Below are 57671 nucleotides of genomic sequence, written 5' to 3'. Positions count from 1 at the left end.
AATGCCACAATCGAGAGCGATAATGAGTTTTACGCCCGTCTCTTCGGCGTAGTCTATCCCTTGTTCCGATATCCCGTACCCTTCATCGTAACGGTCGGGGATATAATAATCGAGATTAGTTGTGAATTTCCGCAGAAATTTATACACAAGCGCGACGGCAGTCGTTCCGTCCACATCATAGTCACCGTATATCAATATACGCTGCTTTTGTCCCAACGCTTTTTCAATTCTCTTGATAGCTTTGTCCATATCGGGCAAAAGGAAAGGATCGTGTAAATCTTTCAGGTTTGGATGAAAGAATTTATATGCATCTTCGGAAGATGATATTCCTCTCTGGATCAAGAGCTGACAAAGAACAGGGCTAATGCCTAATTTCTTAGCAAGATCATCTCTCTGCTCTTTTTGCTGGGTTGTTAGGGCTTCGTAATTCCATTTGTAAATCATTTTATATCGTTTTTTCTTTCTTCTGTCTCAACGAGGCCAATTAACATATTTCAAACATACACAAATGTTAATATGCACTGAATATCAGCCACGTATAGCATCACCACAAGCAGTAAGGGTAGTTTGCTATCAATTTGTAAAGATAATATATATATGTGAAAACGCTGTTAGTGATTCTTATTTTTATTTTTTATTTTATTATAATAATCTATAAAGAAGATGGGCTTATAGTCCGGTTCTATTACTTTTATAATAGATTTCTGATAAATAAAAAAGTCCCGTTTCCAGGACCTTATATTTAATAACACTAAAATACAACTACTTTATATTACTCGCCTTCAAACCTTTAATGACAGCCGAAGTAAAGCCTGCATGCTCCATCTCATTCAATCCTTTTATAGTGATTCCTCCGGCAGTAGTCACTTTATCTATTTCCGCTTCGGGATGATTGCCATTTGCCTCGAGCAGATCGATTGCACCCCGGAGTGTTTGCAGAACGGCATCTTTAGCCTGATCCGGATATACTCCCATTTCAATACCTCCTTCCATAGCTGCCCTGATATACCTGAATGCAAAGGCTATACCGCACGAGGTAAGCGAGGTAATTGCCGGAATAAGTTTCTCTTCCACAAATTCAACCTTACCAAGTTGGGAAAAGATGCGGAATACTTGCTCGCGTTGTTCCTTATCCGCATTCTGTGAAGCAATGTATGTCATGCTCTGGCGCACGGCTATAGCGGTATTAGGCACAACACGGAATACAGGTTGATGCGGACTAGTCCATTCCTGTAGCTGGGCCAATGTAACAACGGCCGCAACAGATACAATCAACTGCTTAGGATTCTCCAATAAGGCCTTATGCGTCTTCAGCACTTCTTCTACCATCCACGGCTTAACAGCAATAATAAGAATATCTGCGGTAGACAGCGAGGAATAATCGGCCACTACTACATTAATGTCTTCACTTACTTCCCTCAACCGGGGAACATTCTTTCCTTTGTGGTCGATAACAGTTATATCCTGAGGTTGTGCACTTCCGTTTACAGCCAAACCGCAAGCGATGGCCCCACCCATATTTCCTGCTCCTAGAATAGTTATTTTCATATGATGATTCTGTTTTTAAAAGATGTATGGAAACCCGCATGGCAAAACTATCCTGTATTTTGGTGAATTACAATTCATGCTCGTTTTCATATTAATTACTGTTTTGATAAAAACAAAGGTAGCAATTTTTACATTTTTCCGAGTACTTTCTCCAAATACGCTTTCAATATACTTGCATGATTATATAGCGGTTCCCGGGAAGCATATAACAGCGTAACAATATTATGCGATTCTATTATTTTTATAAAATCCTTTACTTCATCCGACCCATCCAATTCTTTTTGATACATAGTCACAAAATCATTCCACCGGTTTTTTATGTCCTCATGAAACCATTTGCGTAAATTAGGAGACGGAGTGACTTCTTTTGCCCATAAGTCATATTTCAGATGGTCTTTCCTCATCCCTCTGGGCCACAGGCGATCAACCAATACACGAAAACCATCATCACCTTCAGGATCTTCATAAACCCTTTTCAATTTTATCTCTGTCATATGCTGTGAAGTTCTAATATTATAATTCATTAATTTTAGAACAACAGAATATCTTTTTTGTTTGGTCATGGCTATCCAGATGTAATTCCCGCGCTCAATTCATCTTATAATGTTTCTTTTTTTTCTAATAAATAAACGAATAGCAGATAATTATTACATTTTCCTTATTTTTGTGCAAACTTTAGTTTATGATAGAAAGACTTTTGAAGAAAAAAGATATATCGGCAATACTCAATGAGCCCACAGAAACAAAAGGTGGGCTTAAAAGAAGCCTTTCGGCAACAAACCTCGTTACTCTGGGGATTGGAGCAATCGTGGGAACCGGAATTTTCGTTATCACCGGACAAGCTGCCGCCATGTATGCCGGACCTGCACTGACGATCTCTTTCGTCATTTCGGCTCTCGGCTGCATTATGGCAGGACTGTGTTATGCCGAATTTGCTGCTATGATACCGGTATCGGGCGGTGTATATTCATACAGCTATACCACAATGGGTGAGATTCTGGCCTGGTGTAGGCTGGATATTGATTCTTGAATATCTTTTCGCCTGCTCGAGTGTCGCAGTCGGATGGTCGGGCTACATGCTGAGTTTACTCGACGGATGGGGTATAAATTTCCCTGATCGGATAGCCGGTGCCACATTCGACCATCTGAAAGACGGAAGCTGGGTATGGACTGGGCGCATCATCAATTTTCCCGCCGTCTTTATCGTATCCATAGTATCTGCGTTTCTGATCGGAGGCATCAAACAGTCGGCATTCGTTAACAATATCATCGTTGTCATCAAAGTTAGCGTAATCCTCTTATTCATCGGATTCGGCCTCTCATATATAGACACTGGCAACTGGACTCCATATATACCCGAAAATACCGGAGGTTATGGAAATTTCGGATGGACGGGTATTCTCAGAGGTGCAGCAGTGGTATTCTATGCTTATCTGGGATTCGACGCGCTCTCTACCGCAGCAGGAGAGGCTAAAAATCCACAGAAGGATATGCCAAAGGGTATTTTGTTCTCACTGCTTATATGCGCGCTGCTGTATATAGCTGTAACCACAGTATTGACAGGAATAGTCAATTATAAAGACTTGAATGTAGACGCACCGATAGCGCTTGCTATAGACCGTACCGGCGAAAGTTTAGCATGGTTAAGCCCCCTCATTAAACTGGGAGCGATTGCAGGGCTTAGTTCGGTAATTTTGGTAATGATGTTAGGACAATCACGTATATACTATTCTATTTCTAAAGACGGGTTATTGCCGAAGGTGTTTTCGAAAGTAAACGATAAACATGGAGTTCCCCACAACGCGACTATTTTTGCCAGCATTGTTACAGCGTTGATAGCCGGACTCTTTCCTCTCCATGTTCTCAGTGAACTTGTATCGATAGGTACCCTGATGGCCTTTACCATTGTCTGTATTTCCATTGTCATACTGCGCAAAACACAGCCCGACCTCAAGCGTCCGTTCAAAACACCTCTTGTACCATTTATTCCCTTGACCGGAGCTGCGATCTGTATCGTACAAATGCTATCTCTGCCATGGAGCACATGGGAACGGCTTATCGGCTGGACCTTGATAGGCTTCCTTATCTATTTTACATATGGGATAAAACATAGTAAACTGAATAGTATTAATAAGAAGTAGTAGATTTATTCTTTCATTCTTATACAACAATAAGAAATTAAATTACTGATTTACATAAAAATAAGTAAAAAGCCCAATTACATATAAATGAGAAAGCCCGGACATGTAATCTGTCCGGGCTTTTCTATTATTCAAAATGAAATCACTTTAATTCTTTGATCTTTACATTCTTAAACCATACTTCATCACCATGATCCTGCAAGAGGATATTACCTTCGGCAGCATTTCCAAAGTTAGGCCAATCACGGTATTTACTGTAATTAACCAAAGCCTTCCACATGTCATTATTACGTTCATACTCCAGAATTTTCACACCATTCAGCCAGTGCTCCACCTTATTATCCTTTACCACAACCACGGCTGTATTAAAGTCCTTCTTATTGAAAGGCTTATTCTCCGGAGCCGGAATTAGGTCGTAAAGAGAGCCCAGTTTGCGGTTTCCTCTTACACCCAGTTTAGCATCAGGATGCTTATCATCATCAAGAATCTGGAATTCGCAGCCGATGGCAGATCCTTCTCCTTTGTTCAGATCCGGATTCACAAAATATTTGACCCCGCTATTGGCACCTTCGGTAATTTTAAAATCAACGCTTAGTATGAAGTTTTTATATTTACGTGTAGTAACGATATCTCCACCGTTAGTGGATTCTCCACCTCCACTTTTCAATACTTTCAATATACCATTGTCTATTACCCAACCTTTTTGCGGGAAGTTACTGATCTTAGCTCCTCGCCAGCCGTTTGTGGTTTTTCCGTCCCACAAAAGTGCCCAGCCTTCTTTCGCTTCTTTAGGCGAAATTGTATTTACGATACAATTGACCTGAGGTGCGTCATTAGCATCCGAAGTCTTGTATTTTTCTACATCCGTAGTACAAATGCGGATGTCTTTCCAACTCACGGTTTTTCCTTCCTGAGCTTTATCTCCTATGGCATGAACCTGCAATGCAATGAATCCCTCGAGCGTCATATCATCCCAGATATTAGCGCAAGCTATACCGTTTACCCATGTACGGATAGAACTACCGATGGCCTCTATTCTCGCTTTATTCCATTGACCGTTCTTAAACGCTGTACGTGCCGACGGATTTACAGTCATCGGGTATAGCCAGTTGCGGCGCGCTTCATCATAAATACCTCCTGTCCACGCACGCGCGGCAGGATCTATTTCGAACTGGTAGCCGTGTACCCGTCCATTCTGATAATCTTTAAGGCTCAAACTACGAAATTGCACACCGGAATTCAACCCGTCATCCACTTTAAAATCGAATTCGAGGATAAAATCACCATAATTCTTTTCTGTAGCTAAAAAAGTATTGGGAGTATTCATCTTCGAGATACCGACAATAGTACCATCCACAACTTTATATTCGGCTTTCCCGTTGAGCTTTTTCCAACCTTTCAGATTTTTGCCGTTAAATAACGGTTCCCATTTTTCCTGTGCGGATATTGCTGCTGTAAACAAAAGAAGGATGGCTAATAATATATTCTTATTCATCTTGATTTAATATAGTTGACAAGTTACGAGTTACAAGTTGCTGACGTACAAACGGTGTGAAGCGACTCATAACCCATAACTTATAATTCATAATTTACAATTTATAAAAATCTTCCCAGCCTTTACGTGGAGGGATGCCGGTAAGCATCGCGTTGGCAAAGGCATTGTTTGTTATCTGCTTGGTACGGCTGTCGAAATGGAACTTCGTATTCAAACGCTGTGCCATCACCCCGAGAGAGAATACCTGACTCAGCGGACCATGTATTTCGAAAGGAGAACGGGTCTTCTCAACTCCAGTACAAGCCAGCAAGAAGTTAGCAAAATGGTTTGAAGGGCTTTTTGGAACTTCCGGAAGTTTCGACGCCATATCTTTAGCTTTCGATTCAGGGATAATAGAAAGCGTACTACCGTGAGATGCGCCTTTAAAGGTCAATTCTTTACTGTAAATAATCTTACCGGGATTAATCGTCGTTTTCTTTATTTCGCCCGCTCCGGAAGCCGGAATATTAGGGTCCAAAGCCGATTCCCCGTATCCCTCCGGTATTGGAGGAAGGTTATTCACCCCATCATACCACATAATGTCGCAAGGCGGCATTTCTCCTCTCGGACCAAATTTAAACTGAATCGTAGAGTCCGTAGGGAAGAAATAATCGTTATGTCCGGTCAGTTTTATAGGATTGATCTCGTAAGGTAATCCTAAATCGAGGAACTCATGTACCGTATCAAGAATATGTGCGCCCCAGTCTCCCAGTGCTCCCATACCGAAATCGTACCAGGAACGCCACTCTCCGTTATGATATTTATCACTGTATTCATGATATGGTACAGCACAGTGCCATGTCATCCAGTCCAATGTACTTGGAATAGGTTGCGCTTCGGGATATTTATATATATTCACGTCCCACCCATGCCATCTGCGCGGATTATTCATATGGGCAACTACGGAGGTTACATCTTTGATAATCCCTGCATCCTGCCAGGCTTTGAATTGGAAATAATTAGCCTCGGAGTGCCCCTGATTACCTACTTGTGTTACGACATTCGGGTATTTACGGGCTGCCTGCATCATTAATTCGGCCTCAAGGAATGTGCGTGCCATAGGTTTTTCGACATATACGTGCTTTCCATGCGCCATAGCCATCATCGTAACCGGAAAATGCGCGAAATCAGGTATAGCTATAGCAACAGCTTCAAACTCATTGCCTATTTTATCAAACATTACCCTGAAATCCTTAAACTGTTTGGCCTTCGGATATTTAGCTATTACTTTCTGGGTCTGTTTTGCTCCCATATCCACATCACAGAGAGCTACGACATTGACAAGTCCCGTTTTTTCGAAATCCCCAATAATCTGTTCGCCCCTGTTACCAATACCTATATAGGCAATATTAACCTTTCTGTTCGCCCCTACAACCCGGTTGTAGCTCTCGGCATTCATTGTACCAATGCCACCAACAGCCAGCCCGGCTGAGGCTACTGCGGCTCTTTTCAAAAAATTTCTGCGTGTTACCATGATTTAGTATTTTGAGTTTAAATTAGAGTTAAAATCGCATTATAATCTGAGTATATACACCTGTTATCCTGAGATATAGCAAAAAGCACCATATCCCTTATGTTTATTTCAGCTTGCACAGAATAAGCGTCATCCGGATGAATGGTATATACGAATTACTTAAATTAATAGGTTCTGTTGAAAAAACTTCAACAAAATAACTAATATATAACTTAATTTCAAAATATGTGTGCGAACACACACCGTCGTAAATAACATATAAAAAACTGAATAAAAGCGCATTAAATATAAAAGTTAATATCCCTGAATCAAAACATGTTTTAAAACATGTTTTATATTATTCAAAACGATTGTTTTACAAAAACAATGCATCTTTATAAAATAAAAAAATGGTTTTATTGATAACATGAAATAAATATAATCATTTTGATACGATATAGATAATTTATATTTCAAAAAGTATTATTTTTGGAAACAATATATACAATAAAATATGAAACATCAGTTATTCCGAAAAAAAGATATAACGTCCTTATTACAGGATTCTCTTCAGGAGAAAGGCGGATTGAAAAGAACCCTGACTACCGGACACCTTGTAGCTCTGGGCATAGGAGCAATTATCGGGACAGGTATTTTTGTCCTCACGGGAACAGCTGCCGCTAATTATGCAGGGCCAGCCCTTACCATATCTTTTATTATTTCTGCTTTGGGTTGCGCTATGGCCGGACTGTGCTACGCTGAATTTGCCTCAATGATTCCTGTTGCCGGCAGCGCATATTCGTACAGTTATTCTACATTGGGCGAATTCTTCGCGTGGTTTATAGGCTGGGATCTGATTTTGGAATATCTGTTCACAGCAGGAACTGTAGCTGTGGGCTGGTCAGGATATTTCGTCAGCTTCCTCGATGATTTCGGGGTACACATACCCCGGAATCTGCGAATGGCACCCTTCGATCACACGAGTACCGATGGATGGTTTGCGACGGGTAGCATAATTAACTTCCCTGCGATGTTCATTGTTGCCGTCATGTCGGTATTGCTCATAAGAGGCATAAGTCAGTCCGCTACATTAAACAATATCATAGTTGTGGTAAAGGTAGTAGTGATCCTGCTTTTCATTGGTTTCGGATTATCATATATAGATACCGGCAACTGGTCACCGTACATTCCTCAAAACACAGGCGAATTCGGACATTTCGGCTGGAGTGGTATTTTCCGCGGGGCGGCCGTCATATTTTTCGCATATATCGGATTCGATGCCGTATCTACGACTGCACAGGAAGCAAAGAATCCACAGAAGGATATGCCGAAGGGTATATTGATTTCCCTGCTCGTCTGTACAATCCTGTATATCACTGTAACTGCCGTTTTAACAGGAATAGCACATTACTCCGAACTAAGTGTCCCTGCTCCTATTGCATTGGCAATAGATAAGGCAGGCAATGACCTGCATTGGTTGCGGTTACCTGTAAAGATAGGCGCAATAGCCGGCTTAAGTTCCGTAATCCTGGTAATGATGCTTGCCCAGTCACGCATCTTCTATACAATATCCAGAGACGGGCTGTTGCCGAAATTCTTCTCTAAAGTACACACAAGATTCAATACACCTCATAATTCCACCATTGTAACAAGTGTAGCTGTAGGCCTTATTGCAGGTTTACTGCCAATCAATATACTGGGAGAATTAGTCTCTATCGGAACATTGATGGCGTTTACGCTTGTATGTATTTCCATTGTGATACTGCGCAAAACCCGTCCGGATGTTAACCGGCCTTTTAAAACGCCGTGGGTACCCTTAGTTCCGGTACTGGGAGCCTTGATCTGCCTGTCTCAAATGGTAGCATTGCCTTTGGATACATGGCTGAGGCTAATCGTATGGATGCTTCTAGGCTTTGTTATCTACTTTGCTTATGGAATAAAGCACAGTAAGCTGAATAAACCCAAAACTTAATCAAAACTTCAAATTGGCTGCCAGAACTAAATGACGAGTATATTGTTAAAAAAGGAGGCACCAATTATTTACCAGAAAGAAAATGAAGCTTACATACATCTACCATAGCGGATATGCTATTGAAGCAAAAGACTTTACAGTTATTATAGACTATTATAAAGACTCTGATGACAATCTCCGCGAAGGCATCGTACATAAGAAGCTCCTTAAAAATAAAGGCAGGCTTTATGTACTATCCACCCATTCACATGCCGACCATTTCAATTCCGATATACTGAAATGGAAAGCCCTGAAGAAAGACATCACGTACATCTTCTCGAAAGACATCCTGGACAGCCGGATGGCTGGCGAAGAAGACGCCATATACCTCGACAAATTGGACGTATATAAAGACCATAACATCATTATCCGCGCATTCGGCTCCACCGACTTAGGAGTGTCGTATCTCATTCATATTAAAGATAAGACCATATTCCATGCCGGAGACCTTAACAACTGGCACTGGAATGAAGAGTCTACCGAAGAAGAGATACGGGAAGCCGAAACCTTCTATCGGAATGAACTGGACCTGCTTGCCGCCAATGTAAAGCATATCGATATGGCGATGTTCCCTGTCGACCCACGCCTGGGTAAAGACTATATGAAAGGGGCGGAACAATTTATAGATGCAATACAAACAACCAGTATCGCCCCCATGCATTTTGGCGAAGCGTACGATAAGGCCTCAGCTTTTGCCCCTTATGCGGCAGCAAAGGGAAGTAAGGCCATCCGGTGGCAACAACGGGGCGAGAATATCGAATTCTGAACGAATAAAGCTAAGTATTCAGTTAGCAGTAAACAGTAAACAGTCAGCAGTTAACAACTCGTATCTCGTATCTTGTCTACTCGTAACTATATCAAAAAAGTTACAAAAGTTACACTTTTCCCACTATTTTTTATCTGTTCCTTTTTTCCCTCTCTGTAAGTTCCCCGAGGGGAAACAACGTTCGGCGGAGCCAATTTAGGGGGCTTCTTCAATACTTCAAAGAACTATCAGCTAACAGCTAAAGGCTATCGGCTTAATATATAGATAAACTTTTTCATAAAGATTTAATTTCGGGTTTGTCCTGTTTATAATCCGATAATATGTCATTAAATTCCATCTATTGCTTATTTTTGTAGCTCACCATCAAAACAAGACCATTATGGAAATGAAAGGAAGATTCGACCATTTCAACATCAATGTGACCGACCTCGACAAGAGCATAGCTTTCTACCATAAAGCGCTCGGGCTAAAAGAAATAAAGCGCAAGGAAGCCGGAGACGGTTCATTCATACTTGTATATCTGGGAGACGGCTTCAGCCCGTTCTCGCTCGAACTGACATGGCTTAGAGACCATCCTCAACCATACGAACTGGGAGACAACGAAAGCCACCTGTGCATCCGCGTAGAAGGGGATTACGACCAGGTGCGGGAATTCCACCGCGAAATGGGATGCGTCTGCTACGAAAATCATAATATGGGGCTGTACTTCATCAATGACCCTGATGATTACTGGATCGAAATATTGCCTGTTATCATCTGATGATCAGAGTCCCACGCTTTCCCTTAAGAAATCGATCGAATCGAATATATCCTCTTTAGTTGCGGTTCGGTTGATTTCTATTTTACCCACATCCGACAGGAAAGTGAAATTCACCGTGTCCGACTCGTTCTTCTTGTCGTGCTTCATATATTCGTATAGCTGCTCATAATGATCGCAGTCGAAAAAGAATCCCTCATAGTTATCCTTTATAAAGTAAACGGTCTTGTATAGCTTATCCTTAGGAAAACCGCAATATTTCTGCGATAAGTATAGTTCGCAAACAACCCCCCACGCTACGGCATAACCGTGCTGCGCAGGCCTGCCAACTTCATATGAAAGGCTTTCGAATGCATGGCCGATGGTATGTCCCAGATTCAGCGCCTTACGGATGCCTTTTTCGAAAGGATCTGCTTCAACAATACGCTCCTTTACGGCAACCGAATCGACAACTAATTGTTTCAGTTTATCATAATCTATTTCTTCGGTATCGAAAGACAAAGTTGCCTTCCACTCTTTATCACTGTCTATAAGCCCGTGCTTAACCATTTCGGCGTAACCAGACAGGAAATTCTGATGGTCGAGGCTACGGAAAAACACGGAGTCGATTAAAACCGTCTCGGCCGGGGCAAAAGCTCCTATTTCATTTTTCAATCCGTTGAAGTTGATTCCGGTCTTTCCTCCTACTGCCGCATCCACAGCTCCCAGCAGGGTGGTAGGTATATTAATGCACTTTATCCCGCGTTTGAAACTTGCCGCTGCGAATCCGCCTATATCGGTGAGCATACCTCCTCCCAGATTGATAAGCAGGGAGTGGCGTGTTGCTCCGTTCTCCGAAAGATACTTCCATATCGACGACAAGGACTCGATATTCTTATTATTGTCTCCTGCCTTTATTATTATCTTGCCTGCCCGCGTTACCTGCTCATTATCCTTCACCAGCGGATAGCATAATTTTTCCGTGTTTTCGTCTGTCAGGATAAACAGCTTATCAAAAGCCAGCTGGCTAAGGATATGTGATAAATCTTTATTGAGGTTGTTTGATTTTATAACTTTCTGCATTGTTTTTATATTGTTAAAAGGTAACAAAGGTTACACATTTTTCTGCTTTATTCTAATATTTCAATTTTAGGAATTGACTATATTTTCTATTTTTTGAAGCAACTCTTTACCTATATTTGAAATAATGAAATTCATTTCCTCTTCTGTGAGTAATTCATCATAAGAATACACTCGTCTATATTTCATATAATCAACCATATATGTATTCTCTAAAAAAGAAAAAATCACTTGTCCTGACTTAAATGATGTAGTCATATATGGTTTTATTAAATCTCTAAAGGCTGATTCAATAATAATAACATCACCAATCGCTATATATTTACCCTCTCCTTTTTTCTTATAAATATTATCTAAACATTTCAAAATATTATTACCACTGTATGTCCCATTGCTTATAGATATTGTATACGAAAAGGACATAAATAGATTATTATATTTCGATATTTTCTTATCGTAATTATTACAAAATATTTCGATGACATTTTTATAAATATATTCTAAAGATTCTTCTGACTTATTTAAAACCTTATCATCTTTTTTACCCAATCCCTTCTTCAACAGACTCAATTGCTTTTCCCAATCATCTTGATCCTCTATCTCTTCTCCCTTTGCAGCCTTTACTGATAAGTCCAAACTCCAGGCCGACTGCTGCATGATATAATTGACAAAAGCCCGCAAATCACCTGCATCCGCCTGTTGCAACGCACGCAAATATTCCTTTTTCTCAGCCGTTTTTATAATTATAGGAGGTAAATCATTCTTGTACAATACATAATTAACCAGTAGGCGGGCAACACGGCCATTACCATCATCGAAAGGATGAATACGGATATAACGGTAATGTAGTATAGCAGCCAACTCCACGGTGCTGAACTCTTTTTTATCCGCTTCTTCATTATACCATTTTACCAAATCGCCAATCAGCATTGGTGTTTCCTGTGGTGAAGCATATTCAAATATTTCGCCGTTCGACTGAATAACGCTATTCGGATATTTTTTATATTCGCCTACCTGTATTTCCCTCCGTGTAGACTGTCCGTCCTGTGTTACGGCATCTTTCCAGAAGTCGCGCACGAGGATGGTTTGGTTCAGATCTTTTATAAACTTCTCTGTTAGCGGCTTATCTTTCTCCGCAGCTTCCGATTTTATCATCATCAGGGCAACATCATGCGCTTTCATTTCTTCCAACTCACGTAATTCATGATTGCCTTTGGTCTGGTCGAATAGTAACAACAACTCAGTTTCCCCATAGGTAAGAGTATTGCCTTCAAGGTGGTTGGAATTGTAATTAAACTCCAATCGAAACTTTTTTTCAAGTTTTTTCTTACAATCTTCATTGAAAGGTTGTAAACTCCTGTATTCCGAAATAAGTCTCTCTAACTGGTTATTCATAATCTGACCTTATTTTGTGTCTTTTATATTTTTCTGAAAAAGGTAACAAATGTTACACATTTATATTCTTTCTCCCTATGTATTTAACAGTAGACTCTCTAAATCCCGTATTAAATTAATCTTCATTCACGATATACTGTTAAAAAGTAACAGATGTAACACATTTTCGATACTTTATCATCCTGTTACCTTTCTTATCCGGAAGTATTCTTCCATCCTGATATATAGATAAAATATCATATAAAATATGCATTCTCACCAAACTTATATCCCCTAAGTAATTCATCTGTTTTCATAGCCCTCTTACCTGGGAATTGTATTTCTGTAATACTGATGTATCCGTCGGGACAAGCAACATGAAGATATGACTTATTATCGGTCCGAACATTGCCTGCCGGAGATTGCCCCTCGCTTTTTACCTTTTCAGATACAAATATTTTTACCGTCTGCACTTCTTTTCCTTCCTCGTGCAGCTCCGTCCATGCGGCAGGATAAGGTGATAATCCCCGTATAAGGTTATATATTTCATCCACAGGCTTATTCCAATCTATCCGGCAAGTCTCTTTGAATATCTTCGGGGCTGCTTTCAGTTCCTTTCCGTCTACAAATAACTGCTCCTGTGCCACTGCATCCGCTTTATCTTCGAGTATCAGGTCTACGGTACGGCGAACAAGTTCCGCGCCAATATGCATCAATTCGTCATGAATCTTTCCGACATTGTCTTTTTCGCCTATTTCCAGTTTTTCGCTAAGGATTATTTTACCTGTATCTATTTCATGGGTGAGGAAGAAGGTAGTAACACCGGTTTCCTCTTCCCCGTTGATAATCGCCCAGTTGATAGGCGCGGCACCCCGGTATTGCGGAAGTAGCGAGCCATGCAGGTTGAAAGTGCCCAGACGCGGCATATCCCAGACTACTTCGGGTAGCATGCGGAAAGCAACCACAATTTGCAGATCGGCGTTCCATGCTTTCAGATCGTTCAGAAAAACTTCATCTTTCAGTTTTTCAGGCTGAAGCAAAGGTAAATTATGCTCAAGGGCATATTTCTTTACCGCCGAATATTGTATCTTGTGTCCCCTTCCTCCCGGCTTATCGGGCATAGTGATTACACCCACTACATTATATCCGTTTTCCACAAGCGCCCGCAGGCTCTCCACTGCAAAATCGGGAGTACCCATGAAAACGATTCGTAAGTCTTTCTTATTCATCTGTGATTTTGATTTCTTCACAACAAAAGTAGCTAAAAAACAAATCTCCCCCAAAGGTGCGAGAACACAAAGTTATCCTTTGCGCTTAGTATCTTAGCGGTAGTGATTTATATTTTTCTTTTGTCCTTGAGTCGCCGGATAGGATTAAATGTGAATTAATAGTTGAATCAATTAGTTCGATTCTTATCTACTACGCGTAATCAGAGATTGCTTGTGTTCCTTTTTTCCTAAGCAAAAAAAGGAACCAAAAATGCTTTGACGCCCGTTTTAAAGGCTGGCGCATATTTGAATTAAGGGCTTTGCCCTACTATCGCGTCAGCCCTTGCGCATTAGTTCCGCAGGCGGGGTACCCAATCCGTTGCAGACGGCGTAGAATCAAACGGGGCGGTAGCCCGTTTGTTCGATTCAGCCGGCAAACAGGTTTTGGCTCCCTCTCCCTTTGGAGAGGGCGGGGGGTGAGGTCGAATGGAGCGCTAGCTTTTTGGTTCGTTTTGGGCAATGCCAAAATGAACATTCAGACGGAACGAAGTGTAGTCAATAAAAAATTGAACGTTAAAACCCAACGACTGATTCGCATTACTAAATAAATAACTCCAATGCAAAGGGAATAGATTATTGTCTTCGCTTTTTTTATTACTTTTGCACCGTACAAGTCAAAAGAAAATATTTAATGTTGCATTTAAAATGATAACCAACATTCGTGATTATGCTTTGACTGGCAACAAACAGGTCCGAGACCTTGATATTATTAAGTAAAGTAATCGATGAGCGAACTGGAAAAAGAAATTCATAAAAGACGTACATTTGCCATTATCAGTCACCCTGATGCAGGAAAGACAACCCTTACCGAAAAATTATTATTATTCGGGGGTGCTATCCATGTAGCGGGTGCCGTAAAATCAAACAAAATAAAGAAAACCGCCACTTCGGACTGGATGGAGATAGAGAAACAACGTGGTATCTCCGTTGCTACCTCAGTTATGGGATTTGAATACGACGGTTATAAAATAAATATCCTGGATACCCCTGGCCACCAGGATTTTGCAGAAGACACTTATCGCACCCTTACTGCGGTTGACAGTGTTATTATTGTGGTAGACTCGGCTAAAGGAGTGGAAGCGCAGACCCGTAAACTTATGGAGGTCTGCCGTATGCGCCATACTCCCGTAATGATATTTGTCAACAAGATGGACAGGGAGGGACGAGACCCTTTCGAACTGCTAGATGAACTGGAGGAAGAACTGAAAATTGGCGTACGCCCCCTAAGCTGGCCAATAGATAGCGGACAACGATTCAAAGGTGTTTATAATATCTATCAGGAAAAATTAGACCTGTATACTCCCAGCAAGCAGACTGTAACCGAATCGATCGGATTCAAAGATATAAACAGTCCAGACCTGGAAAAGCATATCGGAGACCCCTTAGCTGCCAAACTAAGGGAAGACATAGAATTAATAGACGGTGTATATCCCGAACTGGATATAAATACATATCTGAAAGGTCAGATAGCCCCTGTGTTTTTCGGTTCGGCTTTAAATAATTTCGGGGTAAAAGAATTACTGGATTGCTTTGTAAAAATAGCACCGTCTCCCCGTCCTGTAGAAGCTATTGAGCGCGAGGTAAATCCGGAAGAAAATACTTTCACCGGATTCATATTCAAGATACATGCAAACATGGACCCAAATCACCGATCGTGTATTGCATTCGTCAAAATCTGCTCAGGTAAGTTTGAAAGAAATGTAAACTATAAGCATGTCCGGCTGAACAGGCAGCTGAAATTCTCCTCTCCCACGGCTTTTATGGCTCAGAAAAAAGAAACCGTGGATGAGGCATATGCAGGAGATATAATAGGGCTCCCCGATACAGGTAACTTCAAAATCGGCGACACACTCACTTCGGGTGAAGACCTTCATTTCAAAGGCTTGCCAAGTTTCTCTCCTGAAATGTTCAAATACATTGAGAATGCCGACCCGATGAAAGCAAAACAATTGCAGAAAGGCATCGATCAGCTGATGGACGAAGGGGTTGCACAACTATTTACCAATCAATTTAACGGAAGAAAGATCATAGGTACGGTCGGACAACTTCAATTCGAAGTAATTCAATACCGCCTGTTGCACGAATATGGAGCTCAATGTCGTTGGGATTCGATCAACTTATATAAAGCATGTTGGATAGAAAGTGAAAACAAACCGCAATTAGATGACTTTAAAAAACGCAAAGCGCAATTCATGGCTGTAGACAAAGAAGGACGGGATGTATTCCTGGCCGACTCTAACTATGTGCTGATGATGGCCCAGCAGGATTTTAAAGACATAAAGTTCCATTTCACGTCGGAATTTTAAGAATAAACAGGTCTGCAACCTCACTTTCTTTTATTTAAAAGATATGACAAAAATAAAAATGGTTATAAATGCAGAGTACAGACAATTAGAAGATTTTATAGAAGGTCTTCCTCTTGCGTTCCTGCAATCCGGGGAAGTTATTTATTCGGGTCGTAATATAATCAAGACTTTTGATGTAGAAGGGGTGAAACTGAACGTAAAGTCTTTCAAGAAGCCACTTTTTATAAATCAGATAGCATATTCGACTATCAGGCAATCAAAGGCAAAGCGCTCCTATTTGTATGCATTCATGTTAAAAAAGCGAGGATTCCACACACCAGACCCGGTATCTTATATGGAACTTAAACAATATAATTTGCTAAAATACAGTTTATATATATCAGTACATGAAGAGTTCGATGGTATGATGCGTGAATTGCAACACGGAGATATAAAAGGACGGGAAGAGTTATTAAGACAATTTGCTTTATATACAGCCCAATTACACGAAAAGCAGGTATTACATTTAGACTATTCTTCCGGAAATATCCTCTATAAGAAGAATGGAAATACTTATACATTCTATTTGGTGGACCTGAACAGGATGAAATTTGATAAACCAATAAATCTTGATGCCGCATGCTTCAATTTCAGACGCCTATGGGGAAGTGATGAAATGATAAGCTTCATTGTAAAAGAATACGCCAAAGCCCGAAACTTTAATGAAGCAACCTGCTTAAGGAAAACATTTGAATATCGTAAAAAATTTTGGGATACCTATACTAGGCAACACCCCGGAACAATACCATACCTTGGTTAAAAAAAATGCCTGATATTATGAGAATTGGATTCGACGCCAAGCGAGCGGTTTCTAACTTTACCGGATTAGGAAATTACAGTAGATTCGTAATTTCTAATCTGATGGAATATTACCCTGACAATATTTACAAGCTGTTCATACCTAAACTACATGATGAGAGTAAAATTAACGATACGCACCAAGATGAAACTGTTTATTCATTAAAGCATACTCATAAACCATTCTGGCGTACGATGGGCATTGTCAAAGATATTGAGAGAGAACATATAGATATATATCACGGGCTAAGCAATGAACTGCCATTCCGGATAAACAGAACCGGAGTTAAAAGTATTGTCACCATACACGATCTCATATTTCTGAGATACCCAGAGTTCTATTCGCTAGTCGACAGAACAATTTACAACGTAAAGGCCAAATACGCATGTAAAGTGGCTGAAAAGGTTGTCGCTGTCAGCGAATGCACGAAAAGAGATATTATTAAATTCTATGATATAGACCCTTCCAAAATAGAAGTTGTATATCAAGGCTGCTTTCCTGTCTTTAAAGAGCATGCCGACGATATGAAAAAGGAAGAAGTGAAAGTCAGATACAATCTTCCTTCCAACTTCATACTTTCTATTGGCAGCATAGAGGAACGTAAAAATATTTTATTGATTGTAAAAGCGCTAGAAGATGTGCCTGATATTCATTTTGTTGCTATAGGCAAACAGAAAGAGTACGCTCAAACGGTTCTGAATTATGCGGCGGAGCATGGACTATCAGACCGTGTGCATCTTATAAGCAACGTGCCTTTAACAGACCTTCCGGCGATATTGCAATCGGCCCGGATATTCATATATCCATCTCTATACGAAGGCTTTGGAATACCAATAATAGAAGCTCAAAGTTCGGGGGTACCTGTAATCGGTGCCATAGGATCGTGTCTGGAAGAGGCGGGCGGACCACATTCGGTATATATAGATCCCTGTAATAAAGACGAGTTGGCATATCAAATCAACAGGTTACTGAATGATGAGCCGGCTTGTAAAAAAATGATAGCGGACGGTCTGGAATATGTAAAAAGATTCTCGGATAAGAATTGTACAGCCTCATTGATGGAAGTTTACAAAAAGCTATATACCCAACCACAATAGAGCTGATAACCGGAATGAAAACACGAAAATCAAAAGTCGCCGTTGTAATTTCCCGAGATGGTAAAGAAATAAATAGCGGTGCGGAATTACATGCCCGTTATCTGGCTGAACACCTGAATGAAATATTTGATATAACTGTACTCACTCCCTGCGAGAACGATGACAACCACATAAATAGCTCCTATTACCTAAAGGAGAGGATTTAATTAACGATGTAAATATCTTCAGATTTGAATCTGAACCAAAAGACAGGACAAACGAGAATAAATGGTTTTATTATCTGAATAGGAATAGTTATTATAAAAAGGCCGGACTTACATTATCCAATTTCCTCACACTTACTGTAGTACAATAAGAATATTAAGCAGACGTTCAATAATTGGATTGAATTACAAGGCACTTACAGCCCTGCCTTAGTAAAGTATATAGAGGAGAATAAAGATCGATACGACGCCTTCATCTTTTTTCTGTATTACCAGTATACTACCTATTCCGGCATCGGAAGCGTCGCTGAAAAAAGTATTCTTATTCCGATTGCTCATGATGATGCAGCTCTTCACCTGAACAGTTTCAGCAAGACATTCTCGTCCCCGGCGTTCATTATGTACAACTCAGTATCAGAAAAAGACTGGGTGGAAGCGGCGCACCCTGTTTCCCAAAATGTAAGATCAGACATTGCCGGTGCCGGGTGTGACAAGCCTTATTTCGAGCCTTTAATTCCCGAAGAACGTCCTGATATCGATTCTCCTTATTTTGTTTACTTCGGACGGATACATGAAGATAAGGGATGTAAGACATTGATCGAATATTTCAAGCATTTCAAGCAGAAGTCAAGCAATAAAGTCAAGCTTGTTCTTATCGGAAAGAATTTCATGAATGAAGTCGACACATCAGATGATATTATATATACAGGCTTCATCAGCGATCAGAAAAAATCATTCTATCTTCAAAACAGCATAGGACTCATTATCCCATCTCCTTACGAGAGCCTTTCGATGGTCACTTTGGAAGCGATGATTGAAGGTAAACCCGTATTAGTTAATGGCTATTGTGATATGCTGAAAAAACACATTGAACTCAGCCATGCCGGCTATGCCTATTTCAATAAAGAAGAATTCTGTGATTCTTTGAACAAGCTATTTACCATGACCGAAAAAGAAAAGGCAATAATGTCTAAAAATGGTATTGCCTATATCGAAGCTAATTATAACTGGAAAGTGATAATAGACAAATATAAGTATGTAATTGAAAATATCACCAAGCCTTAAGCACTAGTCCTATAAATATTTGCTCAGTCCGTTTTTACAATAGATGATTTTTTGGGCTATCGCCTCCTCCAAAATTGCAATATTTACAGGTTCTTTGTCCCTGCTGCTGAACGAATGCTCAATATGGTATTCAACACCTCCGAATTTAATAAACTGGCGTTTTTTTCCCAGATTTATTAACCGGACAGCCACTTCGCTATCTTCGCGTCCCCACCCTGTCATATCTTCGTTATAACCGTTAACAGCATAGAGATCCTCACGCCAAAAGGCCATGTTACAACCTTTTACATAATAAGGATCATCCATCCTGTAACGAAACCGGTAATGATTTCTTAAAAATTTTATTCTCAACCCATTGAAATGATTACTTATACCACCGGAAAAGAGTGAAACATCTATTTTCTTTTCTGTCAGCATCTTGGCGCCCAACTCTTTTTCCACTCTCACCCGGCTCCCCGACACAAAACAATCTTTACGGCAAAAGCTAAGGTGATCTTTTACAAAATGTCTTTCCAATACTATATCCCCGTCAATCTGAATAATATAATCTCCCGAAGCCTTCGCTATCGCTTTATTCCTTATTGCAGCAAGCCGGAAACCGGTGTCCTCGTGCCAAACATGTATAAGCGGGCATGGAAATGTTCTGCGTACGCGGTTTATTAAATCAGTGGTATCCTGCTTCGACCCATCATCCGCGACAATAACTTCGTTGGGCAACACTACCTGATTGGCTATGCTCTTTAAACAGATAGCCAAAGCCTCCGGCCAATTATAAGTAGAGACTATTATCGTTGAAGTTGGATAATTTTTCATAGTTTCTTATTTTTTGCGATATCTAATCCCGAGAAATTAAATATCCGGTCCAATCTAAATATATAGATATAAAATCTCCTGGATTTAAGGAATTTATTCACATCTTTTATTGTAACCCTCTTTACTCCTTTATTTTTAAAATTAGGGAAACGATACATCTCTTTTAAGAAACAGCCTTTAACTATAATTTGCTGAACCCAATTCAGATCTAGCATTTCAATAACATCTGCAACAACATATTTCCCCTCTGTATACTTTAAACCCATAGAATCGGCCTTAGGCGTAACTTTGTTAAGATGCTGCCTGAAATTATTAAGAAATTCTTCATATCGCACAACATTCCCTTGTATACAAATCTTGTTCCAAAAAAACCAGTCACCACAATATCTAAAATCCATGAAATGCTTATCCACACAGCATAAAGCAGACTTTCTGAACAAAGCCATACTTGCATTATATATACTGTTTTTCACAGACATATAATTTTGTATAAAAAATTGTCCTTCAAACTTATGGACAATATTGCCATTCATCTTCCGCGACCATTGTATCGGCAAAACAACACCTTTTTCATCAACCAGCCGTGACAAACAAAAAGCAATTGTGCAACGTTCATCTTTATCTAAAAACAGCGTCATCTTCTCCAAGAAAGTCAAATCGGCATAGTCGTCACTCTCTGCAATCCATATATATTTTCCTCGAGCCAATTCAAAGCCTTTTTTCCATTGTTTAAAAGTTGAACCTGAATTTTTTTCATTTATTACAACATGGCTTACTTGGGGCAATGTTTCGTAAGCCCTGATTATCTCTAAACTATTATCTGTCGAACAATCGTCAAGAATAATTAATTCAAAATCCTGAAATGTCTGATTAACTATACTATCTATGCGTACCTTAAGATAAGATTCATGATTATAGTTTGGAAGGATTACGCTTACTTTCGGAATTTTATGTTCCATATTACAACCGGATTATTCAGACGGGAGAGAAAGTATTTTCTTATAAATATCCAATCGCACTCTAGCCAGTTGCGCAGCATCGGGGCGCACATCTAATTTCCGTTTTGCATTCCGGCGAAGTTCATTACAAAGAGTATTGCTCCCTGATAACCTCAGAACAGCATCAACAAAAGACTCACTTTCATCAGCAATAAGGCAGTCTTTACCATCTTCCAACCCGATACCTTCTACACCTATAGCAGTGCTGATAAATGGCGTCCCTTTATTTACAGCATCCATTATTTTTATACGAATGCCGCTTCCTATACGTAATGGGACGACCATAACCGCTCCCTCGAAGGCTAAAGATAAATTTTCGACAAATCCATCAAACATCAGATTTTCATATTTGGCAGAATATTCTTTTTTCAATTTTGAATTCCATTTACCAATTATATGAAATTCCATATCCGGCCGGGCTTTTCTTATATTTTCCCAACAGTTATTTAAAAACCAGTAAACCGCATCAAAATTAGGATAATGGTCGCTGCCTCCAAGAAACACCAGTTTGTTCTTAAAACAATATGATTCCGGCATCTCTGTTTTTTCTATATCGACAATAACGGGAGAAGATTCAATTAAGATATCTTTCCTCAATTCCGTTTTCAGCTTTTCTTTATCCTCATTAGTTAAGGTCACTACTGCATCATAAGCATTCAGGTTTGCAATTTCAAATTTCTTTATTGTGTTATATAAAAAATAATCCTTGGGAATACGGGTTTCCATCAGGTTCAGTTCCTGTAAGGCCCTTACAAAACGAAGTTCGTGATGGATGAAGACTTTCTTCAAATTCTCCGGTAAGATATTCACCAGATCTATCAATTCAAAGAAATCAATCTGAATCAAATCAAATTTATCGGAATGGACAACATTGTACACAAAATTTATAAAACCCTCATTTAGTTTCGATTTATTATTCAATATAGTGTATCTACGAAGCAATTCCGAAGACTTATACTTATTAAGCCTGCGATCAAGTTTTCGGGTCACAGATGCTTTCAGCTTTGACAAAAGCCTTACAGAAAAAGCCCCCCCATTTTCATTATCATATTCTTTATCCGAATGGTAAAAATAAAACCGTACATTATTCCATCTCGACATCAAAACCGCCATCGACTCGGCATCTTTCTCTGTAACAGGAACTATCAGGGAAATTTCCGCATAACTCCTTATCCTGTCAATCATTTGAAAAAAAACATTATTCCCTCCTGAATTAATCGGGTAAGGTATGGCCGGCATTGTCATCAACAATTTCATCATAACTCCTGCAATTATGGTTTTTTACCTTTCAATTTATTTATGAATTTACCCAAACGTATATAACGCCGATATTTTCGTTTTTCTTTTTCCAATTCAATTACATGGTCGAAAGTTGCACGTATGGTCTTAGGAATAAGTTCATCGATCACTTTATTCCGTTCTTCACACATCAGTCCGTAATATTTCGGATCGTTGCTGATTCCCGTCATATCGAATATTACAATATCCATATCGAGAAAAACAGATTTTTCGTCCCCAAGCATTGTTTGCATAAAGAATTTCCAGTCAGACACAATCTTATATTTTATATCATACAACCCGTATTTATCAAACAAGCTCCGCCTTATAAATGTGGCCTGATGCTGCATGGTATCTACATAGAGATCGAATAGGGTGACATCCCTGTTGCCATGATTACGCCATCTGAATATTCCCGTATCAGCAGCGCATATCTGTACTCCCCTTAATAAAGGGACAGAGTATTCTTTATTTTCGAAAATTTTCCTCAATACTTCATCGTCGGCATAGATGTCACCAGAATTAAGAAAATGGCAAAATTCCCCTTTAGCCCGGATAATACCCTTATTCATAGCCTCGTAAATACCTTTATCCGGCTCACTGACCCAACAAGTTATCTTATCGGAGTAAATTTCTAAAATTTGCTTGCTGCTATCGGTAGAGCCTCCGTCTATAACGATATATTCATAGTCGATATAGCTCTGCTTTATAACACTGCGTATGGTTTTCTCTAAACCTGTACCATTATTATAATTAATAGTAATGACTGATACCCTCATCTGCGATCTTCTTTCTGTCTTTGTTTTTCTTCTTCATTTTACTGAAGAATGACTTCTTTTTTACAATCTCCTGAATATATATAAATGAATAGTAATTTGGTATTTTTATTAACTCATTATATTTATTAAGCAAAAGGATTTCGGCATATTCTGAAAACAGATGTTTCAGGACAGGCAATTTATCCAGCGAAAATCTATTTTGTTTAGAAGTAATATGTATCGGATATACTGGTTTAAAATTACTAAAATGGAAAAACACCAATGGATATTTCTCATTAATATAATACTTTCCATCTCGCTCCGAAATTGTCCTTTCATGAAAATTCCAGTAAGCAAAGTTATATCCCGGATTCTTAGAAACCTGTACATCTTCATAAAAAACAGGCACATAGGTCATTGGTAACTGATCAACAAATATCCCCTTCTCTGTACGGTCAAAACACTGGGTAGCAAGTTTATTCGACCACCACTTTAACATTTTCATTGTCTCAGGTGTAGGACACACTGCCAAAAAGCCCAGATTATAAACACCATAGTTTAGGAAAATAGCTTCATCCGGCACTTTTCCGTCGTCAGCTATCGGACTAAGGATATGAGGTGTTAATAATATACTTTTTCCGGCCAGTTCTTCTTCAATCGATCCCAAATTATCAAAAACCTTTATATCCGGATCGAAATATATTACAATCTCTGCATCGGGATAATTATTAAGAAAATATTGAAAATAGTATGGCTTAACAGATGTGTTCAACTCAATAATATTATAATTATCCGTCATCCACTTGAAATTTGGTATTTCCAGCTTTTCTACTTCTAATATTTCGGCGGGAGCATAATAGTCATAATCAATCTGTTTACTCCGCCTATCACACAAGCCGATGAAGAATGTATATTCGGGACTATATTTCTTTAACGAATCTCCTAAAGCTTTTGCCTGAGACAGATAATTATTAGAACAAACTGTAAATGCGATCTTCATTTTTTGGATTAATTAGTAAACGACAAAAGTAAACTAAAAATTATTTTTACTCACTCATACCTTGCAATCCATTCAACCTTCTACCTGAAGATAATGGAACATTTTGTAAACACCTTCAAAGCATTTATTTACTGAAAGATATTTATTTTCAAAAGATAATTCTTTTAGATTTTCCGGCAATTTGGTAATTATTTCATCCTTTCCGTCCGGAACGAACACCAGTAATCCTGAGTAAAATTCAGTCCGTTCTATTTCCCTGTCGAAAGGGAAAAAGCTGATCTGCTTCATATCGTCACTTACCTCTACGATATGATTTCGAAGATAAATATCCGGATAAATAAATGTATAGTGAGAATAATAACGTTTCATGTATGTCTATCTCCCTTTTTTTGAAAAATCAAGATTTCTTTCTCTATTTACGGATTTCTGCTTACCTGATCTCCCTGACATATCCAGCTTATTTTTGCAGACCTGTAGCAGTAGCAATTTCCGGTTTATCTGCAGGTTTTGCCAAAGATGATGTAGCAGATACTTCTTCCGATACGGGCTTATTGTCAGTTATTGAATCTAAATAAGAAATATTATATAATATAACATCCGACGATATACCTTTTATTTTATTTTCTACATGCACATAACCGGATATATTCTTTAAAAGACTATCTGCCAATTGCGGCTTGGCAAATATATAACGTCTGTTCTCAGCTATTGGCACAATTGTCTTTACCAATGTATCTTTATACGTAAAGAAGACTGCGGCTTCTGCTTTTTGCAATGAGCTTACCCCTTGCACATCAAATCTTAATAAGAATTTGGGTAAATCGATTGTTTTTATCTTATTAGAGTCTATATCAAACGACATGGTAGGCGTTTGCTCATTCAGGAAAGAGAGGGGCGGTACCAGATAATTTGAATAATTACGTCCTAAAACATTCATCCGGACCGATGTCATCGCGTTACTTGCAGCTCTAAGGCGGGAAGCGACCGAGTCATTTATCGTATTATAAATTTCTATATTATCCGAATACCATAATAAAGAAGAATCAAGTTCTGCCTGTGTTATATTATGCTTCTGGAGTATTCCGTTCAATAAGGCATCTTTCTTCTCATCGGCACTGAAATCCGAACCACTCCTATATATGGCCTGCGCCAGTTGCATATCGAAAAGAACATCTGTCATTTTATCCTCATGCATCACATAACGGGGCCTTCTCCCGCACGAGCTGAGAAGTATCACTATAGCCAGAATGAAATAAAAGACTGTACGTTGTTGCATAATCAGGCTTTATCTTTTTTTCTCCAAAGATACCGATAATGTCTTGCGATAAAAAATAAGAAGGATAAAAATACCTACTGTAATAGCAGAATCCGCAATATTAAATATTGGGCTGAAAAATATAAAGTTCTCACCGCCCCATACCGGGAGCCATGATGGGAATGTGCCATTTATGAGCGGAAAGTAAAGCATATCTACCACATTACCGTGAAGCCAGCTGGAATAGCCTTCTCCCAGCGAAACAAACGAGGCAACATGTCCCTGATAGCTGGCAGAGAATATTTCTCCATAAAATATGCTGTCGATAATATTACCGAATGCCCCGGCCAGGATAAGGGCGATACAAGCTATGTAACCGCCTTTGTAACCTTGCTTAACCAATCTGTACAGATAATAACCTATAAAGAAAATGGCCACAATACGGAATAATGAGAGGAACAATTTACCTCCCAGTTTCCAGCCAAAAGCCATACCGGGATTCTCTACAAAATAAATCTTGAACCAACTGGAAATCTCAATAGACTCGTATAGAGACATATGAGTTTTTACCCAGATTTTGGACACCTGGTCTATTACAATAACCAATACAATAACCAATATTGCTATCAGTCCCCGGTTTTTATTATCCATACAATTAATATGCTAATTCCGTAAAGAAAACGAAGAAAAAACAGAAATATCGTTACATCTATTTTTTCTTCCCTTTCATCTACTACTTATTTGTTCTTATTATTTTACTCCGCTATTTTTAGCCTCAATGCTTAAAGTAGCATGAGGTACAGCACGTAAACGTTCTTTCGGTATCAGCTTGCCTGTTTCGCGGCAGATACCGTATGTTTTATTTTCGATACGGATAAGTGCCGACTGCAAGTTTTGGATAAACTTCATCTGGCGTTGGGCCAAACGTCCGGCTTCTTCCTTCGATAGCGTAGATGCTCCTTCTTCCAACACTTTAAATGTAGGAGAAGTATCAGTTACGTCATTTCCGTCGGCATTAGTTATAGCCGCTCTTAATTCATCGTATTCTTTCTTAGCTTTATTTAGCTTTTCGAGGATAATATCACGGAATTCGTTTAATTCCTCGTCTGTGTATCTTGTTTTTTCTGCCATAACTTTACGTTTTAAAAGTTAAACATCCTGTTTTTAATTTTATTAAAGATAATCCTTTTATCTGACTTTATCTACAGACACCTGTAAAATATAATCATCCATGTCTATTTCCTGGCCGTTTTTCACATCAGCAAGCTCTATGCTATCAGCAAGTACCTGCGACGCAATATACGCTTTATATTCTGACACCGTGCTCCTTATCTGCTCATTATCAGATATTATTATGTTTATCCGGTCTGTTATATCAAAACCGCTCGATTTACGAATATTTTGTATACGGTTTACCAATTCACGGGCAATACCCTCTTTTCGTAAATCCTCGGTTACGGTTACGTCCAACGCCACTGTCAACTTCCCTGCACCAGCGACCAGCCAGCCGGGTATATCTTCCGATATTATTTCTACATCAGCCAGTTCTATCGTTGCTGTCTGCCCTTCCACATCGAAAGTATAGCTGCCTTCTTTTTCAAACGCGGCAATTGCATCCTGCGGCATATTCTGTACCTCAACAGCCAGTTGCTTCATTATCTTACCATAACGAGGCCCCAGTTTCTTGAAATCCGGTCTTACTTTCTTCACAAAAATACCTTCCGAACCGCCAACATATTTAAGCTCTTTTACATTCACCTCATTCAATATAAGGTCGCGCACGGCTTCTATATCCTGTTCCTGTTTATCGTTGAGGATAGGTATCATTATCTGCATAAGCGGCTGGCGTACCTTCACACTTTCTTTGCGGCGAAGAGCCAATACTGCCGATGATATATCCTGCGCTATCTGCATACGTTCTTCCAAGGTTTTATCCACAACAGAAGCGTCATAAGCCGGATAATCCGACAAATGCACCGATGGCGCTTTTTCCTTTCCTGTCACTGATACCAGATCGCAGAACAGTTTATCCGAGTAAAACGGAGAAATAGGAGCCATCAGTTTTGAAACTGTTTCAAGACATGTATATAACGTCTGGTAAGCGGACAATTTATCTTTTGTCATTTCGCCACCCCAGAAACGTTTCCTGTTCAGACGAACATACCAGTTACTCAGGTTATCGTTCACAAAATCAGAGATCGCACGTCCGGCCTTTGTTGGCTCATATGTTTCGTAATACTCATCCACATCTTTTACAAGTGTGTTCAGCAGAGAAATTATCCAACGGTCTATCTCCGGTCTTTCGCTTACAGGTATCAGCTTTTCGCTAAAAGTGAAACCATCTACGTTGGCATATAATGCAAAGAACGAATAAGTATTATATAATGTTCCGAAAAATTTACGGCGTACTTCTTCTACCCCTTCTATATCGAACTTCAGGTTATCCCAAGGCGAAGCATTGGTTATCATATACCAGCGTAACGGATCGGAACCATATTTTTCGATTGTAGAGAACGGATCGACTCCGTTTCCACGGCTTTTAGACATTTTATTACCATTCTTATCCAGTACAAGCCCATTGGAAACAACATTATTGAATGATATGCTGTCCTTTACCATTGTAGATATGGCATGCAGTGTGAAGAACCATCCACGAGTCTGGTCAACCCCTTCTGCTATGAAGTCGGCAGGATAAACCTTCGAGAACTCCTCTTCACTTATATTCGGATAAAACACCTGTGCAAAGGGCATAGCGCCCGAATCGAACCATACGTCTATAAGATCAGCCTCACGTTTCATCGGTTTGCCTGACTCCGAAACCAATACTATATTATCCACATATGGACGGTGCAGGTCTATCTTCTCATAATTAGCCTTGTCCAGATTTCCTATTTCAAAACCCTTCCAGGGGATTTCTTTCATAAATCCTGCATCGACAGCCTTTTGCATTTCTGCATAAAGTTCCTTTATCGAGCCTATACATTTCTCCTCTTTGCCATCCTCTGTCCTCCATATAGGCAACGGCGTACCCCAATAACGGCTGCGGCTCAGATTCCAGTCCTGAAGATTTTCCAGCCACTTACCAAAACGGCCTGTACCCGTAGACTGAGGCTTCCAGTTGATAGTTTCATTCAGCTCCATTAAGCGTTCGCGACTGGCCGTAGTACGTATAAACCAGCTATCCAGCGGATAGTATAATACAGGTTTGTCCGTACGCCAGCAGTGCGGATAATTATGCACCTGGCGCTCTATCTTAAAGGCCTGATTAGCCAGCTTGAGCATTACACTAAGGTCTATATCGAGCGTATTGGCATCGGCAGGCAATGTATCGTCATATTCATTCTTCACATAACGACCCGCGTATTCTTTATATAAATCTACATTTACATTCGTTTTCAGATATTCAGGATCGATGTCTTCAAGACGGAAGTATTTACCTGTAAGGTCTACCATCGGTCGCTGGTTGCCATCTTTATCCAACAGCAACATGGCCGGTACGCCATTTTCTTTGGCAACCCTGGCGTCATCCGCACCAAAAGTAGGGGCTATGTGCACGATACCGGTACCATCATCTGTAGTTACAAAATCTCCGGTCAGTACACGGAATGCACCATTGCCCGGGTTCATCCACGGTATCAACTGCTCATACTCCATGCCTACAAGACCGGCCCCTTTCCACTCTCCCGCTATCTTATACGGTATCAGTTTATCTCCCTGCTTATAGTCTTCCAAAGCGATATCTCTTGCCTTCTCATTGAACATACTGAACATAAGCGATTTTGCAAGCACAGCAGTCATTTTATTGCCCGTATACGGATTGTAACTCTGAACAGCGACATAAGTGATATCCGGTCCTACTGCCAAAGCCGTATTCGAAGGCAATGTCCACGGAGTAGTAGTCCATGCGAGGAAATAAGCATCACCAAACTGAGACATCTCCGCTTTTGGCGACTTGATCTTAAACTGAGCTACACAAGTGGTATCCTTTACATCCCGGTATGCTCCGGGCTGGTTCAATTCATGTGTGCTGAGCCCTGTACCCGCAGCGGGAGAATAAGGCTGTATAGTATATCCTTTATAAAGGTATCCTTTCTTATATAATTCGTTCAGCAGGTACCAAAGCGTTTCTATATAACGGCTGTCGTATGTTACATAAGGGTCGTTCATATCTACCCAATATCCCATAATACGAGTCAGGTTTTCCCACTCTCCGGTGTATTTCATCACTTCCTTGCGGCAAGCGTTGTTATACTCTTCTACCGATATTTTTTTACCGATATCTTCTTTGGTTATCCCTAATTTCTTCTCTACAGAAAGTTCCACAGGTAAGCCATGCGTATCCCATCCGGCCTTACGGTTCACCAGAAAGCCTTTCATAGTCTTGTACCTGCAGAAAATATCTTTTACTGCACGTGCCATTACATGGTGAATACCGGGCATTCCGTTTGCCGATGGAGGTCCTTCGTAAAAAACAAACGACGGGGCCCCAGCGCGTACATCCAGACTTTGTTGGAATATGTTCTCCTTATCCCACTTTTCCAATATCTCTTTGTTGATATCGGACAAGTTAAACCGATTGTATTCTGAAAACTGCTTACTCATAGTGTGTATAAAACATACATTAAAAAAATTGAGGGCAAAGATAGTAAAAAGTTATGAGTTATAAATTATGTGTTATATGTTACAATATATAATTGTGATTTATTTAGAAAGAGAAGCCTGGTTCCCATAAATCAGGAACAAATTAGAAAGTAACATCTGCTCTAAAAAAATGAGTTTGTGGATAAACGGTTATGGGGATGGAAAACAGAAAAAGCCATAACAATGGGTTTTAACAGCATTTTAACTTCTGGTACCAGAAATAGAATATCAAGCCATACACACAATGTTTCATTCTGCTACTTAAATACCACTAAATGTTATCAATATTGGGTTATAAAAAATCAACAATATTTTAACATTTAAATTATAATACCTATCTTTGGCCAGTGGTTCAGAATATTATATAAACACAAATATGCAAGATTTTTTTAAAAACAGGGTGACTAAATTCTGGAAATCTTTTTCGGAAGAAGAATACCAAATTAGGGAAATGATGGATAACAAAGTTGAGGGAGAGACTCTCCTTAATTTTGTAGACAGTGTTTTACAAATTGCTTTCAATAAAGTTTATTTCGAAATGGGGATGAACAATGAGGGTAAATATGAACTTATATTAACGCCTGAAGGAGACCGCACCCGGCTGATGCTGTTACATTACTGGCTCCAACAAGCACCGCAACATCTACTAAAATACTGGAATTTTTATTCGACAAAGCCAGCTCATGGAGAACCGGGTGCCATAATAGAAATGTTCGATATTAGAATCGGAGAAGACGATATAACCGTCTATCCGGAGATAGACAGCGATAAAAGTAAAATAAACATCGAATTGTACAGCCCCAAACTTATGGAGCTGGATGAGAACAACCGTTATTCAATGTTCTTTATTTATCTCGACCAGTTTATAGGAGAACTCTATACGATGGAATATATCGGTTATATTCATTTTGTACAGGAAAAACAAAAGAAAAGGACTTCGGCTATCGCCGCCCTGAAATCATTTATAGACAGAGCCATTTCAGAATACGGCTGGCCAAAGTTCGATAATCCATGCGAAATATACAGCGGATACAGGATGGAACCGAACCAGGATGAAGGATGGAAATTGCGCGAAGATATATTTTCAGGTTATACATCATGCACACCCCTGTTAGACGACTATTATAACGGAGAAAATAAACGGTTTGACGAAGCTAAAGAAAACGGGGTCATTTTCGGTTTCCTTTTCTTCGAAAACATAAACATCCCCAGAGAAAATGTTGTTAATTTCAGAGGAGAAATAGAAGATAAAATTGCCGCAACAGTTATCCCATGTGGTATAGCTAACAGTCTGGGTGGCGCTACAGGCTTTCATTTTTCATATATTGACTTTATCATATACGATTATGAAACTTTCATCCCCATAGTAAAAGAGATAGTATTCAAACACAAGCTTGAAGGAGCCGGATTCTCCAACTTCACAATCGGTGCCGAACCCGTTATATTTAATGAATAAAAAAAGTATTCTGTCAACCAATAATTCAAAGCATTTTTACCGGATTAAATTATCGATACTTATAAAAGCACCAGGTTATTATTTCAGAACAATAAAAAATAAGAAAAGACAAAAAGCGTTGAGTTTGTTATCTTTTAGTTAAAATACGCCTTATCTGCTTAAATATTCAGACGTTTATTCGGGTTCAAAATTTTTTATTCTGCTTTTTAAAACAAAATCATTACTTTTGCGGTTCAATTAGAAAAAAATAACTTTCTGGATAGAAAATAATTTAATTCATTCTGATAATACAAGATAAGCCTTAATATATGCAAAAAAATTTAGTAATTGTTGAGTCTCCTGCCAAAGCCAAGACCATAGAAAAGTTTCTGGGCAAAGATTTTAAAGTGATGTCCAGTTACGGACACATCAGAGACCTGAAAAAGAAGGACTTGGGAATAGATTTGGAGAACGGCTATACACCACTGTATGAAGTTCCGAGTGACAAGAAAAAAGTGGTAGACGAGCTAAAAAAGGCTGCCAAAGAAGCCGATACTGTATGGCTGGCTTCCGATGAAGACCGGGAGGGAGAAGCCATATCCTGGCATCTGTTCAAAACATTGAAACTTGATGAGAAGAAAACAAAAAGAATCGCATTTCACGAAATAACAAAGGATGCGATACTCCATGCAATAGAAAATCCCCGCCAGATAGATATTAATCTTGTGGACGCACAACAAGCACGCCGGGTACTCGACCGTATTGTCGGTTTTGAATTATCGCCCGTGCTTTGGCGTAAAGTTAAACCTGCCCTATCTGCAGGACGGGTACAATCTGTAGCAGTAAGGCTCATCGTAGAACGTGAACGTGAGATCCAGGCGTTCCAGACCGAAGCGTCTTACCGTGTCACAGCTGTTTTCATTAAGAAAGAAAACGGTGTTGAAACTGAAATAAAGACAGAATTAAGCAAACGCCTGAAAACAAAGGAAGAAGCGCTTGACTTTCTTGAGAAACTAAAAGAAGCCAGTTTTAAAGTAGAAGACGTGGAAACAAAACCGATGAAAAAATCACCGGCAGCGCCGTTTACTACATCCACATTACAACAGGAAGCTTCCCGCAAACTGGGATTCCCGGTATCGCTGACCATGATGATAGCCCAGAAGCTATACGAATCGGGAAAGATCACCTATATGCGTACCGACTCGGTAAACCTATCGGGACTGGCTATCAATACTGCAAGAAATGAAATAGAATCCGTTTACGGAAAACAATACTCGAAAGTACGCCAGTTCTCTACCAAGAGCAAAGGAGCGCAAGAGGCCCATGAGGCCATTCGCCCGACATATATGTCAGAGCATACAGTATCCGGTACGGCTCAGGAAAAGAAACTATACGATCTTATTTGGAAACGTACCATCGCTTCTCAAATGGCAGACGCGGAATTAGAAAAGACGACTATAACAATAGGCATATCCAACAATAAAGAACTGAAGTTTACGGCTGTCGGTGAAGTTATCAAATTCGATGGATTCCTGCATGTATATCTTGAAGGAACAGACGATGAAAACATTGACAGCGAAAGTAGCCTGTTACCTCCGGTAAAACCACAAGAGGCAATGGATATGAAGGAAAGTATCGCTATGGAACGTTTCACACAACGTCCCAGCCGTTATAGTGAAGCTTCACTGGTCCGTAAATTGGAAGAACTGGGCATAGGTCGCCCATCTACCTACGCTCCGACTATTTCCACAATCCAGAACCGTGAATATGTAGAGAAATCAAATATAGAGGGTACAGAACGCCGGTACAATATACTGTCTCTGAAAAAAAATAAAATAACAGATTCCGAAAAAACCGAAATAACAGGAACCGATAAAGGAAAACTGATCCCAACCGATACAGGGATGGTGGTCAATGACTTCTTAACAGAATACTTCCCTGACATACTGGATTATAATTTTACTGCCAATGTGGAAAAAGAATTTGACCAGGTAGCCGAAGGAGAAGAAAACTGGACTAAGCTGATAGATAAGTTTTACAAGGTATTTCATCCGGTCGTGGAATCGGCAACCAATATGCAAACCGACCATAAAATAGGAGAACGCATACTGGGTATCGATCCTAAATCAGGCCGTCAGGTTTCTGTAAAGATCGGAAGATTCGGGCCTATGGCGCAGATTGGAGTTCAGGAAGATACGGACAAACCTCTTTTTGCAGGTCTGCAAAAGACTCAGTCAATTGCCACCATTACTCTTGAAGAAGCCTTGAAATTATTCGAACTACCCCGTTCAATAGGTGAGTTTGAAGGTAAAGATGTCAGTGTGGGCACAGGCCGCTTCGGACCGTATATTAAGCATGACGGCAAGTTTATATCGCTGCCTAAAGGATACGATCCTTTTAGCGTAGACATAAACATGGCTATTCCCCTCATTACCGACAAACGGCAAAAAGATGCAGAAAAGGTTATCAAAACATTTACCGAAGATGCCGATCTACAGATATTAAATGGTCGTTATGGCCCTTATATAGCATACAAGAAAAATAACTTCAAAATACCGAAAGGCACCGCGCCTGAAAGTCTCGATTTTGAAGCATCGATGAAGATAGTAAACTCTACAGAAGAAAAAGCAGCCAAGACTAAAGGAAAAGGGAAAAAGAAATAAGAGATTGCATCCTATTCAAATTGTTTGAATAATTTTGAATAATATTGTATTGAATGAATAAGATTTTAGAAAAGATATTCGGATACAGAGGATATAGAATTATAATACCCCTGATAGATTTGGCCGTTATTTACGGCTCATATATCTTAGCTTTTTATCTTTTCAAAGATACTCTTGATAATTTTACACTTAACTATAATGCTTTTAAAGCAAGTATTCCTTTTATCATTGTCAGTTATCTTATTCTAAGCCATATATTTGAGCTTGACAAGCCTAAGGACTTTACTTTTTTCGGGGTTGGCTACACGGTCGTTCTGGTTGTAGGTTCGCTCCTGTTTACAACAATGGCTATCAGCTTCTTTATCCGGGAATTTGCATTCCCCCGGAGTATCCTTCTAGCCGGAACCATCTTTCAGCTCGTAGTTATAACCTTCTGGCATTTATTCGCGAGCCGCATGTATTTCCGGGTAAACAAAGGGAAATCGGTGCTGGTTATCGGTTATGAAAAGTCTCAGGCTCTGGCTTACAAGCTACTGGAATCGAAAGGAATGTGGTCGCAGATCAAGCATGTTTGCTCCCCCACATATTCTAAAGTATATGAACTTATTGACGAATGCGACATTACGTTTATTACTGAAGACGTCGAAGAATCGTTGAAGCAGGAAATAATACTTTACTGTGTCGAAAACGATCATACGGTCTTATACCAGCCAAAAAATCTGGAAATACTCCAGTTTAATGCCAACTTCCTGCAAATAGACGATTCCCCCGTATTAGATGTAAGGGAATTCGGTCTTTCACAAGGAAGTGAAACAACCAAAAGAATCATCGATGTTCTTTTAGGGAGTATAGCACTCGTTATATTTTTCATTCCGTTTGTATTTGTTTATCTGTCCTTAAAAATAGGAGGTGGCTCAGCTTTTTATATACAGGAAAGAATAACCCGTGACAATAAGGTATTTAGAATATACAAATTCAGGACAATGGTTGAGAATGCCGAAGCCATTTCCGGCCCTGTACTAGCTCAGGATGTGGATAAACGCATCACCAGACTGGGACATATACTGAGAGCGACACGCCTGGATGAGATCCCTCAGATATTCAATATTCTCATTGGAGATATGAGTATTGTCGGGCCACGTCCCGAACGTCCATTTTTCGTTAAACAGTTTTGTGAAGAAATGCCAGAATACGGTTTACGCCACAGGGTAAAAGCCGGGCTGACAGGATTAGCGCAGGTACAAGGTAAATACAATACTTCGGTAAGGGATAAACTAAAATATGACCTGCTGTATATCAATGGCTATTCTCTGGCTCTGGATGTAAAGCTAATCATGCAGACATTGAATATACTACTCCGCAGTAACAGCACGGAAGGTGTTAAGAGTGTCGAAGAACTTGGTGACGAAATAGAGCGTCTTACCAGACGCTGAATAAATATTCTTATGACTGATTTTCAACAACTGATAATAAGCCGGCGCAGTACCCGTAAATTCACGGAAGAACCGATTAGCCCGGAACAGGTGGAGATAATAATGAAAGCCGCATTGATGTCCCCCGCCTCCAAGAGTGCTAATCCCTGGCAATTCCTTTTGGTGGAAGATAAGGAAATGCTGGATAAATTGTCGTACTGTAAAAAATCGGGCAGCAGGCTGATTGCCGGATGCGCCTTGGCTATTGTGGTGCTGGCCGACCCTCTTACCAGTGATGTCTGGATAGAGGATTCGTCCATAGCATCCATTATGATACAGCTACAGGCCGAAGATTTGGGCTTGGGCAGTTGCTGGATACAGGTCCGTGAACGATACACGATGAGTGATACCCCATCGGATGAATATATCAGAGAACTATTCGATATCCCGATGCAACTCCAGGTCTTATCTGTAATAGCAATAGGACACAAAGCCCAGGAACGACCGCCTTTCGATGAAGAAAAGCTGCAATGGGAAAAGATACATATCGGTAAATTTAATATAGACCAATTAGCCGAATAATATTATGGCAACAAGTTCGAATAAAGCGTCCAACGACCGTCTGTCTTACGGAATAACCATCCTCATTTTCGGGGTATTATTCTTATTGGACAAATTAGGGTTTCTCAGGCAGATACCTTACGGACAAAAACTTATCAGTGTCGGTGTATTCTTCCTTATAGGAGGAATCGTATTCCTGATAACACAACCCAAAAAGATCCTTGGCTGGATATTCCTCGGAATAGGTATCCTTCTTAATGCCGACTTGTTCTTCGGCTGGCTAAGTAATTATTCCAACCTGATAGTCCCATTAGGCCTTATTATTGCAGGAGTAGCAATGGTACTGACCGCAAAGAAGAACTGATGAAAGTTGTATTCATAGGTGCCGGAAATGTAGCTACCCATCTTGCTACAGAACTGTATAGAAAATCCTTTGATATTATACAGGTATATAGCCGCACTCTGGAGTCTGCATCTGCTTTAGCTGAGCGAGTAAATGCGATTCCTGTCTCCGATATAGCTTCGGTAATCAACGATGCCGACCTGTATATCTTTTCGGTGAAAGATTCGGTACTGGACAGTATGGCTTCTCAATTACCAAAAAACGATGGCATATGGATACATACCGCGGGAAGCGTACCTTTAGATATATTCAGCAAATACACAGGCAGCTATGGAGTAATCTACCCATTCCAGACATTCAGTAAAGACAGGATCGTAGACTGGCCTGATATTCCTGTTTTCATAGAAGCATCCGATGCCTGTACTCTGAATACATTGCAAGCTATTGCCAGTCAACTATCCGATAAAGTATCAGAACTATCGTCCGAAGACAGGAAATATATACACCTGACAGGGGTATTTGCCTGTAACTTCACGAATCATATGTACACTCTGTCCGAATTGTTCCTGAAAAAAATAAATCTTCCTTTTGACGTAGCTCTGCCTCTGATAGATGAAACCGCATCGAAGGTACATTCATTAACTCCCGGTGAAGCACAAACCGGCCCCGCTATCCGTTACGACAAGAATATCATTGATAAGCACATGGAAATGATCGAGGACAAGAAAATAAAGGAAATATATAGGCTAATAAGCGAAAACATTCACAGAATGAACTGACAGACAAACAATTGCTACCAGCCGAAAGCTTCCTCACTCATCCATTTACCATGTACTTTCATTACCTGCTCGATTATATCGCGGGCAACTCCATGCCCTCCTTTGAAATGTGAAATATACCGGGCTATACTTCTTATTTCATGTGCGGCATCTGCCGGGGCAACAGGTAATCCTACCGACTGCATTACATGATAATCTGGTATATCGTCTCCTGCATACATAATCTCTTCCGGCTTATAACCTGTCTTCTGTATATAGTCGTTAAAGTCATGTATTTTAATCTTCGACTTCATATAGATATATTTTATCCCCAGGCGCGAGAAACGCAGCCTTACAGCCTCCGTATCGCCTCCTGTAATGATCGCTACGCCATATCCATGTTTTACGGCAAGATTTATGGCATACCCGTCTTTTATGTTCACCATACGCATCGGCTCACCCTCAGGAGACAAGGGAATGGAATCGGGAGATAAAACCCCGTCTACATCAAATATAAATGCCTTGATCTTACTAAGGTCATAATTTACAGTACTCATATGTATATATTTTTAACTCTTAATTCGGAGCTCTGGAATACAGATATGCAGCTATCGCGATAAATACCAGATTGGGAATCCACACAGCAAGCCACGCAGGCATAGTCCCCGATACGGCAAATGACGAACTGACCGTCTGGAACATAATGTATGATACACTAAGCCCCAACCCGATACCGATATTAAGCCCCATACCACCTTTCACTTTACGGGCCGACAAAGAAGCCCCGATAATAGTGAGGATAAACGCGGAAAATACAGAAGCAAAACGTTTGTGAAATTCAATCTCGAACTGAGTGATACTCACCTCGCCCACCGTCGCAATACCTTTATCTTTTTGCCGCTGTATATATTTATATAACGCGGGAGTGGTCATTTGCTCGAAATCGTTTACAGATATCAGAAAATCGCTGGGCACAACATTCAAGGTCGTATCTATTTTATCCCCGTTGCTGATTATCTCTTTCATGCCTTCCAGTTCCCGTATCTTATAATTATACAGTTCCCAGTGATACGCGCTGTCGTATTTTATACGTTGGGCTGTCAGACGTGATTTAAGTTCCTTATCTTCAATTTTGTCGAGAGACAGGTTATATCCTTCCTTCGTCTTATTATCGAACCGCTCTATATATAAAATAACACCTTTATCCACCTGAAGCTGAATCCCTGAAGCGTATTCCACACTCTTATCCCTGACGTACTTGTTCTGAAACTTGATACGGGTTACATTGGCAGGAGGGATTATAAAACTACTGAGAACAAATGAAAAGACCGCAATTATTCCCGCCGATATCATATATGGCTTCATCAGCCGTTTAAAACTCATCCCATTCGATAACATGGCGATAATCTCGGAATTATCCGCCAGTTTGGATGTGAAAAATATAACGGCTATAAATACAAACAGGGCACTGAAGAGGTTCGTATAATAGGGCACAAAGTTGACGTAGTAATCAAATATTATCGCTGTCAACGGAGCCTTTTTATCCAGAAATTTATCCAGTTTCTCATTTATATCGAATACGACAGCAATGGATATAATAAGAACAATGGAGAATATATAAGTCCCCAGGAACTTCTTAATAATATATTTGTCGAGTATCGAAAGTATTTTCATTTTCAGCTACTTCGCCCTCCGGGCAGTTACAAGTTACAACCAGACAAGTTATTCTTAATTCTTTAAATTTTCCTGCTCACTTTTTCTACCATTTCTTTCTTCCATCCGGAGAAATCCCCTGCTATAATATGCTCACGGGCTTCTTTAACCAGTTGCAGATAGAAAGCCAGATTGTGTATAGAAGCTATCTGTAATCCTAATATTTCATTCGTAATAAACAGATGACGAAGATATGCTTTTGTATATAAAGTATCAACAAATGATGCCCCATTTTCTTCGATCGGAGAAAAATCGTTTGCCCACTTCCTGTTACGCATATTCATTATACCATTACGGGTAAACAGTTGCCCGTTGCGTCCGTTACGGGTAGGCATGATACAATCGAACATATCCACACCCCGCTCTATGGCTTCCAGAATATTGGCCGGCGTGCCTACTCCCATCAGGTAACGGGGTTTACCGGCCGGAAGTATTTCGTTTACCACCTCAATCATCTCATACATTTTTTCGGTAGGTTCACCTACAGCCAGTCCTCCGATCGCATTCCCGTCCGCACCTTTCGATGCTACATTCTCTGCGGCTCTGCGGCGTAAGTCAGGATAAACACACCCCTGCACAATAGGAAATAAGGCCTGCTTATACCCGTATTCGCATTCTGTGCCGTTAAACTGAGTAAAGCATCTATCGAGCCATCGTTCGGTCAAATCAAGGGATTTCTTTGCATATGTATAATCGGCATCTCCCGGCGTACATTCATCGAAAGCCATAATGATATCCGCGCCTATCACCCTCTGAATATCCATAACGGATTCCGGTGTAAAAAAGTGCTTCGAACCATCTATATGAGACCGGAATATAGCGCCTTCTTCGGTCAATTTCCTGTTTTCGGCTAAAGAAAACACCTGAAATCCTCCACTGTCGGTCAGTATCGGCTTGTCCCAGCTATTGAATTTATGCAAACCGCCCGCTTGTTTAAGTATTTCCAATCCCGGACGCAGATACAGATGATACGTATTCCCCAGAATTATCTGCGCTTCGATATCATTCTTCAGTTCGGTCATATGTACGGCTTTCACCGCTCCCTGAGTACCCACCGGCATAAAAACAGGGGTCTCTATCTGTCCGTGATCGGTTGTTATAAGTCCTGCTCTGGCTTTGGTTTGCCCGTCAGTATATTGAAGTTTAAAATCCATTTATTTTAGTTACAAGTTACAGAGTCTATACAGACCATGCAAACCGGACTTGCTTCATTTCCAAATTTGCTAATTTTCGAATTCTCAAATTGACATCAGATTTGAGTGGTCCTTGATTGTTCAGCATCATCTGCGTCCCCTTTTGCTACCAGGTCTTTTAGCTGAACCACAACAATCGATGTCTTATTTTTCTTTATCACCGTAAACTGATAATCCTCTGCTTCCAGTTTATCGTGCGTATTAGGAATACGGCCGAATTTATCGATGAGATATCCGGCAAGGGTATCGTACTGCTTATCTCTGTCTATCGGGTGCGGCAACTCATCGTTGATGTCGGATATGGCAGCCGTAGCTATTACCGAATAGATATTTTTTCCTGTTTGTTCTACAAACGGAATTTCGTTATCGTATTCATCCTGTATTTCACCGACAAGTTCCTCGAGTATATCCTCCATAGTGATAACGCCCTCTACTCCGCCATATTCGTTCAGTACCATCGCAATTTGCTGATGCTTTACCTGAAACTCTTTCAAAAGCTGGCCGATACGTTTTGTCTCGGGAGTAAATGAAACAGGGCGTATGATAGAACGGATATTCACATTCCCGCTGCTAATGCGCATCTTTTTCAATATATCTTTCAGATGGACTACCCCGATAGTGTTGTCTATATTATCCTCGTAACACGGAATACGGGAATATCCTTCCTCTATTACAAATTCCAATGTCTTTTCATCGTAATCGTTCACGTCTATAGATACCACCTGCGTACGCGGAACCATTATCTGGCGCGCGGTACGTTCCGAGAAATCAAATGCATTCTGGATAATATCAAATTCTGTACTGTCTACCTTCCCGCTTTCCTTTGCCTGATCTACCAGATAGCGCAACTCGTCGCTGCTATACACTTCCTGTTCCGAAACGGTATGCAGTCCAACCATCTTGAGTACAAGATTGGCAATGCCATTCAGTAACCAGATGAACGGACGGCAAATCCAATAGAAACCATGCAGAGGATATGCAACGGCAAGCGTTGTCTGTTCTGAACGCTGGATAGCCAATGATTTAGGAGCTAACTCTCCTAATACGATATGCAATATAGTGATTATAATAAATGCTGTAATCAGCGATACTGTAGACAACACAGACGGGGCAAGTTCAATATTGAACAGTCCGATTATTTCTTTGATTATCTTGGATACCACAGGCTCGCCTATCCAACCTAAAGCAAGGCTGGCAATGGTAATACCAAACTGGGTAGCAGCCAGATAGGAATCGAGATGTGTTACTATTTTTTTTGAAAGAGCGGCTGCACGACTGCCTGCCTGAGCTTTCAATTCAAGTTGAGAAGACCTAACTTTTACGATTGCGAATTCCGCCGCAACAAAAAAACCATTAAGAAATACGAATAAAAGAGTAATTAAAATCGATATGAAAATGTCCATATTCTAATATGAATGATAATAATGCAAAGATAATATAATTGTGTATTCGTTTAACAAAAAACAAATTAAACAACGATGAAAATATAAATAAATATTAAATAGAAGGCTTTACATTTATTGACTATATACCGTTAAAATGTAACGAAAGTAACAGAAAATCAATTATAAATCAAATCACTGGCTGAAATAAAATTCACAGGAATGAGGTATATGTAATTTTAACGTTCAATTCTTTTCAACTACGCGCAATCAAAGATTGCCTGTGTTCCTTTTGGGCAATGCCAAAAGGAAGGACAAGTCCGACAGGGCGTGGCAGCAATAAGTTAAAAGCTTTCGAAAACAAATAAGGAGGGGAATTATGCTGGAAAAGAATTGAACATTAAAATCCAACTACCTATTTGCATAATATATTATCAGGCTATAACTTATAATGACAGTCCTACTTACCAAAGTTACAAATAGGCGCGCGACCCTATTTCCCTTTATTGCTGTTAAATAAATCTTTTTTGAAAAACAGGACGCGTATAAGCCAAAGCACAAAAAAAGTAACACATACGATGGCGATAGTTGCCCCCGAACGCAAAATTATACTCAACGAAATAGGCTGGATATCCCACAGGGCCAATACGGTAAGGGTGGCTCCCGTAAGAATTATAACAGCAGATAATATACCGATAAAAATTTTCATAAATATTTACTGTTAAAAGGTTTATTCTTTCGCAAAGATAGAAAAGTATGGAATAGATATTTTTTATCTTTTCATAATTTTGATTAAAAAGCAAACAGATCACAGACCGGTATTTTAGTCTTCGGCAAAGTTATCTACAAGCACTTCCCTGTAAACATCCAGTATATTCGATTTGGAAATAAATCCGAGATAGACATCGTTTTCATCTACCACAGGCAGATTCCATGCCTTGGTTTCATCAAATTGTTTCATTATCCTTTCCATTGTCATACCCACTACAATAATTGCAGGCGGAGAAGTCATAACGCGCGAAATCCTGAAGCGGTTATATAGTTCGGGACGGAACATTATATTCCTTATATTGTCTATCAGCACGATACCCAAAAAACGATTTCGGTCGTCTACCACAGGAAACACATTACGTGACGAACTCGATATCACTTTTACCATCTCACCCAATGTCATATCCGGGTTTACAGTTTGAAAGTTAGTCTCTATCAACCGATTGATATTCATCAGAGTCAATACGGCTTTATCTTTATGGTGAGTAAGCAGCTCTCCCTTTTTGGCCAGACGCATCGAATAAATACTGTGAGGCTCGAATATCTTGATAAAAGCATAAGAACAGATCGATACTATCATTAGCGGTAAGAGCAGTTCATATCCACCGGTCAACTCTGCAATCAGGAATGTCCCTGTCAATGGCGCATGCATCACTCCGGCCATCACCCCGGCCATCCCCATCAAAGCAAAATTTTCTTCCGGCAATAAAGGCAGATACTGACTGAATTCAGAGTGGTTAGCCGCGTATGCAAATATAAATCCGGCAATACAACCGAGGAACAATGACGGAGCGAATATCCCCCCTGTACCTCCGGCACCATTTGTCGCGCTGGAAGCGAACACCTTCATCAATAGAACCCCGCCCAGGAAAAGAATTACTGTCCAGCGGAAATCTTTAAACTGGAAAAACAAACTATTGTCGAGCAACGTTCCATACTCCCTGCTGCCGTTGATCAATGCATTTATTGTATCATAACCTTCACCATAAAGCGGAGGCATCAGAAATATAAGAATACTCAGTACAGTTGCCCCGAGACCGTATTTTTGCCAATAGGTAAGTTTCCGGAATATATCCTCTATCCAGTTCATCGCACGGGTAAAATAGAGAGACACCACACCACAAAAAATACCGAGCAGGATAACCATAGGTATCCGCTCCAGAATAAATACATCGGTATATGCATAGCTGAACATAGCCTTGGTACCCATCGTCAGATACGACAGTGTAGCGGCGGTCACAGACGTTACCAAAAGCGGCAATACGGTAAAAGTAGTAAGGTCGAGCAATAAAACCTCGACTACAAACACCAGTCCGGCAATAGGAGCCTTGAAAATACCCGCGATGGCACCTGCTGCGCCGCAACCGATAAGCAGCATCAGATATTTTTGCTCCACCTTGAATACTCGTCCGAGATTGGACCCGATAGCCGACCCGGTCAGTACAATAGGAGCCTCCGCTCCTACCGATCCCCCGAATCCGATAGTAATGGAACTGGCTATAATAGATGTGTAAACATTATGAAGTTTGATAAAACTCTTGCGTTGCGAGATGGCATACAATATTTTTGTTACCCCGTGACTAATATCATCCCGTACAATATATTTTACGAAGAGCCCGGCGATAAGGATACCTACAGCAGGAGTTATCAGATATATGTAATTGGCTCCTTCGGTGAGAAACTGAGATGTAAGGAAGTGTTGTATCAGGTGTATCAGGCTTTTCAGAATATATGCCGCCAAAGCCGTAAATATCCCGATAAGGAAGCTTACGAATATGACCAATTGTTTTTCCTTGACATTCTTGGCTTTCCAGACAAGGAGGTTATTGTATATTTTATCAAACTTCATTTTTTAATTATTGAATCCCAAAAGTATAAAAAATAAGTCATACTAATAAATATTTATTCAAATCGATAGTGTTAAGAATCCACCTTTTCCTGCCTGTATTTAGCTGTATTCCTGCTTTTGGGATACTTACAGGATGTATCTCAAATAAGAATGACCGGATTTTTGCCTTTTATGCTCAAAATATACAGGCAATTGAATCACGCTGAATCTATATTTGCAACATAAACTAAATACACCATGAAACAAGACATTGCGATCACACCAAAGAAACGTATCAGTTCCATAGATGCCCTAAGGGGCTTCTCCCTGATGGGTATAATGCTGCTGCACAGTATGGAGCATTTCGACCTCACATATACACCTATACTTGATTCTCCATTCTGGCAATGGACAGATACAGCCGTAAACAGTATTATCCATTTTTTGTTTCAGGGAAAATCATACGCTATATTTTCCCTTTTGTTCGGTTTAAGCTTCTTTATGCAAATGGATTCACAGGCTGAGAAAGGTAATGACTTCCGTCTTAGATTCGCATGGAGGCTGGTAATATTATTTGCACTGGGTTATATCAACGGGTTGATATATATGGGCGAATTCTTCGTTATATACGCTACATTGGGACTGATACTCATCCCTCTATACAAAGTACCTGCAAAGTGGCTGGCAGGCATCGCGTTCCTCTTGTTTCTACAAATACCGCAGGTTATACAATTCATTTCTCTGATGAGTAATAATGTACCCAATACTCCCGATGCATTTAATATCCGCATGAACGGACTATTCGAAAAAAGTGCTGATATGTTTATCAATGGTTCTTTCCGGGATATGATAAAATTCAATGCAGTGGAAGGGCAAACAGCAAAGATGATGTGGTTTATAGATGTTTACCGCTATCTCCAACTTGCAGGGCTGTTTATTGTCGGTCTGCTGATTGGCCGTTACGGAATCCATAAGAGCGAAGAGAAAATGATAAAATATAGCAAAAAGGTACTACCCTATGCTTTCCTGTGGTTTGCATTCTTTTATGCTATAATATTGCTCCTGCCGCTTTTCGGAGTTAAAGATTATGCTCTGGCTGTAGGGAAAGGCCTGTTCACGACATATGCAAATCTGGGTATGATGACAATTTATATCTGCGGCTTTACTTTGCTCTACTATAAAACGGTTGCGGGTAAAAATGTATTAGAAAGATTGGCTCCTGTCGGACGTATGAGTGTTACCAATTACATGATGCAGTCTCTCTTGGGAGTCTTTATATTCTACGGTTTCGGGCTGAATATGGCCGTATCATGCAGTTTCCTTCAATGCGCTCTGGCCGGATTAGCAGTCTGTGCATTCCAGATATTTTATAGCAACTGGTGGATAAAACGTTTCTATTATGGTCCGGTAGAATGGATATGGAGAATTCTGACATGGCTTAAACCCGTACCTTTAAAGAGAAAAGGATAATTACTTGTCATTCTCAACGGAGTGAAGAATGCCGTCTTATTTGACAAGATTCTTCACTCCGTTCAGAAACAACGTTCGGCAGAGCGAAGCGGAGCCAATGACAAAAGGTATCAAAAAATGATACCTTTTCTGTATTTCATGAAAAACTTACTTCTTCACATAGTCCACAATCCAGTCACCGACTTCAGATGTAGAATGTTTTTCTCCGTCTTTAGAAGCTATATCCTCAGTAACAACACCCGCATCCATCGAAGCGGCCACAGCCTGACGGATAAGCGCGCCTTCTTCATGCAAATCGAAAGCATATTCAAACATCAGCGCCGCCGATAATATCGTTGCCAGCGGGTTAGCTATATTCTTACCTGCTGCCTGCGGATACGACCCGTGTATAGGCTCGAATACAGATGTATGGATACCGATGGACGCCGATGGCAGCATACCCAGCGAGCCTGTAATAACAGAAGCCTCGTCGGTAAGAATATCTCCGAAAAGGTTTTCGGTTACAAGTACATCGAAGCGTTTCGGCCATTGGATAATCTGCATAGCAGCATTGTCCACAAACATATATTCGGTTTCCACATCCGGATATTGTTTTTCTATCTCTTGCGCAACCTGTCTCCACAAGCGGGAAGTACAAAGCACATTCGCCTTGTCTACTACAGTCACCTTCTTGCGGCGCATACGGGCATATTTGTAAGAAAGGTGGAGAATGCGCTCTACCTCCTCACGCGTATATACACATGTATCGTATGCAGTATCCCCATCTTCGCTACGGCCTTGCGGACGTCCGAAATAAAGTCCTCCGGTAAGTTCGCGGATACACATAAAATCAGCTCCGTCTACTAAGTCGGCGCGCAACGGAGATTTGTGTATCAAAGACGGAAAAGTAGAAACCGGACGGATATTTGCATATAATCCCAGTTTCTTGCGCATAGCCAGTAGCCCTTGTTCGGGACGTACTTTGGCCGATGGGTTATTGTCATATTTAGGATCGCCTATAGCTCCGAAGAGTACGGCATCGGACGACATACACAACTCATGCGTTCCATCCGGATAAGGATTGCCAACCTGATCGATAGCGGTTGCACCCACTACCCCATATTCATAACTAAGCTCATGCCCGAATTTTTCACAAATGGCTTCTGTCACTCTCAAAGCCTGCCCGATAATTTCGGGTCCGATCCCGTCGCCGGGAAGTACTGCGATGTTTAATTTCATTAATATTCTTTTTTTATACTATTTGCCATATCAATAGCTTTCTTTATACAAATATCCATATTGTAATATTGCCATTCGCCAAATCGGCCAAGGGTATATATCCCAATTTTGTCTAAGTATTCCCTAATAATATTCATTGATGAGGAATAATTTTCATCAAAAACAATATAAGCCATATCTGAATTGTTATGATCCAGAGGCTCTATTAAAAAATCATCTGTCCTCCCTGATTGAATCATTTCTTCTACAAGATGCGATCCTATAACTTCAGATATTGCATACCCGTTGGACGGTCTGAAAACGAGCCAATATGAATATAACGATGAAATAAGTATTTGCTATCAGGGAGATATGTCCAAGTCTTATCTGTATCTTTAGTCTTCCATAAGACGTTTGATATTCCATTTACTTTTAATTTTTTAGCTGCTTCCTGAACATCTATAGGCACATTGGATATAGTTGCAATAAATCTATTTATTGGAGTCGTATTTATTATAATATCATATATCTTATCATTGTTAATATGCCACTTTTTTGAGATTTGATTATAGTTAACCGATTCGATTTCGTAGTTATAATGAATTATAATATCTTTTGCTAAAGCATCAATAAAAGTATTTTGATTATTCGATTTTGGATAATAAAATTCAAAGTGAGCCATATTATCCTCTGATTTGTTTATTAACCCTCTGAAAAACGATTCTTGATTTGGTACTGGCAATTTATCTTCAACCCAGGAATAGTCCATTTCTTCAGGCAACCTATTCCAAATTTTTTTGTTGTATGGTATAAAATATTCATAGGCCAACGTATCCCCAAATTTTTTCAAAAACCAATCTTTCAGATTATCATACGTTCCATTATCAATTGCTTTAAAAAAATCTACAGTTATTCTTTGTGCCAGATCTTTATCATTTTCAAATATCTGCCGTATTGAAAATTCAATGGGATAATCTATTTCATAATTATGAAATTTTATTCTGGATTTGCGCTTTATTCTATTCCATTCCGTAATCGGAAGGATATTGTCAAATACAAAATCTAAAACATCTTTATGTTTTGAATTGAAGCAATGACCGCCTATTGTGTGATAAGCAATACCGTTTACGTCCCTTGTTCGAGCAATTCCTCCATGTATACTCGCTTTTTCTAAGATTTCGACATCATATTGATTATTTAACAGCCTGGCAATGCTTAAGCCGCTTATTCCGGCTCCTAATATCCCGATTTTCATGATAAACTAAATTCTTTTATTATTTTCTGAAGTTCTATAATTCTTTTTGATGTATAATGTTTTTCCAAGACTTCGCCATAAAGCTTTAAATCGACAGGGGTTGCCAGATATTTATTCATTGTATCTTTGAATAATTGATAGTTATCGATATGGCGGGAAATTTTCCCCATTTCAAAAAATCTGCATTCTTCTGTATCAGGATATCTGGCTATTATATGGCATTGTTTTGAAATTAGTTCCAGAAACTTCGGTGTTACGGGATTAAATCCATTCGTACTCCTGCTATTATCCATGCCGGGGGTAGAGTAGAGCGCGATTTTCGATTTACCGAGTATCTCCATATAATCGGCTCTGCTATTGGCTTCTCCAATTTTACCTGTTTTTGTGGAGTAATATGCATAGTCTCCCTTATTGGAATTTTTTTGATAAACAAATTCAACATTCGGATTTTCCTTTAAATAGGTTTCTAAGAATTCCATTAAAATAGGATTTGTCCTTCCTAATGCTATAACATCATACTTTTTTTCAATATATTCAGAACTGATTTTATATCTGTCTGAAAGACTGAGAGGAATACATTTGACATTTAACAAACATTTTCTCTCTTTTAAAAAATTGTAGGCCTCAAAGCTGGAGACTAAAACTAAGGGACATTTTTTGAATTTGGTATAAAAATATGCTAATTTATCTTCATCTACGAAAAAATCAATTATATACGGAATCGAAATATTCCGTGCGCATGGATAAACAGGAAAATAATCAAATATATTCATAAGGAAAAAAAAAGCATTATCGGAAGATTTTCTTTTTCGTGAGTATAAGTTGTCTATTTTACATAATATATCATATAGCTTACCTTTCCCTTTGGGAATTTTAGAATACAAATTTTTGTCATCAAGAGACAATGGAATTTGCAAGTTATTGTATATATCTTCTTCCCATTCATACACAATATGCCATGAAGGATGATAAATGTATCTTCTTTTTGTAATAAGTCTCATAACATTTTTTTTTACAAAGATATATTTATTTCATTTACATATCCTCTATCATGTTCAACATCTTCTCTGTAGCTTTTACAGCCGCCTCTGTCTGGTCGGCGTCAAGTCCCCTGGTCTTGAAACTCTTCCCGTTAAACTCCCAGGTAATTACAGTTTGCACCAATGCGTCGGTGCGTCCTCCCGGCGGAATATATACCGCATAGTTAGTCAACGTAGGAGTCGGCTTATTCAGACGTGAATATATCTTCCACAATGCTTTTGAGAAGGCATGATACTGTCCGTCTCCGGGTGCAGTCCATTCATGCTCCTGTCCGTCGATTTCGATACGTACAGTAGCAGTCGGGCGCAAACCTTTGGTGAGAAGGAATGCAAAGGAAAGGATTTTTATCCGTTTTTCCTTCTCATTGTTCTTCAATACATCAGAAATAATGTATGGCAAGTCGTCCTGTGTTATGATTTCTTTCTTATCACCCAATTCGATAACACGGTTGGTTACCTTCATCATATCCTCCTCATCGAGCTCTATACCCAAAGCCTCAATATTTTTACGGATATTGGACTTACCTGACAGCTTACCCAATGCATACTCCCGTACACGTCCGAAGCGTTCCGGAAACAGGTCATTATAATAAAGGTTATTCTTATTGTCGCCATCGGCATGTATCCCGGCACATTGTGTAAACACATTATCCCCGACAATCGGCTGGTTAGCTGCGATATTTATTCCCGAATAACTTTCCACTACACGGCTTACCTTATTCAGTTTATCTTCTTTTATAGAAGTTTCCAGTTTCAACTGGTCATGGAATACGGCAATCACACTGGATAAAGATGCATTTCCCGCACGTTCACCCAGTCCGTTCATCGTCACATGCACACCTTTTACTCCCACTTCGGCCGCTACCATTGTATTAGCTACCGCAAGGTCATAATCGTTATGGGCATGAAAATCGAAATGCAGATTCGGATAACGGTTTATCATCCGGCGGCAACAACGCCATACACTATGGGGATTAAGAACACCCAAGGTATCGGGAAGCATAAACCGCCTGATAGGTAAATCTTTCATTCCGTCCATCATAAAGTACACATAATCTTCGGAATTCATTATCCCGTTCGACCAGTCTTCCAGATAAACATTTACGGTTATACCCATCTTCTCTGCAAGCTCGACTTCGTATCTGATATCCTCCAGATGTTGTTCCGGAGTCTTTCTCAATTGCTCGGTTACGTGTTTGTACGATCCCTTTGTCAAGAGATTGATAGTCCGGCAACCTGCGTCTTTAATCCAGTTGATAGACGCGCCCTTATCTATAAAGCCGAGTATTTCAATCTTATCGATATGCCCGGTTGCTTTTGCCCATAAAGCAATCTTCTTTACAGTTTCAAATTCTCCATTCGAAACCCGTGCTGAGGCTACTTCAATACGGTTAACCCCCAGATCGACAAGAAGCAAATGTGCTATACTCATCTTCTCCTGAGCCGAAAACGAGACGGTAGACGTCTGTTCCCCATCTCTCAGGGTAGTATCCATTATTTCTATCATAACTGTAATATGCCAATGTGAATAATGTGCCAATGTGCCAATGAATTTTGAAAATATTGGCACATCGGCATATTATTTAATTAGAACATTGATTGTTCCTCATATTCCTCTGTCATCTCTTTTTTAGAGAGCAGATAATCTATATCATCCAGTCCTTTCAGCAAACATTCCTTTTTATAAGGATTGATCTCAAAACTTTCCGATTTTCCGGTCGCATTATTTGTTATTGCCTGCTTCTCCAGATCAATAGTCAAAGTGGCTTTTGGATCAGTATTTACACTCGCGAATATTTCTGCCAGAAACTCAGGTGTAACCACTACGGGAAGTACACCATTATTCAATGAGTTATTCCTGAAAATATCGGCAAAAAAGCTCGATACTACTGCTCTGAAACCATATCCGGCGACTGCCCATGCAGCGTGTTCACGGCTGGAACCACTACCGAAGTTTTTTCCGGCAACAAGGATTTGCCCGCTATAAGTAGGATTGTTAAGTACGAAATCGGTTTTCGGACTTCCGTCTTTGTTATAACGCCAGTCTGCAAACAGATTATTTCCGAATCCCTCTTTGTCTGTCGCTTTCAGAAAGCGTGCAGGGATAATCTGGTCAGTGTCCACATTTTCGATAGGTAGTGGAACGTATGTCGATGTAAGTGTTTGAAATTTTTCCATTTTTTCTTTTATTCAAGTGAATGTTATACAAAGTTTTTTCCTCCTTGTCATTCTGAACGGAGTGAAGAATCTCTTTTAATTAACAAGAGATACTTCGTTACACTCAGTATGACAAAAAAGAGTAAAATCAGATTGAACGAGGATCTGTTATTTTACCAGTAATAGCAGCCGCTGCCGCTACTAATGGCCCTGCAAGGATAGTACGTGCACCCGGTCCCTGACGGCCTTCGAAGTTGCGGTTCGATGTAGATACGGCATATTTGCCTGCCGGAACTTTATCATCATTCATAGCAAGACACGCAGAACAGCCCGGTTGACGAAGGACAAAACCTGCATCTGTAAGTATTTTGTCCAGTCCTTCGGCTTTAATCTGGTCGGCAACTTTATGGCTGCCCGGTACAAGCCACGCGATAACATTGCCGGCTTTCTGCTTGCCTTTCACAAAATTGGCGAAAGTACGGAAATCTTCAATGCGTCCATTTGTACAGCTTCCGAGAAATACGTAATCGATAGACTTGCCTTCCACCTTCTCTCCCGGTTTGAATCCCATATAATCCATTGATTTCTGGAAAGAGATACGGCCGGCTTCATCGATCTCGTCAAGAGTAGGTATTGTACCGTCGATAGCCATTCCCATACCCGGATTTGTTCCGTAAGTGATCATCGGTTTAATATCGGCTGCGTCGTAAGTCAGTTCTTTATCAAATTTTGCACCTTCGTCAGTCTTCAATGTTTTCCAGTATGCCAACGCCTTGTCCCAATCCTCACCTTTCGGCGCAAATTCGCGACCTTCCACATAAGCAAAAGTTGTTTCGTCCGGAGCAACAAGACCGCCACGGGCTCCCATCTCTATACTCAGATTACAAAGGGTCATGCGTTCTTCCATCGACATATTGCGGATAGCTTCACCTGCATATTCAACAAAATAGCCTGTAGCGCCACCTGTTGTCAGTTTCGAAATCATGTAAAGAGCTAAGTCTTTTGCAGTAACGCCTTCGCCCAGTTTCCCATTGAATGTGATACGCATTGTTTTAGGACGAGTCTGCAATACACACTGTGAAGCCAATACCATTTCCACTTCGCTGGTTCCTATACCGAAGGCGATAGCACCGAAAGCGCCGTGAGTAGATGTGTGGCTATCTCCACAAACGATAGTCATACCCGGTTGAGTAAATCCGTTTTCAGGACCGATGATGTGTACAACTCCGTTTTTCTGGTGCCCCAAAGGATAATACATATCTATACCGAATTCCTTTGCATTTTTAGAAAGCGTATCCAACTGGTTCTTAGATACAGGATCTTTTACCGGTTTATCCTGATCAATAGTCGGCGTATTATGGTCGGCTGTTATAGTTGTTTTATCTGGACGAAACACAGACAATCCTCTTGCACGCAATCCATTGAAAGCCTGAGGACTTGTCACTTCGTGGCAGAAATGGCGGTCGATGTATAGCTGAGTAGGCCCGTTGTCTACAGAAGATACGACGTGCGCATCCCAGATTTTGTCGAATAAAGTTTTCATATTTTCTATTGAATCTATTATGTTGATTATTTTACGAACTTGTTTACTGCATTGATAAAGGCTTCTACAGAGGCTACCACAATATCTGTATTTGCCGAGAAACCGTAATAATTCTGTCCTTCATGCGATACCTGCATATGCACTTTGCCCGTGTCGTCACTACCTTTATTGATCGCCTGAATAAGGAATTCTTCTATCACCATCTGGCGTTTGATAATTTCTTTTACCGCTTTGATAGCTGCATCTACCGGGCCGTTTCCTGTTGCCGATGCCTGGAATTTTTCTCCGGCGATATCCAGTCCGACCACACCGATACATTTTACGCCTTTCCCTGATGTGGTTTGCATGAAGTCCAGCTTAATACGGTGCATTTTATCGGTCTCTTTTCCGGCCAAAATCAATAGGTCCTCATCCGTTATATCTTTTTTCCGGTCGGCCAGATCCAGGAAGCGCTGGTACAGTTCTGCTAACTGATCATCATCTACTTCTATACCCAGCAAATTTAATCTGTTTTTCAGTGCTGCACGTCCGCTGCGAGCAGTCAGTACGATTGCATTATCATCGATACCGACATCCTTAGGGTCTATAATCTCATATGTGGAAAGATGCTTCAACACTCCATCCTGATGGATACCCGACGAATGGGCAAAAGCATTACGCCCAACGATCGCCTTATTCGGCTGCACAGGCATATTCATCAGATTAGAGATAAGACGGCTTACAGGATATATCTTCTGTGTATTGATATTTGTTCCGATGTTCAGTTCTTTATGGCTTCTGATAGCCATCACAACTTCTTCAAGTGATGTATTTCCGGCACGTTCTCCGATACCATTGATTGTCACCTCTACCTGGCGCGCCCCGTTAAGCACCCCCATTATGGAATTGGCTGTCGCCATACCTAAATCCTGATGGCAGTGTGTGGACAGAATTGCATTTTTCATATCCACATGATCTATCAGGTATTTGATTTTTGCCCCATATTCAGTAGGCAGACAATAACCTGTTGTATCAGGAATATTGACAACTGTCGCCCCGGCATTTACTACCGCCTGCACGACCCTTGCCAAATAGGCATTATCGGTACGCCCCGCATCTTCGGCATAAAACTCCACATCTTCTACAAAGCGTTTCGCATATTTTACACATGCTGCTGCACGTTCAAGTATATCGTCCTGAGTAGAGTTGAATTTATATTTAATATGGTATTCCGATGTACCTATACCTGTATGTATCCGTTTTTTCTTAGCATACTTCAATGCTTCGGCTGCTACTTCAATATCCTTTTCCACGGCACGTGTAAGAGCACATATAGTAGGCCAGGTTACGGCTTTAGATATTTCCACTACCGAATTGAAATCACCTGGGCTGGATACGGGAAATCCGGCTTCGATAACATCAACACCGAGCGACTCGAGAGCTCTGGCTACTTCGATTTTCTCGATAGTATTCAACTGGCAACCCGGTACTTGCTCTCCATCTCTCAATGTGGTGTCAAAAATAAATAACTTGTCCATAACTTTTCTAATTGATTTAGTATACTGTTTGTTTTACATAAAAAAAGCCTTTCTCATCTACTGAAGAGTGAGAAAGGCCCTGTTTTTTCTTTATATTTTTTCTACATAGCAATGCTCACCCTAAATTTCTCCAGAGGATAATGAGTGAACTAATAATAATATTACTATGCATCAACATAAGTTTCATTTTTCGATTGACAAAGTTATTCCATTTTTTCGGAAATACAAATAAAAAGATTCCTTTTTTGATATTTTGTGACATTTATACATTACATCTCTATCAAAAATATTGTCTTATCTTTGTACTGATAATTAATTCTATTTTTCATAATAATGACTACTCCATTTAAAAACTATCTCAACAAACACAACTATATCCGCTTCGATCTCAAAGCCGTACTATTCGACATGGACGGGGTTCTTTACGATTCCATGAAATGGCATGCCAAATCGTGGAAGGAGACAATGGATGAATTCGATATCCCCAGTACCCCCGAAGAATTTTATCTGTATGAAGGCATGGTCGGCAGTAAAACCATCAATCACCTGATGAACAGGGAGAAAGGGAGGGATGCCACTAAACAGGAAACAGATACCATATATAAACGCAAAACGGAACTCTTCACAAAATACAACGATGGCGCTCTTATTCCTTTTGCCTACGGCTTCGTTAAGAAAGTAAACGAAGACGGACTTACACCTGTCCTTGTCACCGGATCGGGGCAGCCTACACTTATCAATAAGCTGGAATACAACTTTCCCGGACTATTTGCCAAAGACAAGATGGTAACTGCCTTCGACGTTAAGCATGGTAAGCCTCATCCTGAGCCCTACCTGATGGGATTGAAAAAAGGTGACGCATTAACCCCGGACCAAGCCATAGTCATTGAAAATGCACCCCGCGGCGTGGAAGCGGCTGTTGCTGCCGGAATTTTCACGATTGCCGTCAATACGGGGCCAATGCCCGACAAAGTATTGGTTGAGGCCGGAGCCAATATAGTATTGCCTTCGATGGAGGCTCTATATAATAATTGGCCTGCATATTACAGGATATTGAAAGAAGGCTGATCCGCTACTTATAAAGCTGGGCAAAAGACCAATGAGTGTGTATAATTTCCCACTGGCCCGATGAATCTGATTTATAGACCTCCGTGCAGTGCATCCTGAACACCTGGCCGTCTCTATGAGCTTCATAATCATATGCCAAGACGGCAGTATTTGCTGATACCTGTACAACCGGATCGATCATTTTATACAAGTCGATTTTGATCTTTCCCCTGATGGTGTTATAATATTCTTCGAGAGCCTTCTTTCCTTCGAGTTTATTCTCGAAAGCCGGGTCGAAATAAACAACATCATCAGAAGATAACTCAATAAACCCGTCAGGGTTTCCATCGTTCCACAGTTCTAATGCATGTTTTTCCAAAGCTATGATTGTAGCTTTAATATCCTCTTTGTCAGAGGAAACACTTGTGCATCCAGCCATAAGAGATAAAATTAATATGTATATAAAATGTTTCATACTTAATAGTCACTGTAACTACCTGATCTAATTGTCTGCCAATTTAGTAAATATTTGAGAAACAGCTACAATTACATCTTATCTTTTAGTTTAAGCACCCCAATATACAAAGCATTATAAATTGCATATCATAAACATAAAGCAATTCCGCAAAGGTGTTGCTTTTTTATTGCTCACCCTGCGCAGAATAAGGTATCGACAGACGCTTATTATCAATAAATACAGTAAGCAGGTATTCATTGTCCGATATATAGTCAACCGCCGTCTGCTTTTCTATAATCTTACGGTTCAGCCTGTACTTCGACAGGAAGCCTCTATCCTGTCCTATCTGATACAACAATTGCTTCCGCAGTTTCTTATCCATCATATTCGTCCAGAAGCCCTGCGGCCTGCGGGTAAAATTATTATAGTAGTCTGTCCGTAAACATTCGAGCAAGTCAATATCTTTCGATAACAGGAAACTGTGCAGATAGCGGAATAAGTCCTCCAGCTGATAGCCGCGGTGAGGCAGATTCCGCGCCTTGTAGTATTGCCCTATTTCGTCGAATAATTCAAAGTAACGTCCCGGATAATAAGTCCCGAACAATTCATTCATCGTATGGGGAAACCGTCCGCTGTTCCAGAACTTCTCCAATGCGTGTTCCGCTTCATGTACACGATCGAGTTCCTGACTGGAGATATCCGCGTTGCACTCTATTTCGTAAGGAGCCTGCTCATCGTATTTGTAGCCATATTGCCCGGCCTGTTTCCTCAGGTTGGTTCCCCGCAGCATTTTCAGAAAGCCGAGTTGTACCTCCTTTGCCCCCAATGAAAATACATCATTGAACGATTTTATAAAACGCCCCAATGTTTCATAGGGCAGTCCGGCTATCAGGTCGAGATGCAGGTCTATTTTACCTCCATTCATTATTTTCTTTACGTTGCCAGCCAACAGCTGAAAATCCTGCCTGCGCCTTACAGCAACATTCGTAGGCTCATATGTGGACTGGATACCTATTTCGAAACGGAAGAAATCTTTTGACAGGTTCGTATTCAGATAATCAATCGTTTCGTCCCTGAGTAGATCGGCATATACCTCAAACTGGCAACTAAGATTCGGACGGTAGTTCTTAATAAGGAAATCAAACACAGTATGTGTATGCTCCTTATTCAGATTGAAAGTACGGTCGAGAAACTTGATTTGTTTAGCGCCGTTATCTATCATATACCCCAGATTCTCCAATATATATCCTTTAGGATAATAGCGTACACCTTTCTCAAGCGATGACAGGCAATACTGGCACTGATAAGGGCATCCGCGGGAGGTTTCGAAATACACAAGCCGGTTTTTCATATCGTCCCTGTCCTCTTCCAGCATGTATGGCGAAGGTAAAGACGCAAGTTTTTCCAGATCGGCCTGCACAATTACTTTGCTGATATATTCGCGGGATGACACCCCCTTTATCTCAACGGCATATCCTTTCTCAATAACAGCTAATAATTCACCCAGAACAAACTCTCCCTCACCTCCTATTACATAGTCGATATTCCAGTTGCGGAGAAAAAAGTCCGGCTCATACATCACCTCCGGCCCTCCAAGAATAATAGTTAGGTCCGGCTTCCCTGCTTTCAGTAGCGAAATCAATTCTCTTGTCTGTTCTACATTCCAGATATATACACTTATACCTATCACATCACAGCCACTGTCAAGTAATTCTCCGGCTACCTTCTCCACTTGCTCTTTGATGGTATATTCTTTAAACGAAATG

At 40.2% G+C, this 57671-nt stretch carries 51 protein-coding genes and 1 pseudogene (2 of these 52 running past the window's edge); 17 read left to right on the top strand and 35 right to left on the bottom strand.

Translation table 11 applies throughout. The annotated features are described in order from the left end of the window. The 3 genes from recJ to ACFO6W_RS20370 form a co-directional block, all read right to left on the bottom strand. Positions 1 to 444, bottom strand: the 5' portion of a protein-coding gene (gene recJ, locus ACFO6W_RS20380; protein ID WP_379999874.1) for a single-stranded-DNA-specific exonuclease RecJ. The gene continues 1293 nt to the left of window position 1, outside the view; 444 of the gene's 1737 nt are visible here — the first part of the coding sequence; its start codon is at positions 442 to 444; its stop codon lies off the left edge, out of view. A 318-nt stretch (positions 445 to 762) separates the two neighbouring features. Beyond that, positions 763 to 1548 carry a pyrroline-5-carboxylate reductase gene (gene proC, locus ACFO6W_RS20375; protein ID WP_379999872.1) on the bottom strand — a complete coding sequence of 262 codons (786 nt, stop codon included), beginning with the start codon at positions 1546 to 1548 and terminating at the stop codon, positions 763 to 765. 128 nt (positions 1549 to 1676) lie between these two features. Then, the gene (locus ACFO6W_RS20370) at positions 1677 to 2042 is read right to left on the bottom strand and encodes a DUF488 domain-containing protein (protein WP_379999870.1); all 366 of its coding nucleotides are present in this window, start codon (positions 2040 to 2042) and stop codon (positions 1677 to 1679) included. 188 nt (positions 2043 to 2230) lie between these two features. Between ACFO6W_RS20370 and ACFO6W_RS20365 the strand changes: the two are divergent. Then, a pseudogene (locus ACFO6W_RS20365) lies at positions 2231 to 3689 on the top strand (amino acid permease). 142 nt (positions 3690 to 3831) lie between these two features. Here ACFO6W_RS20365 and ACFO6W_RS20360 read toward each other — a convergent pair. Both ACFO6W_RS20360 and ACFO6W_RS20355 read right to left on the bottom strand, forming a co-directional pair. Continuing rightward, positions 3832 to 5184, bottom strand: coding sequence for a 3-keto-disaccharide hydrolase (locus ACFO6W_RS20360; protein ID WP_379999868.1), 1353 nt, complete (start codon positions 5182 to 5184; stop codon positions 3832 to 3834). 94 nt (positions 5185 to 5278) lie between these two features. Further along, on the bottom strand, positions 5279 to 6697 hold the full coding sequence (locus ACFO6W_RS20355; RefSeq protein WP_379999866.1) for a Gfo/Idh/MocA family oxidoreductase: 1419 nt from the start codon (positions 6695 to 6697) through the stop codon (positions 5279 to 5281). Positions 6698 to 7190: 493 nt separating this feature from the next. On the opposite strand from ACFO6W_RS20355, the gene ACFO6W_RS20350 reads away from it, so the two are divergent. The 3 genes from ACFO6W_RS20350 (at position 7191) to ACFO6W_RS20340 (ending at position 10213) form a co-directional block, all read left to right on the top strand. Further along, a complete protein-coding gene (locus ACFO6W_RS20350) occupies positions 7191 to 8648 on the top strand; it encodes an amino acid permease (RefSeq protein WP_379999864.1) in 1458 nt (485 codons plus the stop codon). Between the two features lie 82 nt (positions 8649 to 8730). Further along, complete coding sequence (locus tag ACFO6W_RS20345) at positions 8731 to 9453, top strand: MBL fold metallo-hydrolase (protein ID WP_379999862.1); 723 nt, start codon at positions 8731 to 8733, stop codon at positions 9451 to 9453. Positions 9454 to 9832: 379 nt separating this feature from the next. Continuing rightward, positions 9833 to 10213 (top strand): VOC family protein, encoded by a 381-nt coding sequence (locus tag ACFO6W_RS20340; RefSeq protein WP_379999860.1) that lies wholly within the window; start codon positions 9833 to 9835, stop codon positions 10211 to 10213. A gap of 3 nt (positions 10214 to 10216) precedes the next feature. Here ACFO6W_RS20340 and aroB read toward each other — a convergent pair whose 3' ends face one another. The 3 genes from aroB to fmt all read right to left on the bottom strand — a co-directional run bounded on the left by aroB (position 10217) and on the right by fmt (position 13872). Then, complete coding sequence (aroB, locus tag ACFO6W_RS20335; protein ID WP_379999858.1) at positions 10217 to 11272, bottom strand: 3-dehydroquinate synthase; 1056 nt, start codon at positions 11270 to 11272, stop codon at positions 10217 to 10219. Positions 11273 to 11338: 66 nt separating this feature from the next. Further along, positions 11339 to 12664, bottom strand: a complete 1326-nt coding sequence (locus ACFO6W_RS20330) for a Fic family protein (RefSeq protein WP_379999856.1) — start codon at positions 12662 to 12664, stop codon at positions 11339 to 11341. A gap of 236 nt (positions 12665 to 12900) precedes the next feature. Then, complete coding sequence (fmt, locus tag ACFO6W_RS20325) at positions 12901 to 13872, bottom strand: methionyl-tRNA formyltransferase (protein ID WP_379999854.1); 972 nt, start codon at positions 13870 to 13872, stop codon at positions 12901 to 12903. Between the two features lie 764 nt (positions 13873 to 14636). Between fmt and ACFO6W_RS20320 the strand changes: the two genes are divergently transcribed. The 4 genes from ACFO6W_RS20320 to ACFO6W_RS20305 are packed head-to-tail and all read left to right on the top strand — an operon-like array spanning position 14637 to position 18358. After that, a complete protein-coding gene (locus tag ACFO6W_RS20320; RefSeq protein WP_379999851.1) occupies positions 14637 to 16217 on the top strand; it encodes a peptide chain release factor 3 in 1581 nt (526 codons plus the stop codon). A 43-nt stretch (positions 16218 to 16260) separates the two neighbouring features. After that, a complete protein-coding gene (locus ACFO6W_RS20315) occupies positions 16261 to 17016 on the top strand; it encodes a lipopolysaccharide kinase InaA family protein (protein WP_379999848.1) in 756 nt (251 codons plus the stop codon). A 17-nt stretch (positions 17017 to 17033) separates the two neighbouring features. Beyond that, positions 17034 to 18152 (top strand): glycosyltransferase family 4 protein, encoded by a 1119-nt coding sequence (locus ACFO6W_RS20310; RefSeq protein WP_379999846.1) that lies wholly within the window; start codon positions 17034 to 17036, stop codon positions 18150 to 18152. A 14-nt stretch (positions 18153 to 18166) separates the two neighbouring features. Further along, positions 18167 to 18358, top strand: a complete 192-nt coding sequence (locus tag ACFO6W_RS20305; RefSeq protein ID WP_379999844.1) for a hypothetical protein — start codon at positions 18167 to 18169, stop codon at positions 18356 to 18358. Between the two features lie 207 nt (positions 18359 to 18565). Here the strand turns inward: ACFO6W_RS20305 and ACFO6W_RS20300 are convergent, their stop codons facing one another. Next, positions 18566 to 18694, bottom strand: coding sequence for a hypothetical protein (locus ACFO6W_RS20300; RefSeq protein WP_379999841.1), 129 nt, complete (start codon positions 18692 to 18694; stop codon positions 18566 to 18568). A 60-nt stretch (positions 18695 to 18754) separates the two neighbouring features. On the opposite strand from ACFO6W_RS20300, the gene ACFO6W_RS20295 reads away from it, so the two are divergent. Then, complete coding sequence (locus tag ACFO6W_RS20295) at positions 18755 to 19420, top strand: glycosyltransferase family 4 protein (protein ID WP_379999839.1); 666 nt, start codon at positions 18755 to 18757, stop codon at positions 19418 to 19420. Positions 19421 to 19429: 9 nt separating this feature from the next. Here the strand turns inward: ACFO6W_RS20295 and ACFO6W_RS20290 are convergent, their stop codons facing one another. The 10 genes from ACFO6W_RS20290 to ileS all read right to left on the bottom strand — a co-directional run bounded on the left by ACFO6W_RS20290 (position 19430) and on the right by ileS (position 30124). Then, entirely contained in the window at positions 19430 to 20233 is an 804-nt protein-coding gene (locus ACFO6W_RS20290) for a glycosyltransferase family 2 protein (protein ID WP_379999837.1), read from the bottom strand. Beyond that, on the bottom strand, positions 20230 to 21192 hold the full coding sequence (locus tag ACFO6W_RS20285) for a glycosyltransferase family 2 protein (protein WP_379999835.1): 963 nt from the start codon (positions 21190 to 21192) through the stop codon (positions 20230 to 20232). Before ACFO6W_RS20285 ends, ACFO6W_RS20290 begins: the two co-directional genes overlap by 4 nt. A gap of 12 nt (positions 21193 to 21204) precedes the next feature. Then, a complete protein-coding gene (locus ACFO6W_RS20280; protein WP_379999832.1) occupies positions 21205 to 22491 on the bottom strand; it encodes a glycosyltransferase in 1287 nt (428 codons plus the stop codon). Positions 22492 to 22502: 11 nt separating this feature from the next. Then, positions 22503 to 23288 carry a glycosyltransferase family 2 protein gene (locus ACFO6W_RS20275; protein WP_379999830.1) on the bottom strand — a complete coding sequence of 262 codons (786 nt, stop codon included), beginning with the start codon at positions 23286 to 23288 and terminating at the stop codon, positions 22503 to 22505. Continuing rightward, positions 23263 to 24267 carry a glycosyltransferase family protein gene (locus tag ACFO6W_RS20270; RefSeq protein WP_379999828.1) on the bottom strand — a complete coding sequence of 335 codons (1005 nt, stop codon included), beginning with the start codon at positions 24265 to 24267 and terminating at the stop codon, positions 23263 to 23265. Before ACFO6W_RS20270 ends, ACFO6W_RS20275 begins: the two co-directional genes overlap by 26 nt. A gap of 72 nt (positions 24268 to 24339) precedes the next feature. Next, positions 24340 to 24636, bottom strand: a complete 297-nt coding sequence (locus ACFO6W_RS20265; RefSeq protein WP_379999826.1) for a hypothetical protein — start codon at positions 24634 to 24636, stop codon at positions 24340 to 24342. An 88-nt stretch (positions 24637 to 24724) separates the two neighbouring features. Next, the gene (locus ACFO6W_RS20260) at positions 24725 to 25543 is read right to left on the bottom strand and encodes a DUF4296 domain-containing protein (RefSeq protein WP_379999824.1); all 819 of its coding nucleotides are present in this window, start codon (positions 25541 to 25543) and stop codon (positions 24725 to 24727) included. 9 nt (positions 25544 to 25552) lie between these two features. Next, the gene (locus ACFO6W_RS20255) at positions 25553 to 26173 is read right to left on the bottom strand and encodes a lipoprotein signal peptidase (RefSeq protein ID WP_379999822.1); all 621 of its coding nucleotides are present in this window, start codon (positions 26171 to 26173) and stop codon (positions 25553 to 25555) included. Between the two features lie 99 nt (positions 26174 to 26272). Next, a complete protein-coding gene (locus ACFO6W_RS20250; protein WP_291110144.1) occupies positions 26273 to 26653 on the bottom strand; it encodes a TraR/DksA family transcriptional regulator in 381 nt (126 codons plus the stop codon). A 57-nt stretch (positions 26654 to 26710) separates the two neighbouring features. Further along, positions 26711 to 30124 (bottom strand): isoleucine--tRNA ligase, encoded by a 3414-nt coding sequence (gene ileS, locus ACFO6W_RS20245; protein WP_379999819.1) that lies wholly within the window; start codon positions 30122 to 30124, stop codon positions 26711 to 26713. A 415-nt stretch (positions 30125 to 30539) separates the two neighbouring features. On the opposite strand from ileS, the gene ACFO6W_RS20240 reads away from it, so the two are divergent. The 6 genes from ACFO6W_RS20240 to ACFO6W_RS20215 all read left to right on the top strand — a co-directional run bounded on the left by ACFO6W_RS20240 (position 30540) and on the right by ACFO6W_RS20215 (position 37356). After that, positions 30540 to 31619, top strand: coding sequence for a hypothetical protein (locus tag ACFO6W_RS20240; protein WP_379999817.1), 1080 nt, complete (start codon positions 30540 to 30542; stop codon positions 31617 to 31619). Between the two features lie 308 nt (positions 31620 to 31927). Next, positions 31928 to 34261 (top strand): type I DNA topoisomerase, encoded by a 2334-nt coding sequence (gene topA / locus ACFO6W_RS20235; RefSeq protein ID WP_379999815.1) that lies wholly within the window; start codon positions 31928 to 31930, stop codon positions 34259 to 34261. A 53-nt stretch (positions 34262 to 34314) separates the two neighbouring features. Then, positions 34315 to 35694 carry a sugar transferase gene (locus tag ACFO6W_RS20230; RefSeq protein WP_379999813.1) on the top strand — a complete coding sequence of 460 codons (1380 nt, stop codon included), beginning with the start codon at positions 34315 to 34317 and terminating at the stop codon, positions 35692 to 35694. Positions 35695 to 35706: 12 nt separating this feature from the next. After that, positions 35707 to 36255 (top strand): nitroreductase family protein, encoded by a 549-nt coding sequence (locus ACFO6W_RS20225; protein WP_379999811.1) that lies wholly within the window; start codon positions 35707 to 35709, stop codon positions 36253 to 36255. Positions 36256 to 36259: 4 nt separating this feature from the next. Continuing rightward, positions 36260 to 36598: a LiaF transmembrane domain-containing protein gene (locus ACFO6W_RS20220; RefSeq protein WP_379999809.1), complete on the top strand. Its 339-nt coding sequence runs from the start codon at positions 36260 to 36262 to the stop codon at positions 36596 to 36598. After that, a complete protein-coding gene (locus ACFO6W_RS20215) occupies positions 36598 to 37356 on the top strand; it encodes a Rossmann-like and DUF2520 domain-containing protein (RefSeq protein WP_379999807.1) in 759 nt (252 codons plus the stop codon). The genes ACFO6W_RS20220 and ACFO6W_RS20215 overlap by 1 nt, the downstream gene beginning before the upstream one ends. 14 nt (positions 37357 to 37370) lie before the next feature. Here ACFO6W_RS20215 and ACFO6W_RS20210 read toward each other — a convergent pair whose 3' ends face one another. The 6 genes from ACFO6W_RS20210 to ACFO6W_RS20185 all read right to left on the bottom strand — a co-directional run bounded on the left by ACFO6W_RS20210 (position 37371) and on the right by ACFO6W_RS20185 (position 44243). Beyond that, the gene (locus tag ACFO6W_RS20210) at positions 37371 to 37892 is read right to left on the bottom strand and encodes a KdsC family phosphatase (RefSeq protein WP_379999805.1); all 522 of its coding nucleotides are present in this window, start codon (positions 37890 to 37892) and stop codon (positions 37371 to 37373) included. Between the two features lie 19 nt (positions 37893 to 37911). Then, the gene (locus ACFO6W_RS20205) at positions 37912 to 39009 is read right to left on the bottom strand and encodes an LptF/LptG family permease (RefSeq protein ID WP_379999803.1); all 1098 of its coding nucleotides are present in this window, start codon (positions 39007 to 39009) and stop codon (positions 37912 to 37914) included. A 62-nt stretch (positions 39010 to 39071) separates the two neighbouring features. Beyond that, a complete protein-coding gene (tgt, locus tag ACFO6W_RS20200) occupies positions 39072 to 40202 on the bottom strand; it encodes a tRNA guanosine(34) transglycosylase Tgt (protein WP_379999801.1) in 1131 nt (376 codons plus the stop codon). A gap of 95 nt (positions 40203 to 40297) precedes the next feature. Next, positions 40298 to 41644 (bottom strand): hemolysin family protein, encoded by a 1347-nt coding sequence (locus tag ACFO6W_RS20195; RefSeq protein ID WP_379999799.1) that lies wholly within the window; start codon positions 41642 to 41644, stop codon positions 40298 to 40300. A gap of 472 nt (positions 41645 to 42116) precedes the next feature. Then, complete coding sequence (locus tag ACFO6W_RS20190; RefSeq protein WP_006797659.1) at positions 42117 to 42332, bottom strand: hypothetical protein; 216 nt, start codon at positions 42330 to 42332, stop codon at positions 42117 to 42119. Between the two features lie 114 nt (positions 42333 to 42446). Continuing rightward, the gene (locus ACFO6W_RS20185) at positions 42447 to 44243 is read right to left on the bottom strand and encodes a chloride channel protein (protein ID WP_379999796.1); all 1797 of its coding nucleotides are present in this window, start codon (positions 44241 to 44243) and stop codon (positions 42447 to 42449) included. Positions 44244 to 44480: 237 nt separating this feature from the next. On the opposite strand from ACFO6W_RS20185, the gene ACFO6W_RS20180 reads away from it, so the two are divergent. Continuing rightward, on the top strand, positions 44481 to 45692 hold the full coding sequence (locus ACFO6W_RS20180; RefSeq protein WP_379999794.1) for a DUF418 domain-containing protein: 1212 nt from the start codon (positions 44481 to 44483) through the stop codon (positions 45690 to 45692). A 147-nt stretch (positions 45693 to 45839) separates the two neighbouring features. On the opposite strand, the gene leuB is transcribed toward ACFO6W_RS20180, so the two are convergent. The 8 genes from leuB to ACFO6W_RS20140 form a co-directional block, all read right to left on the bottom strand. Next, on the bottom strand, positions 45840 to 46910 hold the full coding sequence (gene leuB / locus ACFO6W_RS20175; protein ID WP_291108647.1) for a 3-isopropylmalate dehydrogenase: 1071 nt from the start codon (positions 46908 to 46910) through the stop codon (positions 45840 to 45842). Further along, complete coding sequence (locus ACFO6W_RS20170; RefSeq protein ID WP_379999792.1) at positions 46910 to 47149, bottom strand: hypothetical protein; 240 nt, start codon at positions 47147 to 47149, stop codon at positions 46910 to 46912. The genes leuB and ACFO6W_RS20170 overlap by 1 nt, the downstream gene beginning before the upstream one ends. 20 nt (positions 47150 to 47169) lie before the next feature. Then, a complete protein-coding gene (locus ACFO6W_RS20165; protein ID WP_379999790.1) occupies positions 47170 to 48144 on the bottom strand; it encodes a protoporphyrinogen/coproporphyrinogen oxidase in 975 nt (324 codons plus the stop codon). Then, positions 48141 to 49145 carry a glycosyltransferase family 1 protein gene (locus ACFO6W_RS20160; protein WP_379999788.1) on the bottom strand — a complete coding sequence of 335 codons (1005 nt, stop codon included), beginning with the start codon at positions 49143 to 49145 and terminating at the stop codon, positions 48141 to 48143. The genes ACFO6W_RS20165 and ACFO6W_RS20160 overlap by 4 nt, the downstream gene beginning before the upstream one ends. A 34-nt stretch (positions 49146 to 49179) precedes the next feature. After that, on the bottom strand, positions 49180 to 50691 hold the full coding sequence (locus ACFO6W_RS20155; RefSeq protein ID WP_380000101.1) for an alpha-isopropylmalate synthase regulatory domain-containing protein: 1512 nt from the start codon (positions 50689 to 50691) through the stop codon (positions 49180 to 49182). Positions 50692 to 50771: 80 nt separating this feature from the next. Beyond that, positions 50772 to 51362, bottom strand: coding sequence for a 3-isopropylmalate dehydratase small subunit (leuD, locus tag ACFO6W_RS20150; RefSeq protein WP_379999786.1), 591 nt, complete (start codon positions 51360 to 51362; stop codon positions 50772 to 50774). 127 nt (positions 51363 to 51489) lie between these two features. Continuing rightward, complete coding sequence (gene leuC / locus ACFO6W_RS20145; protein ID WP_379999784.1) at positions 51490 to 52884, bottom strand: 3-isopropylmalate dehydratase large subunit; 1395 nt, start codon at positions 52882 to 52884, stop codon at positions 51490 to 51492. Positions 52885 to 52910: 26 nt separating this feature from the next. Beyond that, entirely contained in the window at positions 52911 to 54401 is a 1491-nt protein-coding gene (locus ACFO6W_RS20140; RefSeq protein ID WP_379999781.1) for a 2-isopropylmalate synthase, read from the bottom strand. 333 nt (positions 54402 to 54734) lie between these two features. On the opposite strand from ACFO6W_RS20140, the gene ACFO6W_RS20135 reads away from it, so the two are divergent. Continuing rightward, the gene (locus tag ACFO6W_RS20135; protein WP_379999779.1) at positions 54735 to 55469 is read left to right on the top strand and encodes an HAD family hydrolase; all 735 of its coding nucleotides are present in this window, start codon (positions 54735 to 54737) and stop codon (positions 55467 to 55469) included. Positions 55470 to 55473: 4 nt separating this feature from the next. Here the strand turns inward: ACFO6W_RS20135 and ACFO6W_RS20130 are convergent, their stop codons facing one another. Then, positions 55474 to 55887, bottom strand: a complete 414-nt coding sequence (locus ACFO6W_RS20130; protein WP_379999776.1) for a YybH family protein — start codon at positions 55885 to 55887, stop codon at positions 55474 to 55476. A 202-nt stretch (positions 55888 to 56089) separates the two neighbouring features. Then, on the bottom strand, positions 56090 to 57671 hold the 3' portion of the coding sequence (locus ACFO6W_RS20125; RefSeq protein ID WP_379999774.1) for a B12-binding domain-containing radical SAM protein. Its footprint extends 92 nt past the window's final position; the window shows 1582 of its 1674 coding nt (coding positions 93-1674); the start codon falls outside the window, past its right edge — the gene reads right to left on this strand; its stop codon occupies positions 56090 to 56092.

Origin of the sequence: Dysgonomonas termitidis (assembly GCF_042654545.1) — a bacterium.
Classification (GTDB): domain Bacteria; phylum Bacteroidota; class Bacteroidia; order Bacteroidales; family Dysgonomonadaceae; genus Dysgonomonas; species Dysgonomonas termitidis.
Note: the sequence above shows the minus strand (reverse complement) of the source record. Positions and strands in the feature narration are given on the sequence as shown.

Excerpts from the sequence above, each read along its gene's own strand:
- proC (WP_379999872.1), bottom strand. The coding sequence starts at position 1,548 with ATGAAAATAACTATTCTAGGAGCAGGAAATATGGGTGGGGCCATCGCT.
- ACFO6W_RS20370 (WP_379999870.1), bottom strand. The coding sequence starts at position 2,042 with ATGACAGAGATAAAATTGAAAAGGGTTTATGAAGATCCTGAAGGTGAT.
- ACFO6W_RS20360 (WP_379999868.1), bottom strand. The coding sequence starts at position 5,184 with ATGAATAAGAATATATTATTAGCCATCCTTCTTTTGTTTACAGCAGCA.
- ACFO6W_RS20355 (WP_379999866.1), bottom strand. The coding sequence starts at position 6,697 with ATGGTAACACGCAGAAATTTTTTGAAAAGAGCCGCAGTAGCCTCAGCC.
- ACFO6W_RS20350 (WP_379999864.1), top strand. The coding sequence starts at position 7,191 with ATGAAACATCAGTTATTCCGAAAAAAAGATATAACGTCCTTATTACAG.
- ACFO6W_RS20345 (WP_379999862.1), top strand. The coding sequence starts at position 8,731 with ATGAAGCTTACATACATCTACCATAGCGGATATGCTATTGAAGCAAAA.
- ACFO6W_RS20340 (WP_379999860.1), top strand. The coding sequence starts at position 9,833 with ATGGAAATGAAAGGAAGATTCGACCATTTCAACATCAATGTGACCGAC.
- aroB (WP_379999858.1), bottom strand. The coding sequence starts at position 11,272 with ATGCAGAAAGTTATAAAATCAAACAACCTCAATAAAGATTTATCACAT.
- ACFO6W_RS20330 (WP_379999856.1), bottom strand. The coding sequence starts at position 12,664 with ATGAATAACCAGTTAGAGAGACTTATTTCGGAATACAGGAGTTTACAA.
- fmt (WP_379999854.1), bottom strand. The coding sequence starts at position 13,872 with ATGAATAAGAAAGACTTACGAATCGTTTTCATGGGTACTCCCGATTTT.
- ACFO6W_RS20320 (WP_379999851.1), top strand. The coding sequence starts at position 14,637 with ATGAGCGAACTGGAAAAAGAAATTCATAAAAGACGTACATTTGCCATT.
- ACFO6W_RS20315 (WP_379999848.1), top strand. The coding sequence starts at position 16,261 with ATGACAAAAATAAAAATGGTTATAAATGCAGAGTACAGACAATTAGAA.
- ACFO6W_RS20310 (WP_379999846.1), top strand. The coding sequence starts at position 17,034 with ATGAGAATTGGATTCGACGCCAAGCGAGCGGTTTCTAACTTTACCGGA.
- ACFO6W_RS20305 (WP_379999844.1), top strand. The coding sequence starts at position 18,167 with ATGAAAACACGAAAATCAAAAGTCGCCGTTGTAATTTCCCGAGATGGT.
- ACFO6W_RS20300 (WP_379999841.1), bottom strand. The coding sequence starts at position 18,694 with ATGAGCAATCGGAATAAGAATACTTTTTTCAGCGACGCTTCCGATGCC.
- ACFO6W_RS20295 (WP_379999839.1), top strand. The coding sequence starts at position 18,755 with ATGTACAACTCAGTATCAGAAAAAGACTGGGTGGAAGCGGCGCACCCT.
- ACFO6W_RS20290 (WP_379999837.1), bottom strand. The coding sequence starts at position 20,233 with ATGAAAAATTATCCAACTTCAACGATAATAGTCTCTACTTATAATTGG.
- ACFO6W_RS20285 (WP_379999835.1), bottom strand. The coding sequence starts at position 21,192 with ATGGAACATAAAATTCCGAAAGTAAGCGTAATCCTTCCAAACTATAAT.
- ACFO6W_RS20280 (WP_379999832.1), bottom strand. The coding sequence starts at position 22,491 with ATGATGAAATTGTTGATGACAATGCCGGCCATACCTTACCCGATTAAT.
- ACFO6W_RS20275 (WP_379999830.1), bottom strand. The coding sequence starts at position 23,288 with ATGAGGGTATCAGTCATTACTATTAATTATAATAATGGTACAGGTTTA.
- ACFO6W_RS20270 (WP_379999828.1), bottom strand. The coding sequence starts at position 24,267 with ATGAAGATCGCATTTACAGTTTGTTCTAATAATTATCTGTCTCAGGCA.
- ACFO6W_RS20265 (WP_379999826.1), bottom strand. The coding sequence starts at position 24,636 with ATGAAACGTTATTATTCTCACTATACATTTATTTATCCGGATATTTAT.
- ACFO6W_RS20260 (WP_379999824.1), bottom strand. The coding sequence starts at position 25,543 with ATGCAACAACGTACAGTCTTTTATTTCATTCTGGCTATAGTGATACTT.
- ACFO6W_RS20255 (WP_379999822.1), bottom strand. The coding sequence starts at position 26,173 with ATGGATAATAAAAACCGGGGACTGATAGCAATATTGGTTATTGTATTG.
- ACFO6W_RS20250 (WP_291110144.1), bottom strand. The coding sequence starts at position 26,653 with ATGGCAGAAAAAACAAGATACACAGACGAGGAATTAAACGAATTCCGT.
- ileS (WP_379999819.1), bottom strand. The coding sequence starts at position 30,124 with ATGAGTAAGCAGTTTTCAGAATACAATCGGTTTAACTTGTCCGATATC.
- ACFO6W_RS20240 (WP_379999817.1), top strand. The coding sequence starts at position 30,540 with ATGCAAGATTTTTTTAAAAACAGGGTGACTAAATTCTGGAAATCTTTT.
- topA (WP_379999815.1), top strand. The coding sequence starts at position 31,928 with ATGCAAAAAAATTTAGTAATTGTTGAGTCTCCTGCCAAAGCCAAGACC.
- ACFO6W_RS20230 (WP_379999813.1), top strand. The coding sequence starts at position 34,315 with ATGAATAAGATTTTAGAAAAGATATTCGGATACAGAGGATATAGAATT.
- ACFO6W_RS20225 (WP_379999811.1), top strand. The coding sequence starts at position 35,707 with ATGACTGATTTTCAACAACTGATAATAAGCCGGCGCAGTACCCGTAAA.
- ACFO6W_RS20220 (WP_379999809.1), top strand. The coding sequence starts at position 36,260 with ATGGCAACAAGTTCGAATAAAGCGTCCAACGACCGTCTGTCTTACGGA.
- ACFO6W_RS20215 (WP_379999807.1), top strand. The coding sequence starts at position 36,598 with ATGAAAGTTGTATTCATAGGTGCCGGAAATGTAGCTACCCATCTTGCT.
- ACFO6W_RS20210 (WP_379999805.1), bottom strand. The coding sequence starts at position 37,892 with ATGAGTACTGTAAATTATGACCTTAGTAAGATCAAGGCATTTATATTT.
- ACFO6W_RS20205 (WP_379999803.1), bottom strand. The coding sequence starts at position 39,009 with ATGAAAATACTTTCGATACTCGACAAATATATTATTAAGAAGTTCCTG.
- tgt (WP_379999801.1), bottom strand. The coding sequence starts at position 40,202 with ATGGATTTTAAACTTCAATATACTGACGGGCAAACCAAAGCCAGAGCA.
- ACFO6W_RS20195 (WP_379999799.1), bottom strand. The coding sequence starts at position 41,644 with ATGGACATTTTCATATCGATTTTAATTACTCTTTTATTCGTATTTCTT.
- ACFO6W_RS20190 (WP_006797659.1), bottom strand. The coding sequence starts at position 42,332 with ATGAAAATTTTTATCGGTATATTATCTGCTGTTATAATTCTTACGGGA.
- ACFO6W_RS20185 (WP_379999796.1), bottom strand. The coding sequence starts at position 44,243 with ATGAAGTTTGATAAAATATACAATAACCTCCTTGTCTGGAAAGCCAAG.
- ACFO6W_RS20180 (WP_379999794.1), top strand. The coding sequence starts at position 44,481 with ATGAAACAAGACATTGCGATCACACCAAAGAAACGTATCAGTTCCATA.
- leuB (WP_291108647.1), bottom strand. The coding sequence starts at position 46,910 with ATGAAATTAAACATCGCAGTACTTCCCGGCGACGGGATCGGACCCGAA.
- ACFO6W_RS20170 (WP_379999792.1), bottom strand. The coding sequence starts at position 47,149 with ATGATTCAATCAGGGAGGACAGATGATTTTTTAATAGAGCCTCTGGAT.
- ACFO6W_RS20165 (WP_379999790.1), bottom strand. The coding sequence starts at position 48,144 with ATGAAAATCGGGATATTAGGAGCCGGAATAAGCGGCTTAAGCATTGCC.
- ACFO6W_RS20160 (WP_379999788.1), bottom strand. The coding sequence starts at position 49,145 with ATGAGACTTATTACAAAAAGAAGATACATTTATCATCCTTCATGGCAT.
- ACFO6W_RS20155 (WP_380000101.1), bottom strand. The coding sequence starts at position 50,691 with ATGATAGAAATAATGGATACTACCCTGAGAGATGGGGAACAGACGTCT.
- leuD (WP_379999786.1), bottom strand. The coding sequence starts at position 51,362 with ATGGAAAAATTTCAAACACTTACATCGACATACGTTCCACTACCTATC.
- leuC (WP_379999784.1), bottom strand. The coding sequence starts at position 52,884 with ATGAAAACTTTATTCGACAAAATCTGGGATGCGCACGTCGTATCTTCT.
- ACFO6W_RS20140 (WP_379999781.1), bottom strand. The coding sequence starts at position 54,401 with ATGGACAAGTTATTTATTTTTGACACCACATTGAGAGATGGAGAGCAA.
- ACFO6W_RS20135 (WP_379999779.1), top strand. The coding sequence starts at position 54,735 with ATGACTACTCCATTTAAAAACTATCTCAACAAACACAACTATATCCGC.
- ACFO6W_RS20130 (WP_379999776.1), bottom strand. The coding sequence starts at position 55,887 with ATGGCTGGATGCACAAGTGTTTCCTCTGACAAAGAGGATATTAAAGCT.